This window comes from Herbaspirillum sp. CF444 (assembly GCF_000282135.1).
Taxonomy (GTDB): Bacteria; Pseudomonadota; Gammaproteobacteria; order Burkholderiales; family Burkholderiaceae_D; genus Herbaspirillum.
In genome coordinates this window covers 1-57,671 of record NZ_AKJW01000010.1, presented here as the reverse complement: position 1 = coordinate 57,671, position 57,671 = coordinate 1, and the positions used below count along the sequence as shown (strand labels likewise).

Genomic DNA, 57,671 nt, shown 5'->3' with positions numbered 1-57,671 from the left:
GGCGTCGGATGTTTCGGTTCGCCGATGCCCAAGCTGATATGGCGATAGTCGGGATTGGGCGTGACGTCGGAAAACAGGTTCTTCAGTTTTTCGAACGGGTAGGGTTGCAGCTTGTCGAGTAATGGATTCACGGAGGGATTTACGCAAGAAGAGCGCCAGTGGATAAAGACAGGTTCTAAAACCTCGCCATTATAGCCTCCGGCGTTGCTTTTCTTCGAGATGGGTCGGAGAGGGGTGGCTGGTCGACAAGTGTTTTGGTCAGTTATTTGTCGGTGTTGCACTGCAAAAGCCACAATCGGATGACGGATACCGCCTTGTTCTCCCGATGTGCTTTCCACGAAGTAAGTTATCGTGATCACTCAAACAAGAAATCTCCCATTTAATTTGTCCGGAACGGAGTTGCAATAATGAAAACACTAAAGGCGAAGCTGTTGCTGGCCTTGGGCGTCATGTGGATAGGTCTGCTGGTGCTGGCGGCATGGTCGGCGCTCAATACGCGCCAAAACATGATCCATGAGCGCGAAGCCGGATTGAAGCGCGTAGTCGAAACCGCCGAAGGCATCCTGAAGAGCTATGCCGCGGAAGTCGCCGCCGGCAAGACCACATTGGAAGATGCCAAGAAAAACGCGCTGGCGCGGATTTCCTCCATGCGCTACGACAACGATAATTACATTTTCGTATTCGATTCCCAACCGGTCGTGCTGATGCACCCGACCAACAAGAGCGTGGTCGGCAAGAATGTCTCCGACCGCAAGGACAGCGACGGCAAACTCTATTACGTGGAGATGGTCAAGGTCGGCAAATCGCAGCAACGCGGTTTCGTCAATTACATGGGGCGCCTGCCGGGCGCCGACGACACCAACCGGACCCAGAAAGTCAGCTATCTGATCTATTACGAACCATGGGACTGGTTGCTGGTGTCGGGCGTGTTTCTCAACGACGTGGAAAGCGATTTTTATCAAAACCTGATGAAGCTGGCCGGCATCCTGATCGTGGTGGGCGTGGTGGTGTCGGCAATGATGCTGGCGATCATCCGCAACATCACGCGCAGCCTCGGCGGCGAACCTGCCTATGCGGTTGAAGTCGCCTCGGGGATCGCTTCCGGCAACCTGACCATGGCCATCAAAACGCGTCCCGGCGACAAGCGCAGCTTGCTGTACGAAATGAGCGCCATGCGCGAGCGCCTGTCGACGGTGATCGGCGGCATTCGCACGGGCACCGAATCCATCGACACCGGCGCCAAGGAAATCGCCGCCGGCAATCTCGACCTGTCTTCGCGTACCGAACAGCAAGCGGCATCGCTGGAAGAAACCGCTTCCAGCATGGAAGAATTGACTTCCACCGTGAAGCAGAACGCCGACAATGCACGCCAGGCCGGCCAATTGGCGAATACGGCCTCCGACATCGCCCGTCGTGGCGGCGATGTGGTCGGGCAGGTGGTCGAGACCATGCAAGGCATCACCGAAAGTTCACGCAAGATTTCCGACATCATCGGCGTGATCGACGGCATCGCTTTCCAGACCAATATTCTGGCGCTCAATGCAGCAGTGGAGGCGGCGCGCGCAGGCGAACAGGGCCGAGGTTTTGCCGTGGTCGCCAGCGAAGTGCGCAGCCTGGCGCAACGCAGCGCGCAAGCGGCGAAAGAGATCAAGGACCTGATCGAAGACTCCGTCACGCGCGTGGACAGCGGTTCGGATCTGGTGCAGCGCGCCGGGCAGACCATGGGCGAGGTGGTGGATGCGGTGCAGCGCGTGACCGACATCATGAGCGAGATTTCGGCTGCGACCGAAGAGCAGAGCAGCGGCATCGGCCAGGTCAACATGGCGATCACGCAAATGGATCAGACCACCCAGCAGAACGCGGCGCTGGTCGAGCAGGCCGCTGCAGCGGCAGGTTCTTTGGAGGAGCAAGCGCGTCGACTCAAGGAAGCGGTTGCCTTTTTCCAGACGGGTGACGTGGTGGCGTCCACGGCGGCGCCGGCGTTCGCCAGCCGTCCGGCGGCAAGTGCGACCAAGCCCGTTGCCAAAGCTGCAGGTGCCGTCCGCAAACCTGCACCGGCACGTAAGGCAGCCCCGGTTCGTGCATTGCCTGCCTCGCATGCAAAACCGGCTGCGTCGAAGTCAGCCGCCGGGGATGATGGCGATTGGGAAACCTTCTGAGTGCCGAGGCAGGGCTTTCCGGCCCGAGCACGGACTTCACCGGCTGACCCAAGCGGCTTGCCTGGGCGATCAGGCAAGCCGTTTCCATTCATTATTGCCATCCATTGCCAGCGTCCGGGAGAGCCGGGCCTGCGTTTGCAAGCCCTGATTTCAGCGGTTTTCCCTCCCGAAATGTTATGATACCGGGCTATTGCGGGCGAATTTGCCTGCTTTCGTCAAACTCTGTGAAATTGTAGATAACGTGCGCTTAAATTCCATTAAATTGTCCGGATTCAAGTCCTTCGTCGATCCGATGAATTTCCAGGTGCCGGGGCAGCTGGTAGGCGTGGTCGGCCCTAACGGCTGCGGCAAGTCCAACATCATCGATGCCGTGCGCTGGGTTCTGGGCGAGTCGAAAGCCTCCGAATTGCGCGGCGAATCGATGCAAGACGTCATCTTCAACGGCTCCACCAACCGCAAGCCGGCCGGGCGCGCTTCCGTCGAGCTGATCTTCGACAACGCCATGGGCAAGGCCGCAGGTCAATGGGGCCAGTACGCCGAAATCGCCGTCAAGCGCACGCTCACGCGCGACGGCACGTCCTCGTATTACATCAACAACCAGGCGGTGCGCCGTCGCGACATCCAGGACATCTTCCTCGGCACCGGTCTGGGTCCGCGCGCATACGCGATCATCGGGCAGGGCATGATTTCGCGCATCATCGAAGCGCGCCCTGAAGAGTTGCGCATCTTCCTGGAAGAAGCCGCCGGCGTATCGAAATACAAGGAACGCCGCCGCGAAACCGAAAATCGTCTGCACGACACGCGCGAAAACCTGACCCGCCTCGAAGATATCCTGCGCGAACTCAACAGCAACCTGGAAAAACTGGAAGCCCAGGCCGCCGTCGCCAAGAAGTTCAACGAACTCACCGCCGATCAGGAAGAGAAGCAAAAACTGCTGTGGTTGCTGCGCAAGAACGAAGCCAAGGCCGAGCAGGAAAAATACTTCCGCGAAATCGAACGCGCGCAGATCGACCTCGAAGAGCAAACCGCCAAGCTGCGCCATGTCGAGACCGAGCTGGAGCACATGCGCCAGGCGCACTACGGCGCCGGCGACCGCCTGCATACCGCGCAAGGCCATTTGTACCAGACCAATTCCGAAATCGGCAGCCTGGAAGCGCAGATCAAGTTCGTCATCGAATCGCGCAGCCGCCTGCAATCGCAACTGAATTCGCTGACCGCGCAACGCGATCAATGGCAGCGCCAGGGCACGCAGCATCAGGACGATCTGGCCGAAGCCGAGATCCAGCTGGAAGAGCAGGGCATGCGCGTCGAACAGGCGCAGCAGGCCGTGCAGGACGCCACCGACAAGGTGCCGACGCTGGAGCAGGCCTGGCGCGAAGCGCAGCTTAAAACAACCGAATCGCGCGGCAAGATCATGCAGATCCAGCAGCAGATCGAACTGGAGTCGGCGCATCAGCGCAACGCCTCCAACATCCTGTCCGGCCTGACCGTGCGTCGCGAGCGTCTGGTGCAGGAAAAGAGCGGCCTCAACATGCCCGACGACGCGCACCTGTCCAATCTCAAGCTGCAACTGGAAGAGAAGCAGGCCTCGCTCGAAGAAGCCTCGATGTACCTCGAAGAGGCGCAAGAGCAACTGCCCAAGCAGGAAGAAGAACGCCGCACCGCACAGGAACTGGTCAGCAAGGAAACCACCGAACTGGCGCAACTGGAAGCGCGCCTTTCCGCCCTGAAGCAATTGCAGGAAAGCGTGCAGACCCAAGGCAAGGTTCAGCCATGGCTGGAAAAGCACGAGCTGGCCAATCTGCCGCGCCTGTGGCAGAAGCTGCACATCGACGCCGGTTGGGAAACCGCGCTGGAATCCGTGCTGCGCGAACGCATGTCGGCGCTGGAAGTGTCGAACCTGGATTGGGCCAAGGCCTTCTTCAACGACGCGCCGCCGGCCAAGCTGGCGTTGTTCGCACCGAATCCGGCAGGCGTGCCTTCCGAACCGGCGCCAAATGGCCTGAAGCCTTTCATCAACCTGCTGCAACTCAATGACCCTGGCCTGCGTACGCTGATGCAGGACTGGCTGCACAACATCTTCATCGCCGACGACACCGCCAGCGCTTTCGTCGATCGCAGCAAGCTGCCGAACGGCGCCTTGTTCGTGACCCGGCAAGGCCACGTCGTGAGCCAGTCGAGCGTGCGTTTCTACGCCTCCGATTCGGAGCAGGACGGCATGCTGGCGCGCCAGCAGGAAATCGAAAACATCACCAAGCAGCAGCGTGCGCAATACATGCTGGCGGAAGAAGCCAAGTCGCGCGCGGTACGCGCCGATGCCGCCATGACCACCGCCACGCAACGCCTGCAGGAACTGCGTCAGCGCGTCGCCGGTTTGACGCAAGCCGCGCACAGCCTGCAGATCGAAGTGATGAAGCTGTCCGAAGTGCAGGAGCGCTTCAACCAGCGCAGCACGCAGATCGTCGCCGACCTGGCCGAAATCGAAGCGCAGGAAACCGAACAGCAGCAAATCAAGGCCGAGTCCGAAGCCAAGTTCGAGCAACTCGACGTCGAGCTGGCCGAGCTGCAGGAATCGCACGAAAACGGCCAGACCGACTATCTCGGCAAGGAGCAGCAACTCAACGACGCCCGCCAGCGCTTGCGCGAGCTGGAACGCGCCGCGCAGGAAACCGAGTTTGCGGAAAAATCGCAGCGCAACAAGATCGACGAACTCAAGCGCAACATCGCCACCGCGCTGGAACAGGCGGCGCAATTGTTTGCCAGCATGCAACAGGGCAGCCTGGAACTGGAAAGCCTCGACGACCAGGCGGCGCAAGCCGGTCTGCAATCGTTGCTGGACAAGCGTACCGACCAGGAACGCGCGCTCGCGGATGCCCGTCACGAACTCGATCAGTTGTCGCAAAAACTGCGTCAGCATGAAGAGGCGCGCCTGCAAAACGAGCGCAGCCTGCAACCGCAGCGCGACCGCATTACCGAACTGCAATTGAAGGAACAGGCCGCGCGCCTGAATCAGGAACAATTCACGGAAGCGCTGGCCAGTACCCAGGCCGACGAAGCGGCGTTGTCGGAGAAGCTGACCGACGACATGCGTCCATCCTATCTGCAAGGCGAAGTGACGCGCCTGACCAATGCGATCGCCGCATTGGGCGCGGTCAACCTGGCCGCGCTGGATGAGCTGGCGACCGCATCCGAGCGCAAGAACTTCCTCGACGCCCAGCACGCCGACCTCAACGAAGCGATCACCACGCTGCAGGATGCGATCCACAAGATCGACATCGAAACCCGCGGTTTGCTGCAAGACACCTTCGACAAGGTCAACGGTCATTTCGCCGAACTGTTCCCGATCCTGTTCGGCGGCGGCCAGGCCAAGCTGATCATGACCGGCGACGAAATCCTCGACTCCGGCGTGCAGGTCATGGCGCAGCCGCCCGGCAAGAAGAACGCCACGATTCACCTGCTGTCCGGCGGTGAAAAGGCGCTGACCGCGACGGCCCTGGTGTTTTCGATGTTCCAGCTCAATCCGGCGCCGTTCTGTTTGCTGGACGAAGTGGATGCGCCGCTGGACGACGCCAATACCGAGCGCTTCTGCAACATGGTCAAGCGCATGTCGTCGAACACGCAATTCCTGTTCATCTCGCATAACAAGATCGCGATGGAAATGGCCAATCAGCTGATCGGCGTGACCATGCAGGAACAGGGTGTATCGCGTATCGTTGCGGTGGACATGGAAGCGGCGGCCAATTTCACGTCCGAGGTGCAGGCGGCCTGACGGGAAAGAAAAGGAGTGGCGCGAGTTCGGTGATTCGTCGATTTGCGCCGCTTTAGTGCAAGGCTTGCGCAGCTTGACAAGCCTATAACGGAACACTACCCTAAACAGCTTGTCATACAAGGGCTTCAGCAGGGCTTCAACAGGCTTGTAACCAAGCTTTTAACGCGACGCTTGCAAAGCGATTCAGGCAAAAAATAACAAGATGGTAACGACAGGGTTGTATCGGAGTTGCATGGTTTTGCAGCAGCATTTCATTCCAGTTTCTGTCGACTCTCAGGAATCCATAAAGACAAGCTATGACCAGTTTTATCGAACCGAACATGTTTGACCGTGTTGATCTGGCGCGTTGCGCCGGTCCAGTGACGAGCCGCGCCGCCGCGCGCGTCACTTTCAAGAAAAATTCCAAGGTGCATTCGGCATGACAGATCTCCAGACCAGTCTGATCGTCATCGGTGGCGTGATCGTCGTCGGTGTGATCTCCTATAACAAATGGCAAGAACACAAGACGCGCAAGACCGTCGAGCGTGCTTTTTCGTCGGATCATGACGATGTGCTGATGAACGCCGATGCGCAGTCTCAGCCCCTGCAGCCTCAGTCGCCTGCGCAGAAAACGTATCAGCCCGTGTCGGCAGCGTCGGCCTCCGCCTCCGCCCCTGCGGTAGCGGCCATGCCTGCTGCAGCGCCCGTGCAAACCGCGCCGATGGCGAAATCACCTGCGTCCATGTATGAGGACGACAGGCTCGAACCGGAATTGTACGAACGACCAAAGCCGGTGCCGGGGGCACAGATCAATCAGCCGCTCAATCAACAGACTGAGCCGCAGTTTTCAGCATCCGAAGAACCGATCGAGCCTTATCTGTCGCTCGATACGCCGATTGACAGCCATTCCGACTATCCGGCCGACCCGCTGGGCACGGACGAGCTGGAAGCCGATCTGAGCCACGTCGAAGCTTCGCTCAGCGATTCGGCCATGTACGCCGGTGAACCGGGTGCGGAACCTGCCGCTGCTCAACCGCAGCGGGAGTTGCCGGTGGACGAACTGGTCGACTGTATCATCCCCATCGCGCTGGAACTGTCCGTGCGTGGCGAAAAGATTCTGCCGGGCGTGCAAAACCTGCGCCATGTCGGCAACAAGACCGTGAATTTCGTCGGCCGCACCGTGGACGGCGAATGGGAAGCGATCAGCCACGGCAGCGTGTACAACGCCTTGCTGGCGGGCGCGCAGCTGGCCAACCGCAACAACGCCCTGAACGAGCTGGAGTATTCCGAGCTGATCATGCGCTTGCGCGAGTTCACCGACTCCATCGGCGCCGAGCCGGAAGTCCCGGACATGATCGACGTCATGAAAACGGCGCAAGCGCTGCATCAGTTCATCATGGACCACGACGTGCAACTGGGCGTCAACGTCCGCTCCAACGGCGCACCATGGAACGTCAGCACCTTGCTGGCCGCGCTCACCCGCCAGGGTTTCGACCGTCGCACGGACGGCCATCTTGTGATGCAGGATGGCGAGGGTGAAGTCTTGTTCTCCATGTCGACCAACGCCACCGGCGCCGCGGAAACCACCGATCGCCTGACCTTGTTGCTGGATGTGCCGCGTGTCGGTTCGGCCCGCGACGGTTACGGCGCCATGATCGCTTGCGCGCGTTCCCTGGCGATGCGCCTGGGCGGCACGGTGGTCGACGACAGCGACCAGTTGCTGTCGGATGCGGCATTGAGCGATATCGCCGAGCAGGTCGCCGCGTTCTACAGCGCCATGGAATCGGCCGAGATTCCCGCCGGCTCCAAGCGCGCCATGCGTCTGTTCAGTTAAGCCTGAGCGCTTCCTTACAAAGCGCACCTCACCATGTACCCAGATTCATTTTCAGCACCCGCGCCGGCAGACGACTGGCGCGCGCGGGCGGCGTGGCTCAAGGCGGCATTGGATCGCCACAATCACGCCTACTACGTTCTCGACGATCCCAGTATTCCCGATGCGGAATACGACAAGCTGTTTCATGAGCTGCAAGCGCTTGAGCAGCAGCATCCCGAGCTGGCGACGGCGGATTCGCCGACGCAGCGCGTGGGTGGAACGCCGTTGCCGCAGTTCGAGCAGGTGCGTCATGCGATTCCCATGTTGTCGCTGGGAAACGGCTTTGACGACGAAGACATCATCGCCTTCGATAAACGCGTCAAGGACGGTTTGTCGTCCCTGACCGACGTTGCTTATGCCGCCGAGTTGAAGTTCGACGGCCTGGCGATCAGCCTGCGCTATGAAAACGGCGTGCTGGTCGGCGCGGCAACGCGCGGCGACGGCACCACCGGCGAAAACGTCACGGCAAATATCCGCACCGTGCGCGCCATCCCGTTGCGCCTGCATGGCGACAATCCGCCGCAGGTGCTGGAAGTGCGCGGCGAAGTGCTGATGTACAAGAATGATTTCGCCAAACTCAATCAGCGTCAGCGCGACGCGGGACTGAAGGAGTTTGCCAATCCGCGCAATGCGGCCGCAGGCAGTCTGCGTCAGCTCGATTCAAAGATTACGGCGCAGCGCACCCTGCGCTTTTTCGCCTATGGTATCGGCGTGCTGGAAGGCATGGACATGCCGCCTTCGCATTCGGCGCTGCTGGACTGGTATGCGTCGCTGGGCCTGCCGGTATGCAAGGAAAGGGCCGTCGTGCATGGCGCCGAGGGATTGCTGAAGTTCTACAGCGGCATCGGCGCCAAGCGCGGCGAACTTCCCTATGAGATCGACGGCGTAGTCTACAAGGTGGATCGCCTCGATCAGCAGCAACAGCTTGGCTTCGTCTCGCGCGCGCCGCGCTTTGCACTGGCGCACAAGTATCCCGCGCAGGAAGCCTTGACGGTGGTGCAGGGCATTGAAGTCCAGGTCGGCCGTACCGGCGCCATCACGCCGGTGGCGCGCCTGGCGCCGGTGTTTGTCGGCGGCGTGACGGTGACCAATGCGACCCTGCACAACGAAGACGAAGTGCGCCGCAAGGATATTCAGATCGGCGATACCGTGATCGTGCGCCGCGCCGGCGACGTGATCCCCGAGGTGGTTGCCTACGTTCCCGAATCGCGTCCCGCCGACGCGCAGCCTTTCGAGATGCCGAAGGAATGCCCGGTGTGCGGCTCGCCCATCATCCGGCTGGAAGAAGAGGCGATCGCGCGCTGTTCCGGCGGCTGGGTCAAATGTTCGGCGCAGCGCAAGGGCGGATTGCAGCATTTTGCATCACGCCGCGCGATGGACATCGAAGGTCTCGGTGATCAGTTGATCGAGCAGTTGGTCGACAAGAACGTCATCACGACCGCTGCCGATTTGTATCGCCTGGGTCTGACTTCGCTGGCGGAGCTCGACCGGATGGCCGACAAGTCGGCGCAAAACGTGCTCGACGCGCTGGAGAAATCCAAGTCGACGACGCTGGCGCGCTTCATCTATGCGCTGGGCATACGCCACGTCGGCGAGGCCACCGCCAAGGAACTGGCGCGGCACTTCGGCAACATGGACGCCGTCCTTGCGGCGACGGAAGAGCAATTGCTGGAAGTGGCGGACATCGGCCCCGTGGTTGCGCGTTCCCTTATCAGTTTCTTTGCCGACGGCCTGAACGTCGAGCTGGTCAATCAATTGCGCGCGGCCGGCATCCACTGGACCGAAGGCGCCGGCATCGACATCCCGGCCAAGACGCTGGCCGGCAAGATTTTTGTGCTGACCGGCACGTTGCCGACCATGTCGCGCGACGATGCGGCGCAAATGATCGAAGCCGCCGGCGGCAAGGTGAGCGGTTCGGTATCGAAGAAGACCAGTTATGTGGTTGCCGGCGCCGAAGCCGGCAGCAAGCTGGCCAAGGCGGAAGAGCTTGGCATCGCTATCCTCGATGAAGAGGCACTGGTCGCGTTGGTGCAAAACGGTCCGCAAGAAGATACGGATGTCGTCGGTGCCGCTGCAGACACGGTGGGTGCGACCGGCGGGAGTAGACTGTGATCGCAGCGAGAGTGGGCCATAATGCCCGCAGATGCCAATCGGATACATTCATTTTTATTTGGAGCAGCAATGACTAAGAGAATCAAGAAGGCCGTATTTCCCGTTGCGGGCCTGGGTAGCCGCTTCTTGCCGGCCACCAAGGCGCAGCCCAAGGAAATGTTGCCCATCGTTGATAAGCCGCTGATTCACTACGCAGTGGAAGAAGCGGTCGCTGCAGGCATTACCGAGATGGTGTTCATCACCGGCCGCAACAAGCGCGCCATCGAAGACCATTTCGACAAGGCCTATGAGCTGGAAGCCGAACTGGAAGCGGCCGGCAAACAGCAATTGCTGGATATCGTGCAAAACGTCATCCCCAAGAACGTGACCTGCATCTTCATCCGCCAATCCGCGCCGCTGGGTCTGGGCCACGCGGTATTGTGCGCGCGCCCGGTGGTCGGCGACGAGCCTTTCGCGGTCCTGCTCGCGGACGACTTCATGGATGTGGGTCCCGGTCAGAAGCCGGTGATGGCGCAGATGACCGAGGTCTACGAACGCGAAGGCCTGAGCCTGCTGGCGGTACAGGACGTGCCGCGCAGCGAGACCAAGCAATACGGCATCGTCAGCGCCACGGCGTATCAGCCGAATCTCGAACGCGTCAACGGCATCGTCGAAAAGCCGGCGCCCGACGTCGCGCCGTCGACGCTGGCGGTGGTCGGTCGCTATGTGCTGAACAACCGCATTTTCGAATACCTGGAAACCATCGGCAAGGGCGCCGGCGGCGAGATTCAGTTGACTGACGGCATTGCCGCGCTGATGCATGCGCAGACCGTGCTGGCGTATCGCTACGAAGGCCAGCGCTACGACTGCGGCTCGAAGCTCGGTTACCTCAAGGCGACGGTGGCGATGGGAATGAAGCATGCCGAAACTGGCGAGGCCTTCACCGAATATCTCAAGCAGATCGGCCTCAAGCCCTGACTTAAGACTCGATTTCAACACAAAAAGCCGCAAGGAGAGCAGGAATGGCAATACGCGAAATTCTGAAGATGGGCGATCCGCGCCTGCTGCGCCAGGCCGAGCCGGTGCAGCAGTTCGGCACGCCGGAGATGGATACGCTGATTGCCGACATGTTCGAAACCATGCGCGCGGTGAATGGCGCAGGACTGGCGGCGCCGCAGATCGGCGTCAATCTGCAACTGGTGATTTTCGGCTTCAAGAAAAACCAGCGCTATCCGGATGCGCCGGAAGTCCCGGAAACCGTGCTGATCAATCCGACGCTGACGCAACTCGGCGACGACATGGAAGACGGCTGGGAAGGTTGCCTGTCGGTGCCCGGTCTGCGCGGCGTGGTGCCGCGCTGGAGCCGTTTGCGCTATGAAGGATTCGACGAGGCCGGCAACCGCATCGACCGCACCGTCGACGGTTTTCATGCGCGCGTGGTGCAGCATGAGTGCGATCACTTGTGGGGCATTCTCTATCCGATGCGCATCAAGGATTTTTCGCGCTTCGGATTCACTGAAATTCTGTTTCCCGAGCTGGACCCCAATGACGACGACTGAGTCGGGCTGCTTGTCCTGACGGTGTGCTGCAAATAAAAATCGCGTGTGAAGTTCGACTTCAACACGCGATTTTCATTTCTGCGACGACTACTGGTGCGCGTGTCTCAGCCTTCCGCGACACGCTTGGCAATATGCGCCAGCGCCTCTTCGATCTGATCGATCAGGATCAGGCACAGATCGCCGGCCTTCAATGATGCCAAAGCGGTATCGATCGCCAGGAATTCACCGAAGACTTCCTTGGTTTCCGTGGTGCGTCGGGCGTTGGCCAGACCCTGGCGGAGCAGGGCGAGCACTTCGCCGTCGGCGCGGCCGCGCTGGCATTGATCCTGATACAGGACGACTTCATCGAAGGCGTCGCCGAGAATTTCGGTCTGCTGACGGATATCGATGTCGCGACGATCGCCGGCGCCGCTGATGACCACCGAGCGGCGTTTGGCGGGAATGCTTTCCACCGCCTTGACCAGCGCGTTGATGGCGTCCGGATTGTGGCCGTAGTCGGCGATCAGCGTCGCGCCGCGATAGTCGAACATATTGAAGCGACCGGGTGCGGTGCCGACATCGCTGATGAAGGTGCGCAAGCCGGCGCGGACGATTTCCCAGTCCAGATTCAATGCCCAGACAGCCGCCACCGACGCCATGGTGTTTTCCACCTGAAAGCCGATGGTGCCGCCGCGCGTCAGCGGAATGTCGCCGAGCGCCAGACGGCATTCCTGGTCGCCTTGGGCTGCGACGACGTCGTTGCCGTCGCGGTAGACGACGCGGCGGCCTTGCGCGCGATGCGTGGCCATGATCGGATGTTGCGGATCAAGGGCGAAGAAAATCACGGCGCCGGGGCAGGACTGGGCCATGCTGGAGACCATCGGATCGGCTGCATTCAACACGGCGTAACCCGTCGGCGCGACGTTTTCGACGATCACGCGCTTGACCACGGCGAGGTCTTCCACCGTGCTGATGTAGCTCAGACCCAGGTGGTCGCCCATGCCGATGTTGGTGACGACCGCAACGTTGCAGCGGTCGAAGCCGAGGCCTTCGCGCAGGACGCCGCCACGGGCGGTTTCCAGCACGGCGGCATCGACGTCGGGATGGAACAGCACGTTGCGCGCGCTGCGCGGACCGCTGCAGTCGCCGGTGTCGATGCGCTGCTTGTCGATGTAGACGCCGTCGGTATTGGTCATGCCGACGCGCAGGCCTTTTTGTGCGAGCAGGTGGGTGATCAGGCGTACGGTAGTCGTCTTGCCGTTGGTGCCGGCAACCGCAACCACCGGGATTCGGGCATCGTCGCCATCGGCGAACATGGTCGAGATGATGGCGTCGCCGACCGCGCGGCCTTTGCCATATGACGGCGTCAGGTGCATGCGCAGGCCTGGCGCGGCGTTGACTTCGACCACGCCGCCTTCCTGTTCTTCCAGCGGCTTGTGCACGCTGTTGCAGACGATGTCGACGCCGCAGATGTCGAGACCGACCATTTGCGCAGCGGCGATGGCGCGCGCGGCCAGTTCCGGATGGACGTCATCCGTTACGTCGGTGGCGGTACCGCCGGTGGAGAGGTTGGCGTTGTTGCGCAGGACGATGCGCGCGCCTTGCGGCGGGATAGCCTCGGCGTCGTAATTTTGCTTGGCCAGAGTGGCCAGGGCGATATCGTCGAAGCGGATCTTGGTCAGCGAAGTCGCATGGCCATCGCCGCGCAAAGGATCGCTGTTGACCTTGTCCACCAGTTGGCGAATGGTATGCACGCCGTCGCCGATGACTTGCGGCGGATCGCGGCGGGCGGCGGCGACCAGATGCTTGCCGATGACCAGCAGGCGATAGTCGTGGCCGGGCATGTAACGTTCGACGATGATCTCATCGCTGATCTTGATGGCGGCATTGAATGCCGCGGTGATTTGCGCCTGCGTGCTGATATTGACGGCGACGCCTTTGCCCTGGTTGCCGTCGCGCGGTTTGACGACGACCGGCGCGGCGATTTCCTGCGCTGCCGCCCAGGCGTCTTCGACGGTTTCGACCACGCGGCCGTTAGGGACCGGTACGCCTGCTGCGTGCAGCAGCATCTTGGTCAGTTCCTTGTCCTGGGCGATCGATTCGGCGATGGCGCTGGTGTCGCTGGTTTCGGCGGCCTGGATGCGCTTCTGGCGGCTGCCCCAGCCGAACTGCACCATGCTGCCGTCGGTCAGGCGACGGAAAGGGATGCCGCGCTTGAGTGCTGCCGTGACGATGGAACCGGTGCTTGGGCCGAGACGGACGTCTTCGTCGAGTTCGCGCAAACGGGCCAATGCATCGGCCAGATCGAAGGGTTTGTCTTCCACGGCGGCCAGGCAGAGTTCGCGCGCCAGCTCAAAGGCGAGGCGGCCGACGGCTTCTTCGCTGTATTCGACGATGACCTGATAGACGCCGGTTTCGACGGTCGGTACGGTGCGGCTGAAGGTAACCGGGCAACCGGCTTGCGATTGCAGGGCCAGCGTGGCGGCTTCCAGTGCATGGGCCATGGAGACTGCCTTGGCTTCGCCGGCCGGTTGCAGGAAGCCGATGTGGGGGAAGCGCGCGCGCAGGCGTACTTCAAAACCCGTGATGCCTTCAATGGCGCGTTCAGCCTCGCTGCAGGATACGATGGCTTCAATCGCAGTGTGCCTGCTCCAGAGGTTCGGGCCGCGCAGTACGCGAATACGTGATACGTCCATCAACAAGTCTTCCTGAATGTGTCTTGGGCCATGCCGGCCGGTGGTAACGGTGTTTGATCGTCGATACGGAAGATCAGGCGGTTTGCGCCTTGCGCTTCTTGTCCTGCTCTTCAGCCTGCTCGGTGCCGAACAACTCGATGCCGGCGCGAATCAGGTCGGCGGAAATGTTCAGCGCCCAGCTTGCGGCAACTGCCGCCAGAACGTTCTCGATCTGGAAAGTGACGGCGCCGCCGCCGGTAATCGGGATCGCCGCCACGGCGCTGACGAGGATTTCCTTGTCGCCGCGGGCGAGGATGACGTCGCCGTTGCGCACGAACACGCCGCGCTTGCCTTGTTGCAGATGTTCGGCCATGACAGGGCCGGCGGCGTCGGAACCGAAGAAGATGACTTCGCCGTCGCACAGGCCGGCCATGTCGGCGACCAGCGGGTCTTCCGCATTGAGGACGGCGACGCCGTCCGGCAAGACGACGTCGACCTGGGTGCGCTTGACCTTGGTGGCCATTTGCTCGGCGTTGTCGATGTAGTACTCGGGCAGGCTGTCGGCCGGGTCGATATTGGCGACCACGCCGACCTGGCAACGGTCGTAGGCAAGGCCTTCGGACAGGATCGAGACGCTGCCGTTTTCGAACACGGCGGCTTCGACGGCGCGATTGAGCAGGACGCGGTGCGCTGCGCCCCAGGTCGCGCGATTGCCTTTTTCGACCAGACGCTGGTCGAAGTAGAGGCCGTCGCCGCAGGCCAGGCCCACGTGTTTGCCGCTCAGGTGAATGATGCGTGCGACCAGGCGCGCGATGGTGGTCTTGCCGTGCGTGCCGGTGATGCCGACGATAGGGATGCGGCCGGTGTCTTCGGGTTTGAACAGATGTTCGACGATGGCCTGGCCGACCGGACGCGGCGTGCCTTCGGACGGTTTCAGGTGCATCAGCAGGCCGGGGCCGGCGTTGACTTCGACGATGGCGCCACGCTGTTCATCGAGCGGCTTGGAGATGTCTTCGGCCACCAGGTCGACGCCGGCGATGTCGAGGCCGACCACGCGCGCGGCCAGCGATGCAGTCGCAGCGACGCTCGGATGGACCTGATCGGTGACGTCGATGGCAACGTTGCCATTGCGCAGCAACAAGACCTTCTTGCCGGCCGGCGGCACGGAGTCTGCGTTCAGGCCCTGGCGTTCCAGTTCGAGGCGGGCCGCGGGTTCGCGGTCGAGAATGACCGGATTGAGCGGATGTTCTTCCAGATCGCCGCGGCGCGGATCGGTATTGAGCACGTCGATCAGTTGCGACACAGTCGACTTGCCGTCGCCGATGACGAAGATCGGTTCGCCGCGGGCGGCGGCGGCCAGCTTGCCGCCGACGATCAGCAGGCGATGTTCGTTGCCGCGGATGAAACGTTCCACAAGCACGCTGCTGCCTTCTTCCAGTGCGGCCTTGTAGGCGGTTTCGACTTCGGCCCGGGTATTGAGGTCGATGAAGACGCCGCGGCCATGGTTGGCGTCGGACGGCTTGACGACCACCGGCAGGCCGATGTCTTCTGCGGCTTCCCAGGCGTCGGCCGGGCTGTCGACGATGCGGCCTTCGGGAATGGCGACGCCGCAGGATTGCAGCAGGGTCTTGGTCAGGTCCTTGTCGCGCGAGATGCTTTCGGCGATGGCGCTGGTCTGGTCGGTTTCGGCAGTCCAGATGCGGCGTTGCTTGATGCCGTGGCCGAGCTGGACCAGATTGCCTTCGGACAGGCGGATCGACGGGATGCGGCGTTCGTCGGCGGCGTCCACGATGCAGGCCGTGCTCGGGCCCAGGCACAGCGAGTCGACCATGTCGCGCAGTTTTTCAATGGCGGCGTTGACGTCGAAAGGTTTGTCTTCGATCGCGGCCATGACCAGGTCGCGGCCGGCATACAGGGCGGCGCGGGTGACTTGTTCGTGGCGGGCGCGGACCACGACTTTATAGACGCCGCGCGTGGAAGTTTCGCGCGCCTTGCCGAAACCGCCGGGCAGGCCGGCCAGGTTTTGCAGCTCCAGCGTGACGTGCTCCATGATGTGGCCGGGCCAGGTGCCTTCCTTGAGGCGCTGCAGGAAGCCGCCGCGTTCGCCATAGCTGCAGCGGTGCTCGACCAGGGACGGGAGCCAGCTTGTCAGGCGTTCATTGAAACCGGGAATGATGTTCGACGGAAAGTCTTCCAGTTCTCCGATGTCGATCCAGACTTCCAGCGCAGGACGGTAGGTCCATATGTTGGGGCCATGCAAGGGGAGGATACGGAGAAATTCTATATTTTTCATGGGTAAGCAGGTTTGCCGCTAAGCGTTGTCTGTTCTGTCGATCCAAGCATGAATAACGCATAAAGCCGCGATTGGTTTACTTGGCCGCAATAAAATGCGGGCCAGTCATGCACCGGCAACCGGGAGCCCGACGGCCAAAGCATGCAAATATCTATCGGATTTTTGTTGTTTATGCGTTGTTCTATGTTCGATTGGTCATCGGCCCCTTCCCTAAGTTGCCGATCTACACAAAATGTAACGATATTGTCGCAGAGTGTTTCCCGTCTTGCATGCAAAATAATCAGGATTTCGTCAGCTTGAGGTACGGAATGGGGCGCTTGCTGTCATCGCCGAGCCGGGCTTGTGCGTTGTCGGGGTGGCAAAGCCATACGAGATATAATATGCGCGGCATAGATTGCCGGCAAAAAGTTGCCAGCAAAACCATTCTTCACTGTCCGCACAGGACATACATGCCGTCTAGATGAACAAAGAATCCCTCATCCCAAGTTCCACCAATTTGCCCGCGCCATGGCGCGCGGAAGTGCAGGCCCAACTGGCGTCCGATGAAAAAGTCATCGCCTGGCTGGAGCTTGATCTCGATATTTCATTGAAATTCACGCGCGGACTGGTGCTGGTCACCGATCGCCGCCTGCTGGCGAACAGCGATGGCGGCAATGCCGACGGCAGCGGCTGGACCAGCTGGGATTATCGTCAGGGCTCCGTTCTGAAGCATTACGACCACGCCGGCGTCGGCAGCCTTGAATTGCAGGACGGCTCGTCGCGTCTGGCGTACTGGCGCTATACCCTGGCGCAAAATCCTCAGGCCTTGCGTCTCATCAATCAATTCGAGCTGCAGCGCGAGTTGCAGCGTGATAAGCATGTGTCCGGCCAGCAAGCGGTCCGGCAAGAGCTGGACGTGTGTCCGCAATGCAAGGCGCCGATCCCGGAAGGCCAGGAAACCTGCGCCATCTGTCCGGAAGCCAAGGAGGCGCCGCCGTCGACCTGGGCGCTGTTTCGCCTGACGCGCTTCGCCAAACCATACAAGGGTTCCTTGCTGCTGGGTTTCCTGCTGACGCTGGCGTCGACCGCTGCCACATTGGTGCCGCCGTACATGACCATGCCGCTGATGGACAACGTGCTGATTCCGTTCCAGAACGGCGCGCCGCTGGATTCCCATCTGGCGGGACTGTACCTGAGCGGCTTGCTCGGTTCGGCGATGGTGGCCTGGATTCTGGGCTGGGGGCGCACCTACATCCTGGCGTTGGTGAGCGAACGCATCGGCGCCGATTTGCGCACGACCACTTATGAACATTTGCTGCGACTGTCGCAGGAGTACTTCGGCGGCAAGCGCACCGGCGACCTGATGGCGCGCATCGGCTCGGAGACCGATCGTATCTGCGTCTTCCTGTCGTTGCATTTGCTGGATTTCATCATTGACGTCTTGATGATCATCATGACCGCGGTGATCCTGATTTCGATCAATCCGTGGCTGGCGCTGGTGACCTTGTTGCCGTTGCCGTTCATCGCCTGGATGATCCACGTGGTGCGCGACCGCCTGCGCCATGGTTTTGAGAAGATCGATCGCATCTGGTCAGAAGTGACCAACGTGCTGGCCGACACGATTCCCGGCATCCGCGTGGTCAAGGCGTTTGCGCAGGAAAAGCGCGAAGCGGCTCGCTTCAAGGAAGCCAATCGTCACAACCTGGTGGTCAACGACCGCGTCAACAAGATCTGGTCGCTGTTCACGCCGACCGTGACCATGCTGACGGAAATCGGTTTGCTCGTGGTGTGGGTGTTCGGTATCTGGCAGGTGTCGCATAACCAGATCACGGTTGGTGTGCTGACGGCGTTCCTGGCGTACATCAGCCGCTTCTACACGCGCCTGGATTCCATGAGCCGCATCGTGTCGGTGACGCAAAAGGCGGCCGCCGGGGCCAAGCGGATTTTCGATATCCTCGACCACGTTTCCAGCGTGCCGGAGCCGGCCAATCCGGTGCATATCGAGCACGTGAAAGGCTCGATCGAGTTGCGCAATGTCGGATTCCGCTACGGCAATCGTTCGGTGATGCGCGGCGTCGATCTGGCGATCGCTCCGGGCGAGATGATCGGCCTGGTCGGTCACAGCGGTTCCGGCAAGAGCACGATGGTCAATCTGATCTGTCGTTTTTATGATGTGTCGGAAGGCTCTATCCGTATCGACGGCGTCGACATCCGTTCGCTGCCGATTTCCGAATATCGCCGCAATATCGGTCTGGTGCTGCAGGAGCCTTTTCTGTTTTTCGGCACGATTGCCGAGAACATCGCCTACGGCAAGCCCGATGCCACCCGTGCCGAAATTATCGCCGCTGCGCGCGCGGCGCATGCGCATGAATTCATCCTGCGTTTGCCGCAAGGCTACGACTCGCTGGTCGGCGAGCGCGGGCAGGCGTTGTCGGGCGGCGAGCGCCAGCGTATTTCGATTGCGCGCGCCTTGCTGATCGATCCGCGCTTCCTGATTCTGGACGAGGCGACATCGTCCGTGGATACCACCACCGAGAAAGAGATCCAGAAGGCGCTCGACAACCTGGTCAAGGGACGCACCACGATCGCGATTGCTCACCGCCTGTCCACCTTGCGCAAGGCCGATCGTCTGGTCGTGCTGGATCGCGGGCAAGTGGTGGAAGTCGGTCCGCATGAAGAGCTGATGGCAAAACAAGGCGCCTACTATCGCCTGTATCAGGCACAGGCGCGCAATCCGGAGGGGGAAGTTCCGGGCAGCGACGAGGACGGTGATGACGGCGATGAAGAGAAGGGCGGCTAATGATGACTATGCAAATGAGTGAGACCGTAAACGCGCCGGCGCACAATTTCCGCCTGCGCCATAACGGCCTGGGCCGCCTGGTGTTTGTCGATGCGGATGGCGGCGAGCATGAGGGGGCGATTCCTGTGCGGGCGTTTCCGATTGGCGCGCCGGACGAGGGCATTGCGCTGGTGAGCGCCGACGGTCACGAACTGGCCTGGATCGAGCGATGGTCGGATGTTGCTCCAGAGATTCGCAAGACGATCGAGGCGGAGCTGGCGACGCGCGAATTCATGCCGGAAATCGGCCGCATTGTCGGCGTCTCCAGTTTTGCGACGCCGACGATCTGGGAGGTGGAAACCAATCGCGGCAATACGTCGTTTACGCTCAAGGGAGAAGAAGATATTCGTCGCTTGCCGCAATCGGCCTTGCTGATTTCCGATAGCCACGGCATCCAGTTCCTGATTCGCGACACCAAGGTGCTGGACAAGCACAGCAGGAAGATCCTGGATCGCTTCCTTTAAGTTCGCCGAAAAAGCGTTGTTTGCAATGAAAAACCGGTTGTCGCCCAAGGCTGCAACCGGTTTTTTATTATCTTCCGGACCTCAGAATTGCTCGTCCGGGCGAAGGTAGCGCCATTGGCCGGGCGGCAAGTCTCCCAGTTTGACGCCGCCGATGCGCACGCGTTTGAGGCCGACGACTTTCAGTCCGACCAGTTCGCACATGCGGCGAATCTGGCGCTTCTTGCCTTCATTCAGCGTGAAGCTCAACTGATCATCGTTTTGCCAGCGCACCTTCGCGGGTTTGAGCGCTTTGCCGTCGAGCGACAGGCCGTGGTTGAGCCGTTTGAGATCGCTGTCGGGCAACTTGCCCGGTTTGGTGTACTGCACGCGTACCAGGTATTCCTTGTCGACGCTGGAGTCTTCGCCGATCAGTTGCTTGGCGATGCGACCGTCCTGCGTCAGCACCAGCAGTCCGACGGAATCGATGTCCAGGCGTCCCGCCGGGACCAGGCTGCGCAACTGGGTCGGATGGAATTGCGTGTCAACCTGGTCTTCCTTCCAGCGCGTTGCCGCTTCCACCAAGGCAACGGCAGGCTTGTAGCCGTCTTCCGCCTGGCCGCTGACGTAGCCGACCGGCTTGTTGATCAGTATCGTTACGCGCTTCGATTGCTCTGCCGCGGCCTGGCGCTCGACGGTCACGCGTTGATGCGGCAGCACCTTGCTGCCCAGTACCGATACGACTTTGCCGTCGACGCGCACCCAGCCTTTTTCGATCCACTCGTCCGCTTCGCGGCGCGAGCAAAGGCCGAGTTCGGACATGCGTTTGGAAAGGCGTACTGGTTCAGTCATGGCGGCAATCGGATAAATTCAGCAGGGTCAGTGCAGGGGGTAAAAACAAAATAAGTAAAAGCCGGTGGGCGCTAAATGCGCAAGGCCTTGAGCAGATCGGTTTCCAGCATGATCTGGTTGCGCGGGTGGTTGAGCGCCGCGCCGTCGACCAGGAACACGTCTTCCACGCGTTCACCCAGGGTCATGATCTTGGCGGTGTGCAGGTTGATCTTGTACTTGGCCAGGATGTTGGAGATGGTGTAGAGCAGGCCGTTGCGGTCGTTGGCGGATACCGACAGCAGGTAATACTGGCCGCGTTCGTCGGGGCGCAGATCGACCGATGGATTGATCGGGAAGGTGCGCGACAAGCGCGACAAGCGCCCTCTGGCCGGCGCCGGCAACGGGCCGTCGGATTGCAGCAATTGCGCCAGTTCGTGTTCGATCAGGTTGATGATGTCGCGATAGTTCTTGGCGAATATCGGTGCACTGATGAGAAACGCGTCCAGTGCGTAGTTGAGCTTGGTCGTATGAATTTTGGCGTCAAGAATGCTGAAATTCTTTTCGTCGAAATAGCTGCAAATGCGCGCGAACAGATCGGGCCGGTCGGGCGTGTAGACCGCGACCTGCACGCCTTCGCCGATCGGCGCCAGACGGCATTTGACCACCGGTACGGTGCTGTCGATCTTGTCATAGAAAGAGCGCGTCTGCCACGCGATGTCGGAGGCGTCCAGCCGCAGGAAGTAGGCAACGTCCAGTTGCCGCCAGAATTGCTCGTGCGCATCGGCAGGCAGGCCGTACAGGCGCAAGGTCTTGATCGCTTCCTGTTGCGTATTTTTCAGTTCGCGGTCGGCCGACGGCGCTTCGCCCCCGAGCACGCGCAAGCTCATGCGATACAGGTCTTCCAGCAGCTTGCCTTTCCAGGCGTTCCAGACTTTCGGGCTGGTGCCGCGGATGTCGGCGACCGTCAGCAGATAAAGCGCGGTCAGGTGGCGTTCGTCCTTGACCGTATTGACGAATTGCTGGATCACGTCCGGGTCGGAGAGATCTTGTTTTTGTGCGACCTGGGACATGGTCAGGTGATGCTCGACGAGGAACACCACCAGCCCGGTGTTTTCTTCCGAGACGCCATGTTGTTCGCAGAACTGGCGCGCGTCGGCCATGCCCAGTTTGGAGTGATCGCCGCCGCGGCCTTTGGCGATGTCGTGGAACAGCGCCGCGACATACAAGATCCACGGTTGCGCGAAGTTGGCCATCAACTGGCTGCAGAATGGATATTCGTGCGCGTGCTCGCTCATCGTGAAGCGGCGCACATTGCGCACCACCATCAGGATGTGCTGGTCGACGGTATAGACGTGGAACAGGTCGTGCTGCATCTGGCCGACGATGCGGCGGAAGTTCGGCAAATAGCGGCCAAGCACGCTGGTCTGGTTCATGCGGCGCAGCGCATGCGTGATGCCGCGCCTGCTTTGCAGGATCTGCATGAACAGCGCATGGTTGGCGGGATTGGCGCGGAAGGCGTTGTCGATCTTGAAGCGCGCATGCCATAGCGCGCGCATGGTGCGTGCCGACATGTCCTTGAGTTCCGGATGCTGAGCCATGATCAGGAAGACTTCCAGCATGGCCGACGGCGTGTCTTCAAAGACGTCGTCGTGGGCGATGTCGAGGAAGCCGTTGAGCTCGTTGAAGCGTTCGTTGATTTTCTGCGGCACCACTTCCTGCGGGAACAGCTGTGCTTCGATGTTCTGCAGCAGGATGGTATTGAGCTGGGTGACAGCCTTGGCCGCCCAGTAGTAGCGCTGCATCAGGTATTCGCTGGCCCGGCGCGTATCGGTGCTTTTGAAGCCGAAGCTTTCTGCAATCGGCGTCTGGATGTCGAAGACGAGGCGGTCTTCGCGGCGGTTGCTGTAGATGTGCAGGCGGATGCGGATATCCTTGAAGGCGCGTTCCTTCTGCGTCAGCTGGCGCGCTTCGGTCGCGGTCAGCAGGCCGCGCTGCGCCAGTTTGCTCCAGGAGTCGCCCAGTCCGGCCGCTTTCGCCACCCACAGGATGACTTGCAGGTCGCGCAATCCGCCGGGGCTTTCCTTGCAGTTCGGCTCCAGGCTGTAAGGCGTGTCTTCGTATTTGACGTGGCGTTGCTGCATTTCCAGGGTCTTGGCCTGGAAGAACGCGCGCGGGTCCATCGCGTTGTTGCAGCGGATCTGCAGCAACTGGAACAGCGTTTTGTTGCCGGTGACAAGGCGCGCTTCCAGCAGGCTGGTCTGCACGGTGATGTCGGCGGCCGATTCGGCCAGGCATTCTTCCACGGTGCGGATGCTGTGGCCGATCTCCAGGCCAATGTCCCAGAACAATTGAACCAGCGATTCCAGCTTTGCCTGCATGGCCTTGTCGGGTGCCTGGTCGAGCAGGATCAGCACGTCGACGTCCGAGTGCGGGAACAGCTCGCCGCGTCCGTAGCCGCCGACCGCCACCAGCGCGATGTCGTGCGGCAAGGCGCATTTTTCCCAGGCTTCCGTCAGGGCGGCGTCGACGTTGCGACGCAGTTGCGTCAATAAATGCTCGGTCTTGCCGTCGGCCTGGAAGGTCTCAATGGCCTGTTGGCGTGCTGCTTTTAATTGTTTTTTGAGAGTGACGGCAAGAGAGGGCATAGGCAATCGGGGAATGATATCGAGCGAGATCAGGCGACTGCGGCGGCCGCTTGCCGGATGAATGCCGGCGGCGCAGGCATGCCCGGCGAAACGGTCAGCACTTCAAATCCGGTTTCGGTCACCAGCACGGTGTGTTCCCACTGCGCGGACAGGCTGCGATCCTTGGTTTTGATGGTCCAGCCGTCGCCCATTTCGCGAATGTCGCGGCGACCGGCGTTGATCATCGGCTCTACCGTGAAGATCATGCCGGCCTCCAGCTTTTCCAGGGTGCCGGGACGGCCGTAATGCAGCACTTGCGGCTCTTCGTGGAATACCTTGCCGATGCCGTGGCCGCAAAACTCGCGGACCACGCTGTAGCCGGCCTTTTCCGCATGCTGCTGGATCACGTGGCCGATGTCGCCCAGATGGGCGCCGGGTTTGATTTTGGAGATGCCCAGCCACATGCATTCATAGGTGATTTCGGTCAGGCGGCGCGCCAGGATCGACGGTTCGCCGATGTAAAACATGCGGCTGGTGTCGCCGTGGTAGCCGTTTTTGATGACGGTCACGTCGATATTCAGCACGTCGCCGTTCTTGATCACCTTGTCGCCGGGAATGCCGTGGCAGATGATGTCGTTGAGCGAGGTGCAAATGGCCTTGGGATAGGGCGTATAGCCCGGCGGGCAGTAGTTGAGCGGCGCCGGAATGGTGTCTTGCACGTTCATCATGTATTCATGGCACAGGCGGTCCAGTTCGCCGGTGGTGGTGCCGGCTTTGACGAACGGTGCAATGTAGTCGAGTACTTCCGCTGCAAGTTTGCCGGCAACGCGCATGCCTTCGATGTCTTCGGCGGTTTTGATGGAAATGGAGCCCATAAAATTGTCGCAATTCGCTTAAAAATCATTAAGTAGAGATTATAGACGAGGGCGGGCGGTTCTGTCGGCGGCGATTGGCCAGGGACGCTCGCCAAAAGCTAATGAAAACAATGATTTCGGAGCTTGAATGGATTCTTCGGATGAGGTAGAATGCTCGGCTAACTTGAGTTGCTCAGGTTGGAAGGCGAGTATCGCTGCTGTTGCGATGTTGTCTTTGAAGTAAAAAGTTGTTTATTTGAAACTAAGTTGAATCGCGAATCCGTTCGCCAAAGGGTGTTTGGGCCGGCAGCTTCATGTGAAGCGTTGTGTTGGCCTGAATGACCGAATGGATTCCAGACCCTAACCCTGGAGAAATTTATGTCCGTAACTATGCGCGAAATGCTGGAAGCAGGTGTCCACTTTGGTCACCAAACACGCTTCTGGAACCCAAAGATGGCCCCGTTTATCTTCGGTCATCGCAACAAAATTCACATCGTCAACCTGGAAAAGACCCTGGGCATGTATCAGGAAGCGCTGAAGTACGTGCGCCAACTGTCGTCCAATCGCGGCACTATCCTGTTTGTCGGCACCAAGCGTCAGGCACGCGAAACCGTTGCTGCAGAAGCGCAACGCGCAGGCGTTCCTTACGTCGATCAACGCTGGTTGGGCGGCATGCTGACCAACTTCAAGACCATCAAGACATCGATCAAGCGTCTGAAGGACATGGAAGCGGCAATCGCTGACGGTTCCAACGAAAAGCTGAGCAAGAAAGAAGCACTGCTGTTCAGCCGCGAACAAGAAAAGCTGCAAAAGGCCATCGGCGGCATCAAGGACATGGGCGGCATTCCTGACGCCATTTTCGTGATCGACGTCGGCTACCACAAGGGCGCCATCACCGAAGCAGCCAAGCTGGGCATTCCGGTTATCGGCGTGGTTGATACCAACCACTCGCCGGAAGGCGTGACTTACGTCATTCCTGGCAACGACGACTCCGCCAAGGCGATTGCTCTGTACGCCCGCGGTGTTGCCGATGCCATCCTGGAAGGCCGCGCCAATGCAGTGAACGAAGTCGTTGAAGCCGTCAAGAACGGTGGCGACGAATTCGTTGAAGTCAACAACGAGCAGGCTTAATCCGCTTGCAATACGTCATCCGCAGCGGTTCTTTGCTGCGGGCGATGATGAAAAAGGGGTAACAGCGAGAGTAAGCGCAGTTCGCCCCTTTTTTTTGAACAAATTGATCGAATTTTCGATGCTTCATTGATGTCTGTAGTGTTCGATGAAGCATCTACTCAGTTAGGAGAAACATATGGCGGCAATTACCGCAGCACTGGTAGGCGAACTGCGCGCGAAGACCGACGCGCCGATGATGGAATGCAAGAAGGCGCTGACTGAAGCCGAAGGCGACATGGTTCGTGCTGAAGAAATCCTGCGCGTGAAGCTGGGCAGCAAGGCATCCAAGGCTTCTTCCCGCATCACTTCGGAAGGCGTTGTTGCAACCTATATCGCCGGCGGCGTTGGCGCGCTGGTCGAAATCAATTGCGAAACCGACTTCGTCACCAAGAACGATGAGTTCATCGGCCTGGCCAATGCAGTCGCCAAGCTGGTGGCAGAAAAGAATCCTGCCGATCTGGCCGCGCTGGCAGCATTGCCGCTGGGCGACAAGACGGTTGAAGAAACACGCACCGAACTGGTCGGCCGCATCGGCGAAAACATGTCGATCCGCCGCTTCACGCGTTTCGAAACAGCCGGCAAGCTGGTTTCCTACCTGCATGGGACACGCATCGGTGTCGTCGTTGAATTCGATGGCGCTGACGAACAAGTCGGCAAGGATGTTGCAATGCACATCGCAGCGATGAAGCCGGTTGCCCTGTCGTCGGATCAGGTTCCTGCCGATCTGATCGAAAAAGAGCGTTCGGTTGCTTCGTTGAAGGCTGCCGAGTCCGGCAAGCCTGCCGAGATCGTTGCCAAGATGGTCGACGGCTCGGTGCAGAAGTACCTGAAGGAAGTGTCGCTGTTCAACCAGTCTTTCGTGAAAAACGACAAGCAAACCGTTGAACAAATGTTGAAAGCAGCCAACACTAGCGTCAAGGCATTCAGCATGTTTGTGGTTGGTGAAGGCATCGAGAAGAAGCAAGATGACTTCGCGGCCGAGGTGGCAGCCCAGGTTGCTGCCGCCAAGCAAGCGCAGTAATGTAAGAAAGCGGGCCGAGAGGCCCGTTTTTTTAAGCCTCTCAGTTTCCGGAGGTTGCGGGGCTGGCAAGAAATGGTTGGAAGTGTCTGCATGAGCAGGCATTTCAAAATGTAAGCAAGCCCCCGGCAGTAGCGTATCGCAGCATACAATAACGTCCGCGCCTGCCTGGTGCGTCCCTGTAAAGGTACGCACCAGGCAATCGGCAGCAGGACGGAACAGAATCAGTTAATCGGATAGCAAACGGAGCCCAGCACATGACGACACCAGCTTATAAGCGCGTACTCCTCAAACTTTCCGGCGAAGCCCTGATGGGCGACGATGCCTACGGCATCAACCGCGCCACCATTGAGCGCATGGTCGCCGACGTGGCCGAAGTCAGCCAGTTGGGAGTCGAGTTGGCCATCGTCATCGGCGGCGGCAACATTTTCCGCGGCGTGGCGCCCGGCGCACAAGGCATGGATCGCGCCACGGCGGATTACATGGGCATGCTGGCAACGGTCATGAACTCCCTCGCACTGGCGGACGCCATGCGTCAGGCCGGTCTGACGGCCCGAGTCATGTCGGCGATCGGCATCGAGCAGGTCGTTGAGCCGTATGTTCGTCCCAAGGCCTTGCAATATCTGGAAGAAGGCAAGATCGTCGTGTTTGCCGCCGGTACCGGCAACCCGTTCTTTACGACCGACACCGCAGCGGCATTGCGCGGCTCGGAAATCGGTGCGCAGATCGTCCTGAAGGCGACCAAGGTGGACGGCGTTTATACTGCCGATCCAAAGAAAGATCCTTCGGCGACGCGTTACAGCACCATCACGTTCGACGAAGCGATTGCCAAGCATCTGCAAGTCATGGACGCAACCGCATTCGCGCTGTGCCGGGATCAGAAGCTGCCGATCAAGGTGTTTTCCATCGTCAAGCCTGGCGCGCTCAAGCGCGTGGTGTTGGGCGAAGACGAAGGCACCCTGGTGCACGTATAAAGTATGTATTTCGAATACAGTAAGATAGTTTTAGATGACAGGAGAGCAGCATGACCATCGCTGACGTTAAGAAGAGCACCGAACAAAAAATGACCAAGTCGATCGAGTCGCTGCGCGCCGATCTGGCCAAAGTGCGTACTGGTCGCGCCCACACCGGTATCCTGGATCATGTCCAGGTGGATTATTACGGCTCGCCGACGCAGTTGTCGCAAGTCGCCAACCTGACGCTGATCGACGCCCGTACTATTGGCGTGCAACCGTACGAAAAGAAAATGCTGGCAGCCGTCGAAAAGGCGATTCGCGAAGCCGATCTGGGCCTGAATCCGGCAACCCAGGGCGAGCTGATCCGCGTGCCGACCCCACCGTTGACGGAAGAGCGTCGCAAGGAAATGGTCAAGCTGGTCAAGGGCGAAGCGGAAGACACCAAGATTTCGATCCGCAACATCCGCCGCGATGCCAACGAAGGTCTGAAGAAGCTGGTCAAGGACAAGGTCTGTTCCGAAGACGACGAGCGTCGCGGCCAGGACGACATCCAGAAGCTGACCGACAAGTTTGTCGCCGAAGTCGACAAGCTGGTGGCGGAAAAAGAAAAAGAAGTGCTGACGGTGTAGGCGCATTGTCGCGGCTGCTTATGCGATGATTCATGCGATGTGGCGCCGCCAGGCTGGTTATGCGGCGCCGGCAACATCGCTCACCTGGATTTTTACACTGTATGACTTATAAAAGCTCAACCCAGGCTGTGCCGCAAGTTTCCGCGGTGCCGCGTCATGTTGCCATCATCATGGATGGCAACGGACGTTGGGCGACCAAACGCTTTTTGCCGCGCGTGGCAGGGCACGTCAAAGGCGTCGAGGCGGTACGCACGATCGTCGAGGCATGCTCGCAGCGCGGCGTGGAATATCTCACGCTGTTTGCGTTCAGCTCGGAAAACTGGCGGCGTCCCGCGGACGAAGTCTCTTTGCTGATGCGTTTGTTCATGACGGCGCTGGAGCGCGAAGTCGGCAAGATGCACGCAAACGATATTCGCTTGCGCGTGGTGGGCGATCTCAGTCGCTTTGATGCAAAACTGCAGGACATGGTGGCCAAGGCCGAAGCGCAGACCGCCGGCAACACGCGGCTGACGCTGACGATTTGCGCCAACTACGGCGGTCGCTGGGACATCATGCAGGCGGTCGGCAAGATGCTCAGGGAGCAGCCGGGCGTCACCGATTTTTCTGAAGAGCAATTAACTCCTCATCTGGCGATGGCTTATGCTCCGGAACCGGATTTGTTCATCCGTACCGGCGGCGAAGAGCGTATTTCCAATTTCCTGCTATGGCAGCTTGCCTATAGCGAACTGTATTTCACCGAGACCTATTGGCCCGATTTCGATGGGACGGAGCTGGACAAGGCGATCGACTCCTATCGCCAGCGCGAACGGCGTTTCGGTCGCACCAGCGAGCAATTGGTCGAGCAGAAAAAGGTTTCCTGATGCTAAAAACGCGTGTCATCACGGCGTTGGTTCTCCTGGCAATTTTGTTGCCGATCCTCTTTTTGAATAATTTCTTTGCATTTGCCGTAGTGACGCTGGCGTTTTTTGCCGCCGGCGCCTGGGAAGGGCTGCGTCTGTTTCGCCTGTCGCGGCCGCAAGTCTGGGCGGGTTTCTGGGCCGTCGGCTATGCGATCATCGTTTTTGTTTACGGTTTGCCGAGCGTGCGTATCGTGTTCGCTTTGTGCGTGGCTTTGTGGGTGATTCGCTTCGTGCCGGCGCTGAAGCTTGGACTGCCTGCGCTGGGCACCACCGGCAATCGCCTGCTCAGCGTGACTTACACGCTGGCGTTGATGGGCTGCTTCATTGCGATTGTTTCCCTGTTTCAACATTCTCCGTTGTACTTGCTGTCGGTCATGGCGATCGTCTGGGTGGCGGATATCGGCGCTTATTTCGCCGGCAAGGGATTCGGCCGACACAAGCTGGCGCCGTCGATTTCACCGGGGAAATCCTGGGAAGGCGCGGTCGGCGGCTGGCTTGCGGTTCTGGTGATTGCGGCTGCCGTGGTGATATACGTCGACGGCGATACGTTTTCGGGGCGCTTGTATGGACGCTTCGGCTGGACCGGTTTCATCATTGTGATGACCTTGCTGGTTGCCGCCAGCGTCGTCGGCGATTTGTTCGAATCGCAATTGAAGCGCCGCGCGGGTTTCAAGGACAGCAGCAATCTGCTGCCGGGACATGGCGGCGTATTGGATCGGATCGATGCCCTGATCCCGGTTTTGCCGCTGGCGGCACTGATCGATCTCTGGTTGTAGGAATTTCATGCAGGCAATTACCGTTCTCGGCTCCACCGGTTCCATCGGCGTTTCGACGCTGGATGTCGTAGCGCGTCATCCCGATCGTTATCGGGTGTACGCCTTGACCGCACATTCGCGCGTGGATGAGCTCGCGGCGCAGTGCGTCCGCTTTCAGCCGAAGCTGGCGGTGGTCGGTACGGCACAGGCCGCGCAGGAACTGCAACAAAAGCTCAAGGCAAGTCAATTGCGTACCGAAGTGCTGTACGGAGCGCAGGCGCTATGCGACGTGGCGAGCGCGGCCGAATGCGATATCGTCATGGCGGCAATCGTCGGCGCGGCGGGGCTGGCGTCGACGTTGGCTGCGGCACGCAGCGGCAAGAAAATTCTGCTGGCCAACAAGGAAGCGCTGGTCATGTCCGGTCAATTGCTGATCGACGCCGTGGCCCAGCACAAGGCAACTTTGCTGCCGATCGACAGTGAACACAATGCAATTTTTCAATGCCTGCCGCATGACTATCGCCGGTCCTTGCCGGATGCCGGCATTGCCAGGATTCTGCTGACCGCATCGGGCGGTCCGTTCCTCAAGCGCGACGTCGCTACACTCGACAGCGTGACGCCGGAAGAGGCCGTGGCACACCCGAAATGGGTCATGGGGCGCAAGATATCGGTGGATTCCGCCACCATGATGAACAAGGGGCTGGAAGTCATCGAAGCGCACTGGCTGTTTGGCGCGCCGGCCGACAAGATCGAGGTCATGATTCATCCGCAAAGCGTGATTCATTCGATGGTGTCCTACATCGACGGCTCCGTCCTGGCCCAACTGGGCAACCCGGACATGCGCACGCCGATCGCCAACGCGCTGGCCTATCCGGAGCGCATCGCGTCCGGAGTGGCCCAGCTGGACCTGGCCGGGATCGGTCAACTATTTTTCGAGCGTCCCGACTTTGGGCGCTTTCCGTGTCTCAAACTGGCGTATGATGCACTGCAAGCCGGAGGCAGCTCGGCGGCCATTCTTAATGCCGCCAATGAAGTTGCCGTCCAGGCATTCCTGAATCAAGAAATCGGATTCCGCATGATTGATCAAGTGATCGCCCGCGTCATGGATAAGCTTCCCCATGGCCCTGTCGCCGATATCGACGCCCTGATCGAGCAAGATCAGCAGGCCCGCTCGATTGCACAATCCTGCTTGTCCTTATGATCTTCCTGTCATGAATCTGTTGCACACTTTGTTGGCCTTCATGGTCGCTCTCGGCACGCTGGTTGTCGTGCACGAACTGGGGCATTATTGGGTGGCGCGCTTGTGCGGCGTCAAGGTGTTGCGTTTTTCGGTCGGGATGGGGCGCGTGATCTGGTCGCGCCGTTTCGGCCGCGATCAGACCGAGTGGGCATTGTCGATTTTGCCGCTGGGCGGTTACGTCAAGATGCTCGATGCCCGCGAGCAGGATGTCGGCGACATGTCGCCGCAGGACCTCAAGCGCGAATTCACACGCCAATCGGTCTGGCGTCGCATCGCGATCGTCGCCGCCGGTCCGCTGGCCAACTTCATCCTCGCCATTCTCTTGTTTGCCGGTCTGTTCATGCACGGCATTCCCGAACCTGTTCCCAAGCTGCGTCCGATGGCCGAGCAAACCGCGGCCTATCAGGCAGGCCTGCGCGGGGGCGAAACCATCACCGCGATCAACGGCGTGCCTGTTCAGACCTGGTCCGAAGTGCGTTGGGAACTGATGCAGCATGTGCTTGAAAAGACACCTGCGCGGATGGATGTCGAACGCGTCAACAACGGTCCCAGCGGCGGCAAGTTGCTGAATACGGTCAATGTGTCGCTCGACGGCCTCTCGGGCAAGGACCTCGAGAGCGATTTCCTGGCGAAGCTCGGTTTGACCCTGGCGCGTCCTCCGGCCATCTTGGGGAAAATCATGGATGGTCCGGCCATGCTGGCCGGTTTGCAAAAGGGCGATTTGATCCTTGACGTGAACGGCGTCCAGATCAAGGACGGCCTGGCATTGGTCGAACTGGTCCGGTCTTCTCCAGGAAAGCAGTTGTTGTTGCATGGCTTGCGCGGTCAGCGCGAATTCCGCGTTCAGGTTACCCCCGATACGCTGAGCGACAACGGCCAGACGATAGGGCGCATCAAAGTGGAAGTACCGTTGGCGCCGGAAATGATCGTCATCAGCGATGCGCCGTGGACCGCGATTGCCAAGGGCGCCGAGAAGACCTGGGACACCAGCGCGATGACGCTGAAGATGATCGGAAAAATGATCGTCGGCCAGGTTTCATGGAAAAATATTACCGGCCCGATTACCATCGCGGACTATGCCGGACAGACTGCCAAAGTCGGCCTGGTCAGCTACCTGAGCTTCATCGCGTTTATCAGCATCAGTCTCGGGGTGATGAACCTGCTCCCCATCCCGGTTTTAGATGGCGGCCATTTGCTGTATTATTCGCTGGAGATTTTGACCGGCCGTCCTGTTTCTGAGCGCTTTGGGGAAATTGCTCAACGTGCCGGTCTCGGTATTTTGATGACATTGATGATCGTTGCCGCATTCAACGACATTGTCCGTCTGATGTTTTAAGGATTCGTCCCAAGCCGTCCTGATGGCAAGGATGGTTTTTGACTTTACATATGTTCGGCCGTTGTAACAAACGGTCAGCAAAAAACATAGTTAATAAACGATAGCTAATGAACTTACATTCCGCGCATTTCCCTGCACCGACTTTTTCCCGTAGCCTGATCGCCGCTGCTGCGCTCGCCGTCTGCAACCAGGCGTTCGCTGTTGAACCGTTCGTGGTCAAGGACATTCGCGTCGAAGGCATCCAGCGTACCGAAGCGGGCACCGTGTTCAGCTACTTGCCGGTCCGCGTGGGCGACACCTTCACCGACGAAAAAGGCACCGCCGCGATCAAGGCGCTGTATGCCACCGGTTTCTTCAAGGACGTTCGCGTTGAAGCCGAAGGCGACGTGCTCGTGGTGCAAGTGGAAGAACGCCCGGCGATCGCCAGCGTCGACTTCACCGGAATCAAGGAATTCGACAAGGAACAGCTCACCAAAGCGCTCAAGGAAATCGGCGTCGGCGAATCGCGCATTTTTGACAAGTCGCAAGTCGATCGCGCGGAGCAGGAGCTGAAGCGCCAATACCTGTCACGCGGCTTGTACGGCGCCAAGGTCACCACGACAGTGACGCCGGTTGAGCGCAATCGCGTCGCGGTGAGTTTTGCGGTGGATGAAGGCGACGTTTCGCGCATCAAGCAAATCAACATTGTCGGCAACAAGGCATTCTCCGACGGCAACCTGCGCGATCAGCTGAAATTGACGACGCCGGGCTGGTTTACCTGGTACACCAAGGCCGACCAATATTCCAAGCAGAAGCTGGCCGGCGACATCGAGTCCTTGCGCTCCTACTATCTGGATCGCGGTTACCTCGAGATGCAGGTCGAGTCCACGCAAGTCTCGATTACCCCGGACAAGAAAGACATCTACATCACCATCAACATCAATGAAGGTGAAAAGTACACTGTTTCCAGCATCAAGCTCGATGGCGAAATGTTCGGCATGCAGGACGATCTGACAGCATTGGTTCAACTGAAAAAGGGCGACGTGTATTCCGGCGCCAAGCTCACCGACAGCACAAAGAAGATCAGCGAACGTCTCGGCAATTTCGGTTACGCTTTTGCCAACGTCAATGCCAATCCGAACGTCGATCGCGAGAAGAAGGAAGTGGCCTTCACCATCATGGTCGACCCGGGCAAGCGCGTGTATGTGCGCCACATCAACATCGCCGGCAACACCAAGACCCGCGACGAGGTCATTCGCCGCGAGTTCCGCCAGTTTGAAGACTCGTGGTACGACGGTGAAAAGATCAAATTGTCGCGCGATCGCGTCGACCGCCTGGGTTACTTCAAGGAAGTCAACATCGAGACGCCGGAAGTGCCGAACAGCACCGACCAGATCGACGTCAACATGAAGGTCGAAGAAAAACCGACCGGCAACATCATGATCGGCGCCGGTTTCTCGCAAACGGACAAGCTGAGCCTGACGGGTTCCATTTCCCAGGAAAATGCGTTCGGCAGCGGTAACACGGTCGGCATCGACATCAACACGAGCTCGCGCTATCGTACGATTGCCGTTTCGCAGACCAATCCCTACTTCACGGACGACGGCATCAGCCGCACCTATGAAGTGTTTCTGCGCACCATTCGCCCATCGGCATATACCACGGGTGACTACCGCGTGAAAACCATCGGCGGCAATGTCAAATTCGGCGTTCCGTTCTCCGAGCTGGATCGCGTCTTCTTCGGCGTCGGCGTTGAAAATACCAAGGTCGATACCGATAGCACCAGCCCGAGCTTGTATCGTCAATACGTCCGCGATTTCGGCAGCGGCACCGGTTCGGCAGGCTGTGACGTCATCAACGATTCGACTTGCGGTATCGGCACCGCTACCACAACCAGCTTCCCGCTCACGGTCGCATGGCAGCGCGACAGCCGGGACAGCGCACTGGTGCCGACCAAGGGCACCTATCAACGCGCCAATCTGGAAGTGTCGGGTATCGGTACTTTGCAATACTATCGCGCGAGTTACCAACATCAATACTTCCAGCCGTTCTGGAGCAACGCGGCGACGCTGGCCTGGAATGGAGAAGTCGACTATGGCAAGGGCTTCGGCGGCAAACCTTACCCGATTTTCAAGAATTACTACGCGGGTGGCATCGGCACCGTGCGCGGCTATGAAGCCTCGTCGCTGGGTAATCTGAAAGACCAATACGGCGACTCCATGGGTGGTGCATCGCGTCTGATCGCCAACGTGGAATTGCAATTCCCATTCCCTGGTTCGGGCCAGGACCGCAGTTTGCGCTGGTTTACCTTCGTCGACGGCGGTAACGTGTTTGCCGATGGCGAACGTATTAAAATCAACGACTTGCGTTATTCCACTGGTATTGGTATCAGCTGGATTTCGCCAATCGGCCCGTTGAAACTGAGTTACGGCAAGCCGTTGAACGCGAAGACCGGCGACAAGGCGCAAAACTTCCAGTTCCAGCTGGGAACCGGGTTCTGATCGCGAGATCAGCACATGGCATAATAGAAATCTGTATTACGGAGAATGATCTTGAAGTTTATTACTAAATCATTGATGTCGATCCAAGCTGCAACGCTGGCTGTCGGCATGTTGTCGTTTGCAAACGTACACGCCCAGGAGTCCAAAATCGCCTTTGTCAGCACTGAGCGCATTTTCCGCGAAGCCGTGCCTGCCAAAGCTGCGCAAACCAAGTTGGAAGCCGAGTTTGCCAAGCGCGAAAAAGACATTCAGGATATGGCCGCGCGCCTGAAGGCGCAGTCGGACAAGCTGGACAAGGATGCTGCGATTCTGTCCGAGTCGGAACGCGTCAAGCGCCAGCGCGACCTGGCCGATATCGACAAGGAGTTTCAACGCAAGCAACGCGAATTCCGCGAAGACCTGAATCAACGCCGCAACGAAGAGTTGTCGGTCGTTCTGGAACGCACCAACAAGGTGATTCGCCAGATCGCTGAAGCGGAGAAATACGACATCGTCTTCCAGGAAGCCGTCTACGCCAGCAAGCGCATCGATATCACCGACAAGGTCCTGAAAGAACTGGCGAAGTAAGTCCGCGTCACATTATCACCATGCTTACCCCAGGCACGCAGATTGACCCGAAGGGAAATCGCCAATCTGCGTTGCTTGAGCAGGTAGCGCAATAATCCAAGAAGGCCAAGATGAGTATTCGGCTAGAACAGTTGGTCGAACGCTTGGGTGGCCAGCTAAAAGGCGATGCGCTGATTGATGTCAGCGGTATCGCGCCTCTGGATGCTGCGACGTCGTTGCACATCACGTTCCTTTCCAACCCCAAGTTTCGAACCCAGGCAGAGCAAACGCAGGCTGCCGCGTTGATTTTGTCCGAAGCGGATGATGCGGCCATCGTCGGCTATCAGGGTGCGCGCATCGTCGCCAAGAATCCCTATGCTTATTTTGCGCGCGCAGCGCAGTTGTTTGCGGCGCAGGCTGCGGTGCCGGTTGCGGCAGGCATTCACCCCAGCGCCTGCGTTGATGCAACGGCGCAAGTGGCGGCAAGCGCGACCATCGGACCGCAAGTCGTCATTGAGGCCGGTGCCGTGATCGGCGAACGCGTAGTGATCGATGCGGGCAGCTATGTCGGACGCAATGCACGAATTGGCGCCGACACGCATTTTTATGCGCGTGCGACGTTTCATGCCGGCTGCGAAATCGGCGAGCGCGGCATCGTGCATTCGGGCGTGGTGATTGGCGCCGACGGCTTCGGCTTCGCCAATGAAGGCGGCGCCTGGATCAAGATTCCGCAGGTGGGCAGGGTGGTCATCGGCAACGACGTTGAAATCGGCGCCAATACGACGATTGACCGCGGCGCCTTGTCCGACACGGTGCTGGAAGACGGCGTCAAACTCGACAACCAGATTCAGATTGCGCACAACTGCCATATCGGCGCGCATACCGCGATTGCGGCTTGCGCCGGGATCGCCGGCAGCGCCAAAATCGGCAAATACTGCTCGATCGGCGGCGCCGCAATGATTCACGGCCATATTACGATTGCCGACAAGGTGCACGTCTCGGCGGGCACGCTGGCGCTGCGTTCGATCCTGGAGCCAGGGCAATATACCGGCTTTTATCCTATCGCCAAGCATGGAGAATGGGAAAAATCAGCAGCATTGGTGCGCAATCTGGGCGCAATGCGTGAGAAAATCCGTGCGTTGGAAAAATCGATCAAATCGCTTACAGAGCAGCTTACTGCGCAAAATACTGAGCAAAAAAAATGACTAGTCTCGACATCAATCAAATCAAAGAATACCTCCCGCACCGCTATCCGCTGTTGCTGGTCGACCGCGTCCTCGCATGGGAAAGCGGCAAGGACATCACCGCCATCAAGAACGTGACCGTCAATGAAGAGTTCTTCAACGGCCATTTTCCGCACAAACCGGTGATGCCGGGCGTATTGATGATCGAAGCGCTGGCGCAGACTGCCGCCTTGCTGTCTTTCCTGACCGAAGGCCGCAAGCCCGACGCCAATACCGTCGTGTATTTCGTCGGCATCGACAACGCGCGCTTCAAGCGTCCGGTAGAACCGGGCGACCAGTTGAAGATGCATGTGGAAATTACCCGTCGCGCCCGCGGCATCTGGAAGTACAAGGCGGTGGCGACAGTTGACGGCCAGGTTGCGGTCGAAGGCGACCTGATGTGCACCATGCGCAACGCCAGCGACGCCAGCCAGGCAGGCTAAATCATGTCGCGCATCCATCCTACCGCCGTCATCGAGTCGGGCGCCCAGCTTGATTCAACGGTCGAGGTCGGCGCTTACTCGGTCATTGGCGCCAATGTCCGCATCGGCGCCGGTACGAAAGTCGGTCCGCACGTCGTGATCGAAGGCCATACGACCATCGGCCGCGACAACCAGATTTTCCAGTTCGGTTCCCTGGGCGCTGCGCCGCAGGACAAGAAATACGCCGGCGAGCCGACCCGTCTGGAGATCGGCGATCGCAACACCATCCGCGAATTCGTCACCTTCAATCTGGGGACGACGCAGGATGCAGGCGTGACCCGCCTCGGCAACGACAACTGGATCATGGCATACGTGCACATCGCGCACGATTGCCAGCTTGGCAGCGATATCATTCTGGCCAACAACGCCACGCTCGCCGGTCACGTGCATCTGGGCGACTGGGTGTTCCTGGGCGGCTTTACGTCGGTGCACCAGTTCTGCCATATCGGCGCGCATGCAATGACCGCTTTCACCGCGGCGGTCAGCCAGGATATTCCGCCTTTCGTCACCGCAGCCGGCAATCGCGCCGTGCCTGCAGGCATCAACAGCGAAGGCTTGAAGCGTCGCGGTTTCACGCCGGAGCAGATTGCGGCGATCAAGCGTGCATACAAGGCCGTCTATCGTTCCGGTTTGCCGCTTGAAGAAGCCCGGCAGGCATTGCTGGAGCAAGAAGAAAAATCTCCCGAGTCCGCCGCACATATCCGTCTGATGCGCGAATTCATCGCATCCTCCTCTCGTGGCATCATCCGATAAGATGTCCATCGCCATGGTCGCCGGCGAAAGCTCGGGCGACCTGCTGGCGAGCCGTCTGCTGTCAGGCTTGCGTCCGCGTTTGCCGGATGCGCGCCTGCATGGCATCGGCGGGCCGCATATGGCGGAGCATGGTTTCATCAGCGATTGGCCGATGGACAAGCTGACTGTCCGAGGTTTGTTCGAAGTCATCCCGCGCTACCGCGAAATCAAGGGAATCCAGAACGCCTTGCGCGACCAACTGCTGGCGGAGCGTCCGGCGGTATTCATCGGCGTCGATTATGGCGGCTTCAATCTGGGGCTGGAACAGCAATTGCGCGAGGCCGGCATTCCGACCATGCATTTCATCGGCCCGCAAATCTGGGCCTGGCGCGGCGGGCGCATCAAGAAGATTGCGCGTGCGGTGTCCCACATGCTGGTGATTTTTCCGTTCGAGGAAGAAATCTATCGCAAGGCCGGCGTGCCGGTGACCTATGTCGGCCATCCCCTGGCGGAAATCATTCCCATGGAGCCCGATCAGCGTGCCGCGCGGGCCGCTTTGGGCTTGCAGCAAGATCGGCGCGTGATCGCCATTCTCCCCGGCAGCCGCATGTCGGAACTCAAGTACAACACGGCAAGTTTTCTGGGCGCCGCCAGGTTGCTCAGGCAGCGCGAGCCGCAATTGCAATTCGTCGCGCCGATGGCCGGCGAAAAGCAGCGCGCGTATTTCGAGCAGTTGATCGCGCAGACCGGCAGCGCCGATCTGGACATCAGGATCGTCAGCGGTCAATCGCATGCGACCATGGCGGCTGCGGATGCGGTATTGGTCGCTTCCGGTACGGCTTCGCTGGAAGTCGCGCTCTACAAGAAGCCGATGGTGATCGCCTACAAGATGATGCGTGCTTCGTATGAAATCATGCGGCACATGAACTATCAGCCGTGGGTCGGCTTGCCGAATATCCTGGCGCGCGAATTCCTCGTTCCCGAGCTGCTGCAGGACGCCGCCACGCCGCAGGCCTTGGCCGACGCACTGTGGAAGCAGCTCGACGATCCCGTGCACCTGCAAAGCCTGCGTCAACGTTTCACCGATATGCATCATTCGTTGTTGCGCGATACTGCCAACGTCAGCGCGCAAGCGGTATGCACCTTGCTGGATCGCCGGCAGGCGCGTTTTGCGCAAGGAGCTTAGAGCAATATGGCCAGGAAAAACGATACGAATTTGTCGCTGTTCGCGCTCGACGATTACGCCGGCGAAATCATTTGCGGCGTCGATGAAGCGGGGCGCGGCCCCTTGGCGGGACCGGTCTTTGCCGCCGCCGTCATCCTCGATCCGGCGCGCCCCATTGTCGGCTTGCGCGACTCCAAAAAACTGAGCGAAGCCAGCCGCGAAGCATTGGCGCTCGAGATCAAGGATCGTGCAATCGCGTGGGCGATTGCAGAGTGTTCGGAAGATGAAATCGACCAGCTCAACATCCTCCACGCCAGCATGCTCGCCATGCGTCGCGCGGTCGAAAGCCTGCAGAGCGTTCCGACGCTCGCGTTGATCGACGGCAATCGTTGCCCGGTGATGACGATCCGCTCCGAAGCCATCGTCAAGGGCGACGACAAGGTGCCGGCTATCTCGGCAGCCTCGATTCTGGCCAAAACCGCGCGCGACGCAGCCTTGCTGGTGTTGCACGAGCAGTATCCGCATTACGCGTTTGATCAGCACAAGGGATACCCGACGGCATTGCATCTGGAACGTCTGCGCTTGCACGGCGTGTCGCCGGTGCATCGCAAGTCTTACGCGCCCGTGCGCGCCTTGCTGGCCGGCGGCTGAGGATTGCCCATGAAGGCTATCTCTTCTCGCGACAATGCGCTCTACAAGGAGCTCAAACAGTTCGCCACCAGCGCACAGGCGCGCCGCAAAGCGGGACGCAGCCTGCTCGACGGCGTGCATCTGGCGCAAGCGTATCTGCAGCAAGCCGGCATTCCCGAGTTGTGCGTCGTCGCCGAGAGCGCCGTTCATCATGCCGAAGTTGCACCGATTCTGGCGCAATGCGAGGCGGCCGGCAGTCAGTGCATCTGTTTGCCGGATGCGCTGTATCAGGCCTTGAGTCAGGTTGAAAATGGTGTCGGTCTATTGCTCGTGATTGCGACGCCGCAGCCGCAGGCACCGGCAGTGTTGACGACATCGGCTGTCTTGCTCGACGGCCTGCAGGATCCCGGCAATCTCGGATCGATCTTGCGCAGCGCCGCTGCCGCCGGCATTCGTCAGGTATTCTGTTCAACCGGTACGGTTGCAGCTTGGTCGCCGAAGGTGTTGCGTGCCGGCATGGGGGCGCATTTTTTGCTGCAGATTTTCGAAGGAACTGATTTACTGAGCCTTTGCAAGGCGAGCAAGATTCCCGTACTCGCAACCAGCTCGTACGTACAGGAAACCATCTACCAGATTGATCTCACGCAAGAGGTCGCCTGGCTGTTCGGCCATGAAGGACAGGGCGTTGCGGACGACCTGATGGAAGCGGCCGGCATCAAAGTGGTGATTCCGCATCTGGGACAGATGGAGTCGCTCAACGTCGCTGCAGCTGCCGCAGTGTGTTTCTTTGAGCAAGCCCGGCAAAGGCAGGGCGGCCGCTGAGCGCGGTTCGCCAAACCGGTATTGACGGCGAAGACGGACGCTCGCATGCATCCCGATCTCTACGCATATTTCAGCGGACGCTGGCGCTTCACGCGCCGCATGCTTGGCGTTGACGAAATCGTCATCGGCGAAGCCGAAGGCCACGCCGAGTTTCATCCCGACGAAGCGCACCGTTTGCAGTACAAGGAATCCGGTCAGTTGCGTCTGGCCGCCGATCAACGCGTGGTGTCGTTTACCCGGCGTTTCGACTATCGGGTGGAAGGCGACGTCGTCCATGTCGCTTTCGCCGATGGCGTCCAGGCGGGGCAGGCCTATCAAAGCTATCGATACGACGGGACGCAAAAAGCGTTACTGCCGCTGGAGACCCACCTCTGCATCCTCGATCGTTATGACGGCCGTTATGTCCTCATTGATGCGGATCGCTTCGATCTGCATACGCGTATCGAAGGGCCGCACAAGGACTATCTGCTGCATACGCAGTTCACGAGAGCAAGCGCCTGATGCACGGGCACCAGGCGTATCTGATCAGCGCGTATCCGGCTTGATTTCCTGCAGTATCGTCGCCGCAATTTCTTCGATCGACTTGGCGGTGGACGACATCCAGCGTATGCCTTCGCGGCGCATCATTTTTTCCGCTTCATTGACTTCGTAACGGCAGTTCTCGATCGCGGCATATTTGCTGCCGGGGCGGCGTTCGTTACGCACTTCCGACAGGCGTTCCGGCGCAATCGTCAGGCCGAAGATTTTTTTCTTGAAATTCACCAGGCCGCTGGGCAATTTTTCGCGTTCGAAATCTTCCGGGATCAGCGGATAGTTTGCCGCCTTGATGCCGTACTGCATGGCCAGGTAGAGGCTGGTCGGCGTCTTGCCTGAGCGGGACACGCCGACCAGGATGACGTCGGCGCTGGCCAGATTCTTGTTCGATTGTCCGTCGTCATGCGCCAGTGAAAAATTGATCGCTTCAATGCGGTTTTTGTATTCTTCCGAATCGGCGGTGTTGTGGCTGCGACCGATGGTGTGCGTCGACTTGACGCCGAGTTCCTGTTCCAGCGGTTCGACGAAGGTCTGGAACAAATCCATGTGCATCGCCTTCGACTGGCGGATGACCGCCGACAGGTCGGCTTTCACCAGCGTAGAGAAGACGATGGGCGCCTTGCCGTCGGTTTCGGCCACTTCATTGATCCGGCGGGTGGCGTCGTAGGCCTTGTCCAGCGTGTCGACGAAGGGCAGGCGCACCTGCTTGAAGCGCAGCTCGAACTGGCTGAGGACGGAGTGTCCCAGCGTTTCCGCCGTGATGCCGGTACCATCGGAAACGAAGAAGACGGTGCGGTTGGCCGGAGGCAAAGGGACGGGACAGGCAGACGGTGCGAGATCGAGCATAGTGTTGTTAAAAGGAAAACAATAAAAAATAACAGGCCGGATGAAAAAATTGCCGGCTACCCTGTAAAATGCCATGCAACAGATTGAGAAGCTAGCTCAAAATGATCCTGACAGTGCTGCGCAAGTTGACCGAATGCCTCTGGATGTTTGCCCTTGCAAACACCGTCGGAACTGCCGCGCGCCGATTATCTCAGCTCATGTATCGGAACCTGCAACAGGTGTCGAGCCAAGCCTCTGTATCGATTATGTCGCCTTCGTCAAAAAATAACAAAGAACAAATGACGACTGCCGGCCGTGTGAAGATTTCTTATCATCAAACTAGAGGTTGTTATGTCCAACGCAGTAAACATGGGTTCTGCCCAGGGGGCCGCATACGTAGTCTCCTTTGAAAATCTTCGCATGACGGACGTCGAGTCCGTCGGCGGCAAGAACGCGTCGCTGGGTGAAATGATCAGCCAGCTGGCCGGTGCCGGAGTCCGCGTCCCAGGTGGCTTTGCCACGACGGCGCAGGCGTTCCGCGACTTTCTGGAACACAGTGCAAATGGCGGCGCAACGCTGGCCCAACGCATTGCAGATCGTCTCGTCACGCTGGACATCGAAGATGTGCGTGCATTGGCGCAAGCCGGTGCGGAGATTCGTCAATGGATTATCGACACGCCTTTCCAGCCCGCGCTGGAACAGCAGATCAAATCCTTCTACGACAAACTGGTTGCCGATTCCACCAGTGAAATGTCTTTCGCCGTGCGCTCGTCCGCGACCGCCGAAGACTTGCCCGACGCATCCTTTGCCGGCCAGCAGGAAACCTTCCTGAACGTGGTCGGCATCGACAACGTGCTCGAAGCGATGAAACACGTGTTCGCATCGCTGTACAACGACCGCGCCATCTCGTATCGCGTCCACAAGGGCTTCACCCACGCTGAAGTCGCCTTGTCGGCCGGCGTGCAGCGCATGGTGCGCTCCGACGTCGGCGCCGCCGGCGTGATGTTCACCATCGACACCGAATCGGGCTTCAAGGACGTGGTCTTCATCACTTCCAGCTATGGTCTGGGCGAAACAGTGGTGCAGGGCGCGGTCAATCCGGACGAGTTCTACGTCCACAAGCCGATGCTGGAACAAGGCAAATTGCCGATCATCCGCCGCAACATCGGCTCCAAGCTGATCAAGATGGAATTCACCGGCGAAGCCAAGGCAGGCCGCTCGGTCAAGACCGTCGACGTGCCGGTCGAGCTGCGCAACCGCTATTCGCTCAACGACGCCGAAATCGTCGAACTGGCCAAGTACGCCACCATCATCGAAAAGCACTACGAGCGTCCGATGGACATCGAATGGGGCAAGGACGGCCGCGACGGCAAGCTGTACATCCTGCAGGCGCGTCCGGAAACCGTGAAGTCGCAGCAAAAGGCGACCGATGCGCAGCAACGCTTCAAACTCAAGGGCTCTAGCGCCGTGCTGGCAACCGGTCGCGCCATCGGCCAGAAGATCGGCGCCGGTCCGGTGCGCGTGATTCGCGATGCTTCCGAAATGGAACGCGTGCAGCCTGGCGACGTACTGGTCGCCGACATGACCGATCCGAACTGGGAGCCGGTCATGAAGCGCGCCGCCGCCATCGTCACCAACCGCGGCGGCCGCACCTGCCACGCGGCGATTATTGCGCGTGAGCTGGGCGTACCGGCCGTGGTCGGCTGCGGCGACGCCACCGATATTCTGAAAGACGGCAATCTGGTGACCGTGTCCTGCGCCGAAGGCGACGAAGGCAAAATTTACGACGGCCTGCTGGAAACCGAAATCACCGAAGTCGCACGCGGTGAACTGCCGCCGATTCCGTTGAAGATCATGATGAACGTCGGCAACCCGCAGCTGGCGTTCGACTTCCAGTCGATTCCAAACGGCGGCGTCGGTCTGGCGCGTCTGGAATTCATCATCAACAACAACATCGGCGTGCATCCGAAGGCGATTCTCGAATACCCGAACATCGATGCCGACCTGAAGAAGGCCGTCGAATCGGTCGCGCGCGGCCATGCATCGCCGAAGGCCTTCTACGTCGACAAGCTGGCCGAAGGCATCGCCACCATCGCCGCCGCATTCTGGCCGAAGCCGGTCATCGTGCGCCTGTCCGATTTCAAGTCCAACGAGTACAAGAAGCTGATCGGTGGTTCGCGCTATGAGCCGGATGAAGAAAATCCGATGCTGGGTTTCCGCGGCGCGGCGCGTTACCTCGCTGCCGATTTTGCCGAAGCATTCGAAATGGAATGCCAGGCCATGAAGCGCGTGCGCAACGACATGGGCCTGACCAACGTCGAGATCATGGTGCCGTTCGTGCGTACCCTGGGCCAAGCGGAAAAGGTCATCAACCTGCTCGGCAAGAACGGCCTGACACGCGGCGAAAACGGTCTGCGCGTCATCATGATGTGCGAAGTGCCGTCCAACGCGATCCTGGCCGAACAGTTCCTGGAGTTTTTCGACGGCTTCTCGATCGGTTCCAACGATCTGACGCAGCTGACGCTGGGTCTGGACCGCGATTCCGGCATGGAATTGCTGGCCGCCGACTTTGACGAGCGCGATCCGGCTTTGCAGGCTTTGCTGACCAAGGTCATCTCGACTTGCCTGGCCAAGGGTAAATACGTCGGCATCTGCGGCCAGGGCCCTTCGGACCATCCGGATTTTGCCGAATGGCTGATGAAGCAGGGCATCGAATCGATCTCCTTGAATCCCGATTCGGTCATCGACACCTGGCAGAAACTTGCCGGCACTAAGTAAGCACTCATATGGTCTAATCTGGACAAGTTCGCTTGTCTGGTTTCGGAACGCACAAAAACGCGGGCTTCATGCCCGCGTTTTTGTTTTTGAGCAATATCGGACAATAGGCTGTTAAAGTCTTGCCTGCGAGCAGCGGCTTGCATCACGTCAAAAGGAAAACCAACATGATGGACTGGGCGATATGGTTAGTATTGGCCGGACTGGCAGTCGGGGTGGAACTCTTTACCGGCACATTCTATTTGCTGATGATTGCCATCGGCCTTGCTGCGGGCGGCGGCGTCGCCTTGCTTGGCGGCTCTCCGGAATGGCAGCTCCTGGCGGCGGCGGCGATCGGCTTCGCCGCGACAGGTTTGCTGCGCCGCAGCCGGTTCGGAAAAATGAACAAGGAAAAGGCCGCACGCGATCCGAACGTGATCCTGGACATCGGTCAAAGCGTGCGGGTCGACCAGTGGACCGAGCTCGACGGCACGCCGACTTCGCGCGTGCGCTATCGTGGCGCAGAATGGGATGTCGAACTGGCTCCCGGCAATGCCGCCCAGTCGGGTCAATTCATCATCCGGGAAGTGCGAGGCAGCCGTCTGATCGTCGCGCACGCAGTTTCGCATTGAGCGTCAGTCCGGCTTCAACCAGGTTGTAATCAAGCTTTATCCAGGCTTCATTCATAAGGAGAATTTCCATGTTCGGTAGCGTAACGCTGGTCATCTTTTTCATCGCGATCATCTTCGTCGTCAAGACCATCAAGGTCGTGCCCCAACAGCACGCCTGGGTGGTCGAGCGGCTCGGCAAATATCACGCGACGCTCGGACCGGGGCTCAATATCGTGGTGCCTTTCATCGACCGCATCGCCTACAAACACGTCCTCAAGGAAATCCCGCTGGATGTGCCGCCGCAGGTCTGCATCACGCGCGACAATACGCAATTGCAGGTCGACGGCATCCTGTATTTCCAGATTACCGATCCGATGCGCGCCTCCTACGGATCTTCCAACTACATTGCGGCGATCACGCAGCTGGCGCAAACCACGTTGCGCTCGGTGATCGGCAAGATGGAACTGGACAAGACCTTCGAGGAGCGCGATCACATCAACACCGCCATCGTCAGCGCCATCGACGAATCGGCGGAAAACTGGGGCGTCAAGGTGCTGCGTTACGAGATCAAGGATTTGACGCCGCCAAAAGAAATCCTGCACGCGATGCAGGCGCAGATCACGGCAGAACGCGAAAAGCGCGCATTGATCGCCGCATCGGAAGGTCGCAAGCAGGAACAGATCAACATCGCCACCGGCGAACGCGAGGCTTCCATCGCGAAGTCCGAAGGCGAGAAGCAGGCATCGATCAATCGCGCCCAAGGCCAGGCTGCCGCCATTCTGGCGATTGCGGAAGCCAGCGCCGAAGCGTTGCGCAAGACCGCCGCCGCGATCCAGTCGCCGGGCGGCGCGGATGCGGTCAGTCTGAAAGTGGCGGAGCAGTATGTCGCGGCTTTCTCGCAATTGGCCAAGACCAATAATTCGATCATCGTGCCGGCCAATCTGGGCGACATCAGCACCTTGATCGCCAGCGCCATGCAGGTGGTGAAGACGCAGCAAAAATAGTCTTATGCGTTCCAAATGGAAAGAGCCCGAAGATTCTTCTTCGGGCTCTTTTTTTTGCAAGTCGGTTTTACTATTTTCTACGCGTTGCGGTCGTTGTCGCAGGCGGACGCCGCCGCGGTTTCGATGCAGTCGTAAGGCAGCATGATGTTCACGCACAAGCCGCCGTCTATGCGATTGGAAGCTCGGATGCTGCCGCCATGCGCCTCGATGATGCGGCGCGCGATGGTCAGGCCGAGGCCGTAACCGTGCGTATTTTTTTGCGTGCGGGTACTGCGGAAAAACGGTTCGAAGATCAGTTGCAGTTCATCTTCCGGTACACCCGGTCCGCGGTCGACGACGGAGATCCGTACGTGTTGTTTCTCGCTGTCGACTTGCGTGTTGATGCCGACGGTGGTGTCGATGGCGGTTTGCTTGATGGCGTTGCGCACGACATTTTCAATGGCGCGATACAGGAGCTCGGTGCCGCCTTTGATGACGACGTCGCTGTTGGCCTTGCCGTCGACGTGACGGTTGACGGATTCGGCTTCGAAACGCGCATCGTCGATGATTTCCCCGAGCAAGTCTTCGATACGGATCTGGTCTTCCATGGCGCCGGTGACGCCGGCTTCGAGCCGCGATAGCGTCAGCAATTCGCCGACCAGTTTGTCCATGCGCACGCCTTCGCGCTCGATACGTTCCAGCGTGGCGGCGGTCTTTTCCGGTTGCAGGCGGGCCAGTCCGATGGAGGCTTGCAATCTGGCGATGGGCGAGCGCAATTCGTGCGATACGTCGTGCAGCAAACGGCGCTGGCTTTCCATCAGGGCGCGCAGTTTATCGGTCATGCTGTCGAAATCGCGGCCGAGATCGGCCAGTTCATCGCTGCGCTTGCTCATCAACGGCGCCAGGCGGTCATCCAGATTACCCGAAGCCGCATTGGCAAACGCGGATTTGAGCTGGCGGATCGGCTGCGAAAAATACCAGGCCAGCAGCATCGCGAAAAACAGGCTGGCCACGGTCGATACCAGCATCGGCATCATCGGAAAGAAAAATGGAGGCTGCTGTTGCATTGGCGGCGGTGGCGGCGGATTCTCATGGCGGTCCCCAGGCATATTATCCAGACGCAAGGGGGACGGCAGAAACAGCAGGTAGGTGTGCCCGTCGGCAGCTTTGACTTCTTCCACCACGCGGCGATGGTCTTCAGTGCTCAGCAAGGCGCGCGCTTCCTCCACCAGCCGTGGATTGACGTGACGTCCCAGCAGTTCGTGCTGGCTTTCGTCGACCGCATACACCTGATGACGCCCGGCGTTGAGGATCAGTTTGCGCAAGGCTTCCGTGCCGCCGTATTGCAGTGTCGCCGCAGCGGAACGGATGGTGAAGACGGCCGGTGGACTCAGATCGATTTCGGTGGCGCGCTGATTGCGTTCGCGGTTCTCGAACGAAAACATGATGCCCACGCCAATAATGGCGGTCAGTTGCGCCACCATGATGAAGAAAAAGAACTTCCAGAACAGCCGGCCCACCGGTTACTCCTTGATGAACTGGTAACCCAATCGATATACGGTCTGGATGCAGGATTTGTCGCTGCCTAGCGTGGAGATCTTCTGGCGGATGCTGCTCAGGTGCACGTCGATGTTGCGGTCGAAACGTGCGAGCGGACGGCCGAGGCCTTGTTCGGAAAGATGCTGCTTGCTCACCGGCTTGCCGGCGTTGCGCGCCAGCACTTCAAGCAGGTTGAATTCGCTGCTGGTCAGTTCCAGGGGCTGGCCGGACCAGGTGGCGCGGCGTTGTTCGGGCCACATGGACAGCGCGCCGACGGCCAGCGGCGAGTAGGGGCTGTGATCCGGATTGTCGATGACGGTGCGGCGCAGGATGGCGCGCACCCGGGCGGTCAGTTCGCGCGGGGTGCAAGGCTTGGGGACGTAGTCGTCGGCGCCGAGCTCAAGGCCGATGATGCGATCGGTGTCATCCCCCTTGGCGGTCAGCATCAGGATAGGAAGATTGCTCTTGGCACGGATGCGGCGCAGCGTTTCAAGTCCGTTGAGGCGAGGCATCATGACGTCAAGCACCACGATGGCATATTGGTTGCTCAAGGCTTCGGCAACCCCCGATTCGCCGTCGTAGGCGACGCGGACTTCGAATTTCTCTTGCTCAAGATATTCCTTGAGCATGTCAACGAGTTCAACGTCGTCGTCTATCAGTAATACTTTTGACATCGTTGTTTGTATCTCTTTCTCTAATTACTGCGGCATGTTGGATTATTCATGATATGAGTTCCAATCATATGTCCAAAATGCGCGAGGACGGTACAACGGTAACGATTGGTCTCCGCATCTTTACACATTTTTACTCGCATTCCGAAGACGGTTGATCTTGGGAAAATGGAATCGCTACCCAGGTTCCGGACAGTGTTTTCCAGGCAATACAGAGGCATGTCGGCCCGGTATGTTTGCGACCTGGCGGAAAAGTGCCTTGCATTAATTTAAATTTACTCTAATTTACACTTCCGAGCCGGGCTTTACATATGGGTATCGCCGATACTTGTCAGGCGGGCAGATAACACCTTCCGGGTTTTTGCCGCAAGGTGCAAATGACGGTAAAGAATGGCATCCGTCTATGCAAGGGGCAACTTGTCAGAGGGAGAACAACATGAGTATCAGCGGCGTATCCAGCAACAGTCTTTTTTCCTTGGCCGACCTGGGCGGTGTCAGCGGTGTCGACCAGACCAGCGCGACGGTCAGTTTTTCCGATTTTCCACCTCCGCCGCCACGGCATCATGGAGGCGGCGGCGATTTCATCGATGCCATCAAACAAGCACTGGAGTCACTTGAGGCCGATACAGCGACTTCCAGTACTGTCACGACTTCGTCCAGCGACAATACGACTTCGACACAAAATGTCGACGCGGCGCTGAACAGCTTTCTGCAAAATCTGCTGACCGCCTTGCATTCGGAAAGCGCGTCCAGCTCATCGACCGACAGCAGCACCGACACGGAGAGCACCACCTCGGCTTCGGCGGTAGCGGCAGCGACGGCTTCTTCCGCCGCAGCAGCAGCCAATCGTCCGCCGCCGCCACCGCCTGGAGGCGGGCGTCTTGAAGCCGATCTCACCAAACTGGTTCAATCGTTGTCGGCAGCGGAATCCGGGACGTCATCGACTGATACGACGGCTTCGTCCAGCGATTCCAGCAGTTCAAGTTCTGCGTCGACGGCTACCAGTCTGGAAAGCAGCTTCGCCAATCTGCTGAGCGCGCTTGGCGATTCGGGCGGTACGTCCTTGAGCAGTTTCCTGCAGAGCATCGCGACCAAATTGCATGCGACGCCGCCCAGTGGCAACATCATCAATACGACGGCATGAGCCGGATCACCGGCGGGAAATCCGATGGAGAATCGCTCGACGCCTGGCGCATCGGCATGGACGGGATGGATTTGATACATGCTGCATGACAAGCTTTTGCAAGATCCCGCACATCTGCAGGAGTTGATGCATTTGCTGACGCAGAGCATTACCGCAGATGTGCAGGGAAAATCCGACGAGGCGATGGCCTCGCTGGACCTGGCCATCAAGCTTGATCCCGCCTTTGTTCCGGTATTGATGCGTCGCGCCGATTTGCTGGTGTCGACCGAGCGCTACCTCGAGGCAATCGCCGCCTATGACGATTGCCTCAGGCGTTTTCCGACTCTGCTGGAGGCGCGCCAGTCTCGCCAGCGCGCCTTGTTCCTGGCCCTGGAACAGTCCATGATGGCGCTCGAAGAGCGTCCGCAGGATGCCGATCTGTGGTGCCGGCAGGCGGAGCTGCTGAGTCGTCTGGAGCGCTTCGACGAGGCACTGTCGGCGCTCGATCGCTTGCTGGTGTTTGCGCCGTCGCACCAGCAGGCGCTGAACCAGCGAGGCAACGTCTTGCTGCATCTGAATCGCCACGAAGAGGCGGTGCTGTGTTACGACCGCATTCTTGCGCACTCGGCCGCCAATGCCGCCGCCATCTTCAATCGCGGCAATGTCCTGCAAAAAATGAATTGCCTGAACCAGGCGCTCTGGTGCTACGAGCAGGCGTTGACGCTGCAACCGAATTTTCCCGAAGCCGAGATGGCGCAAAGCCATTGCCTGTTGCTGCAAGGCGACTTTGTCGGCGGCTGGCAGCGGCATGAGGCGCGTTGGCGAACTCCACAGCTGCGAGGACAGGAAATGTTTCCGGAAATACCGGCATGGCTGGGCGAACCTTCGCTGGAAGGGCGCAGCATCTTGCTCTGGGCCGAACAGGGCCTGGGAGATACGATACAGTTCGCGCGCTATATTCCGCTCATCGCGGAGAGCGCGGCGAAGGTGACGGTGTGCGTGCCGGAAGCCTTGCGCCGGCTGCTGTCTTCTTTTGAGGCGCTACCCCATGTCTCCATCGTCGTCAACGATCTGGAACTGGCGCCGCATGATTTTCATTGTCCGCTGATGAGTTTGCCGCTGGCCTTGAGTTGGAAGCTGGCGACGATTCCGGCCGGCGCGCCTTATCTGTGCGCCGACAGCGACTCGGTCCGACAATGGGCTGCGATTCTCGGCGGGGCGGCGGAGAAAAAAAACGATCGTCTGAAAGTCGGCCTGGCCTGGGCCGGCAGGCAGGTCGGCGTACTGAATCACACGCGCGATATCCCATTGCGCTATCTGCGGCCGCTGGTGGAGATTCCGGTGGATCTGATCAGCCTGCAACGCGACATACCGGAGTGCGACGCTGCAGAAATCGACGTCTGGCAGACCATGCGCCGCTTCGAGACATCCATGAGCGACATGGCCGAAACTGCCGCCCTGATCAGTCATCTCGACCTGGTCATCAGCGCCGACACCGCCGTCATCCATCTTGCCGGCGCGCTGGGCAAGCCCGCCTGGCTGCTGCTGCGGTACGAGAGCGAATGGCGTTGGGGATGGCAAACCGGCAACTCGCGCTGGTATCCGACGGTCAAGGTGTTCCGTCAAAAAGTCCGCGGCGATTGGTCCTGCGTGGTGGAGGAGGTTGCCGAATGCCTGCGATTGGCGGCCGGCGAATGCAATTGAGCGTGGAGGGGACCGTCGCCGATCAGCGGCGGTGCGTCTTCATGGCAGCCTGGATTTCGCGCTGGCTGTCGCGCTGTTTTTCGGTTTCACGCTTGTCGTGCTGCTTCTTGCCCTTGGCCAGCCCGATTTCGCATTTGATGCGGCCCTTGCTGAAATGCAGGTTCAGCGGCATCAGCGTATAGCCCGAACGTTCCACTTTCCCGATCAGTTTGGCGATTTCCGCGGCGTTGAGCAGCAGCTTGCGCGTGCGCGTGGTTTCCGGATGGACGTGCGTGGAGGTGCTGGTCAGGGCGCTGATATGCGCGCCGAACAGGAAGATCTCGCCATTGCGGATCGTCACATAGGCTTCCTTGATCTGCGCCTTGCCGGCGCGGATGGCTTTGACTTCCCAGCCTTCAAGGACGATGCCGGCTTCGAAACGCTCCTCGACGAAGTAATCGAAAAAGGCCTTTTTATTATCAACAATACTCATCTAATCGGAAAATCCGTGGTGTCGGTTAAAATTTCAACTTTGCGATTTTATCAAACGGACCACCTTTCATGGCAGTCGTACATAAAACAGTCCTGATCAATTACAGCGCGGAGCAGATGTTCAGGCTCGTCGACCGCGTCGAAGATTACCCGGAATTCCTGCCCTGGTGCGGTGGCGTCGACGTTGAGGAGCGCCAGGGCGACAAGCTCAAGGCCAGGCTCAAGATCAACTATCACGGCCTCAAGCAATCCTTCACCACCGAGAACACCAACGTGCCCCCGGGTAACATGACCATGCATCTGGTGGAAGGTCCCTTCAAGCATTTCGAAGCGCGCTGGAATTTCAAGGCGCTGCGCGAGGATGCCTGCAAGATCGAATTCGACATGCAGTACGAGTTTTCGAGCCGCATCCTGGAGTCGGTGATCGGGCCGGTATTCAGCATGATCGCCAACAGTTTCGTCGATTCCTTTTGCAAGCGTGCAGAACAGATATATGGCTGAAACGACGCAATTGCAAGTCGAGATCTGCTATGCCACGCCGGACCTGCAGATCCGCAAGCCGGTCCGGGTCGACGCCGGCGCAACCGTGCAGCAGGCCATCATGCAAAGCGGTCTGCTGCGGGAGTGTACAGCAATCGACCTGACCGTTTGCCGCGTCGGCATCTACGGCAAGCTGAAAACGCTCGATACGGTGCTGCGCGAGCATGATCGGATCGAGATCTACCGGCCGTTGATCGCCGACCCCATGGATTCGCGCCGGCGCCGGGTGCGGAAGAAGGGCGGCTGAGCCGGCGCATCGGTGTACTGCGCTGCGCGCGTGGCTGCCGTTTTTGACAACAAGTGCCGCCTAGCCACACCTCGGGTGCATATTTGACGGAAAAATCAAGGTCGGCGCGACGAGTGCAAAAGTTTTCTGTATAATTCGCTTTTGCGCCTATAGGAAATGCTATGCGTCTTCTCCAAAAAGCACTCACATTCGATGACGTGCTCCTCGTCCCGGCTTACTCGGACATCCTCCCTAAAGATACTTCCCTTGCCACGCGTCTGACACGCAACATTCGCCTGAACATTCCGCTTATTTCCGCGGCAATGGACACCGTGACTGAAGCGCGCCTGGCAATTGCCATCGCACAAGAAGGCGGTATCGGTATCGTTCACAAGAACCTGACGCCGAAGGAGCAAGCGCGCGAGGTTTCCAAGGTCAAGCGTTTTGAATCCGGCGTGGTGCGCGATCCGATCACGATCCCGCCGACCATGAAGATCCGCGAAGTCATCGCCTTGTCGGAATTGCACGGCATCAGCGGTTTCCCGGTTGTCGAGGGCAGCGCTCTGGTTGGCGTCATCACCAACCGCGACCTGCGCTTTGAAGAAGATCTGGACGCCGAAGTACGCGCCAAGATGACGCCGCGCGACAAGCTGGTCTACGTCAAGGACGGCGCCGATCCGGAAGAAGCCAAGCGCCTGATGAACAAGCACCGCCTCGAGCGCGTCATGGTCATCAACGACAACTTCGAGCTGCGCGGCCTGATCACCGTCAAGGATATCCAGAAATCTACCGCCCACCCGTTCGCCAGCAAAGACAGCCAGGGCAAACTGCGGGTCGGCGCCGCCGTTGGCGTCGGTCCTGACAACGATGAGCGCATCGAGCTGCTGGTCGCCGCCGGCGTGGACGTGCTGGTGGTCGACACCGCCCACGGTCACTCTGCAGGCGTATTGAACCGCGTCAAATGGGTCAAGACCCGTTTCCCGCACGTTGACGTGATCGGCGGCAACATCGCCACCGGCGCAGCTGCCAAGGCGCTGGTCGAACACGGCGCGGACGCGGTCAAGGTCGGTATCGGTCCGGGCTCGATCTGCACCACCCGTATCGTGGCAGGCGTCGGCGTGCCGCAAATTTCCGCCATCGCCAACGTCGCCAAAGCGCTCGAAGGCACCGGCGTACCGGTTATCGCCGACGGCGGCATCCGCTTCTCGGGCGACGTTTCCAAGGCATTGGCCGCAGGCGCCTCCAGCGTCATGATGGGCAGCATGTTCGCCGGCACCGAAGAAGCGCCGGGCGAAGTGATCTTGTTCCAGGGCCGCAGCTACAAGTCGTATCGCGGCATGGGTAGCGTCGGCGCCATGACCGACGGTTCGGCTGACCGCTACTTCCAGGACGGCGAAAACAACGCCGAAAAACTGGTGCCGGAAGGCATCGAAGGCCGCGTCGCCTACAAGGGCAGCGTGCTGGCGATCCTGTATCAACTGGTTGGCGGCGTGCGTTCTTCCATGGGCTATTGCGGTTGCGCCACCATCGATGAATTCCGTGAAAAAGCCGAGTTCGTCGAAATCACCTCGGCGGGGATGCGCGAGTCGCATGTCCACGACGTGCAGATCACGAAAGAAGCTCCTAACTACCGCGCCGACTAAGCAAGGCAAGGATAGAGACAAAAGGCCGCGCTCCTTTTCGAGTTGCGGCCTTTTGACTTATTTTTGCCGCTGAAATAATTTCAAACTTGCCTACCATCACTGCCATGCACTCAAAAATTCTGATCATCGATTTCGGTTCCCAGGTCACCCAGCTGATCGCGCGTCGCGTGCGCGAAGCCGGGGTGTTTTCCGAAGTCTTTCCTTATGACGTGAGCGACGAATTCGTCCGCAACTACGGTGCGTCCGGCGTGATTCTGTCGGGCGGCCCGAACAGCGTGACCGAAGGCGACACGCCGCGCGCACCGTTCGCGGTGTTCGAACTGGGCGTGCCGGTGCTGGGCATCTGCTACGGCATGCAGACCATGGCTGAGCAGCTGGGCGGCAAGGTTGAAAACGGCAAGCTGCGCGAGTTCGGTTACGCCGAAGTGCGCGCCCACGGCCACACGGCGTTGCTCAAGGATATCGCCGACTTCACCACGGCCGAAGGCCATGGCATGTTGAAGGTCTGGATGAGCCACGGCGACAAGGTCAATGAAATGCCGCACGGCTTCAAGCTGATGGCCTCGACCGGCAACTGCCCGGTTGCCGGCATGGCCGACGAAGACCGTCGTTTCTACGCCGTGCAGTTCCACCCTGAAGTCACGCATACGGTACAAGGCAAGGCGTTGCTGGGCCGCTTCGTGCACGACATCTGCGGCTGCAAATCGGACTGGAACATGCCTGATTACATCGCCGAAGCGGTCGAATCGATCCGCCAGCAAGTCGGCACGGATGAAGTCATTCTCGGTTTGTCCGGCGGCGTCGACAGCAGCGTCGCCGCAGCGCTGATCCATCGCGCCATCGGCGATCAGCTGACCTGTGTGTTCGTCGACCACGGCCTGTTGCGCCTCGACGAAGGCAAGATGGTCATGGACATGTTCGGCAAGAACCTCGGCGTCAAGGTCATCCACGTGGATGCAACCGATCAGTTCATGGGCCACCTGGCCGGCGTGACCGATCCGGAAGCCAAGCGCAAGATCATCGGCCGAGAATTCGTGGAAGTGTTCCAGGTCGAATCCGGCAAGCTGAAGAACGCCAAGTGGCTGGCGCAAGGCACGATCTACCCTGACGTCATCGAAAGCGCCGGCAAGGGCAAGAAGGGCGCGCACACCATCAAGAGCCACCACAACGTCGGCGGCCTGCCGGAGACGCTGAACCTGAAGCTGCTGGAACCGCTGCGCGAACTGTTCAAGGACGAAGTGCGCGAACTGGGCGTGGCGCTCGGCCTGCCGCATGAGATGGTCTATCGTCATCCGTTCCCGGGGCCGGGCCTGGGCGTACGCATCCTCGGCGAAGTGAAGCAGGAATTCGCCGACCTGCTGCGCCGCGCCGATGCGATCTTCATCGAAGAACTGCGCAACACCAAGGAAGCCGACGGTCAAAGCTGGTACGAAAAGACCAGCCAGGCGTTTGCGGTTTTCCTGCCGGTGAAATCGGTGGGCGTGATGGGCGACGGCCGCACCTACGAATACGTGGTGGCGCTGCGCGCCGTGCAGACGCAGGACTTCATGACGGCGCATTGGGCGCATCTGCCGCACGAGCTGCTGGGCCGCGTGTCGAACCGCATCATCAACGAAGTGCGCGGCATCAATCGCGTGGTCTACGACATCTCGGGCAAGCCGCCTGCGACGATCGAGTGGGAGTGATATCTCCTTTCAGGAAATATCATTCGCTGGTTGATTAAATACAAAGCCCTGTTTTTACAGGGCTTTGTATTCTGAGCGCCAGTGCGGTGGCGGATAATGGCTGCAACATCATTTAGAGCATCATTTTTGGAATTCCCCCATGGAAATTAAAGTCAACTTCCTCGATAAGCTGCGTCTTGAAGCCAAGTTCGACGACTTCACCGTCATCGCTGACCAGCCCATCCGCTACAAGGGCGACGGCTCGGCACCCGGGCCTTTCGACTATTTTCTGGCTTCATCGGCGCTGTGCGCGGCTTATTTCGTCAAGTTGTACTGCAACACCCGCAACATCTCTACCGAAAATATTCGTCTGTCGCAGAACAACATTGTCGATCCGGAAAACCGTTACAAGCAGATATTCAAGATCCAGGTGGAGTTGCCGGCGGATATCGAAGAGAGCGACCGTCGCGGCATCCTGCGCTCCATTGAACGCTGTACCGTAAAGAAGGTGGTGCAGGAAGGTCCGGACTTCATCATTGAAGAAGTGGAGAACCTGGATGCCGATGCGCAGTCCTTGCTGACGCTGAAGCCGGCTGCCGACGCCAGCACCTTTATCCTTGGCAAGGATCTGCCGCTGGAGCAGACCATCGCCAATATGTCGGGCATTCTGGCGGACTTGGGCATCAAGATCGAAATCGCGTCGTGGCGCAATATCATTCCCAATGTATGGTCGCTGCACATCCGCGATGCGCACTCGCCGATGTGTTTTACCAACGGCAAGGGCGCGACCAAGGAAAGCGCATTGGCGTCGGCCCTGGGCGAGTATATCGAGCGCCTCAACAACAACCATTTCTACGCAGGTGCGTTCTGGGGTGAAGACATCGCCGACGCGGAGTTCGTGCATTATCCCAATGAACGCTGGTTCAAGCCGGGTCGCAAGGATGCGCTGCCGAAAGAAATCCTGGATGATTACTGCCTGGAAATCTATAACCCCGACGGCGAGCTGCGCGGCACGCATCTGGTCGACACCAACTCCGGCAATGCAAAGCGCGGCATTTGTTCGTTGCCGTACGTGCGGCAATCGGACGGCGAGGTGGTGTATTTTCCGTCCAACCTGATCGAAAACCTGTTCGTCAGCAATGGCATGAGCGCCGGCAATACGCTGGCCGAAGCGCAGGTGCAATGTCTGTCCGAAATTTTCGAGCGCGCGGTCAAGCGCGAAATCCTGGAAGGCGAGATTACCCTGCCCGACGTGCAGCAGGAAGTACTGGCGAAATATCCCGGCATCCTTGCCGGCATCAAGGGCCTGGAAGAACAGGGTTTTCCGGTGCTGGTGAAGGATGCGTCGCTGGGCGGGATCTACCCGGTGATGTGCGTCACCCTGATGAATCCGCGCACCGGCGGCGTCTTCGCCTCGTTCGGTGCGCACCCGAGCTTCGAGGTGGCGCTGGAACGCAGCCTGACGGAGTTGCTGCAGGGACGCAGTTTCGAAGGCCTGAACGATTTGCCTCAGCCGACCTTTGAGAGCAACGCGGTGACCGAGCCGAACAACTTCGTCGAACATTTCATCGATTCCAGCGGCATCGTGTCGTGGCGCTTTTTCAGTTCCAAGGCGCATTACGAATTTGTGGAATGGGACTTTACCGGCCAGGGAGAGAACTCCAACGCCGAAGAGGCCGCGACCTTGTTCGGCATCCTCAAAGAGATGGGCAAGGAAGCGTACGTGGCGGTGTATGACCAATTGGGCGCCATCGCCTGCCGGATCCTGGTGCCCGGTTATTCGGAGGTCTACCCGGTGGAGGATCTGATCTGGGACAACACCAACAAGGCCTTGTTGTTCCGCGCCGATATCCTGAACCTGCATCGCCTGGACGATGCCGCTCTGGAAGCGCTGCTTGAACGCCTGGAGAACAGCGAGCTCGATGAGTACTCCGATATCGCTACCCTGATCGGCATCGAATTCGACGAGAACACGGTCTGGGGGCAATTGACGGTGCTCGAATTGAAGCTGCTGATTCAGCTCGCCTTGCAGCAGTTCGAAGAAGCGCAGGATATGGTGGGCGCCTTCCTGCAATACAACGACAACACGGTCGAGCGCGGATTGTTTTACCAGGCCTTGAACGTGGTGCTGGAAGTCATGCTCGATGACGATCTGGAACTGGACGACTACGCGGTCAACTTCCGCCGCATGTTCGGCGACGCGCGGATGGACGCGGTAATGGGATCGGTGGACGGCAGCGTGCGCTTCTTCGGGTTGACGCCAACCAGCATGAAACTGGAAGGCCTCGACAGACATCACCGCCTGATCGACAGCTACAAAAAATTGCACAAGGCGCGGGCCGATGCGGCGGCTGCC

Annotated in this window: 45 protein-coding genes (1 of these 45 running past the window's edge); 35 read left to right on the top strand and 10 right to left on the bottom strand. The window is 59.4% G+C overall.

Annotation, left to right across the window (positions count from 1 at the left end):
* Nucleotides 1-131 carry the 5' portion of a succinyldiaminopimelate transaminase gene (dapC, locus tag PMI16_RS01820; RefSeq protein WP_007875791.1) on the bottom strand. Its footprint begins 1,078 nt before the window's first position, so 131 of the gene's 1,209 nt are visible here — the first part of the coding sequence; the start codon lies at nucleotides 129-131; its stop codon lies off the left edge, out of view.
* A 276-nt stretch (nucleotides 132-407) separates the two neighbouring features.
* Between dapC and PMI16_RS01815 the strand changes: the two genes are divergently transcribed.
* The 6 genes from PMI16_RS01815 (at nucleotide 408) to def (ending at nucleotide 11,430) form a co-directional block, all read left to right on the top strand.
* Nucleotides 408-2,159 carry a methyl-accepting chemotaxis protein gene (locus tag PMI16_RS01815; RefSeq protein WP_007875789.1) on the top strand — a complete coding sequence of 584 codons (1,752 nt, stop codon included), beginning with the start codon at nucleotides 408-410 and terminating at the stop codon, nucleotides 2,157-2,159.
* Between the two features lie 241 nt (nucleotides 2,160-2,400).
* Entirely contained in the window at nucleotides 2,401-5,928 is a 3,528-nt protein-coding gene (gene smc / locus PMI16_RS01810; RefSeq protein ID WP_081493347.1) for a chromosome segregation protein SMC, read from the top strand.
* Nucleotides 5,929-6,346: 418 nt separating this feature from the next.
* Complete coding sequence (locus PMI16_RS01805; RefSeq protein WP_007875785.1) at nucleotides 6,347-7,741, top strand: cell division protein ZipA C-terminal FtsZ-binding domain-containing protein; 1,395 nt, start codon at nucleotides 6,347-6,349, stop codon at nucleotides 7,739-7,741.
* A 33-nt stretch (nucleotides 7,742-7,774) separates the two neighbouring features.
* Entirely contained in the window at nucleotides 7,775-9,892 is a 2,118-nt protein-coding gene (gene ligA, locus PMI16_RS01800; RefSeq protein ID WP_007875783.1) for an NAD-dependent DNA ligase LigA, read from the top strand.
* Between the two features lie 69 nt (nucleotides 9,893-9,961).
* Nucleotides 9,962-10,849: a UTP--glucose-1-phosphate uridylyltransferase GalU gene (gene galU / locus PMI16_RS01795; protein WP_007875782.1), complete on the top strand. Its 888-nt coding sequence runs from the start codon at nucleotides 9,962-9,964 to the stop codon at nucleotides 10,847-10,849.
* Nucleotides 10,850-10,893: 44 nt separating this feature from the next.
* A complete protein-coding gene (gene def / locus PMI16_RS01790; protein ID WP_007875781.1) occupies nucleotides 10,894-11,430 on the top strand; it encodes a peptide deformylase in 537 nt (178 codons plus the stop codon).
* A gap of 104 nt (nucleotides 11,431-11,534) precedes the next feature.
* On the opposite strand, the gene cphA is transcribed toward def, so the two are convergent.
* Together cphA and PMI16_RS01780 are read right to left on the bottom strand one after the other, a co-directional pair.
* A complete protein-coding gene (gene cphA, locus PMI16_RS01785; protein ID WP_007875780.1) occupies nucleotides 11,535-14,105 on the bottom strand; it encodes a cyanophycin synthetase in 2,571 nt (856 codons plus the stop codon).
* 73 nt (nucleotides 14,106-14,178) lie between these two features.
* A complete protein-coding gene (locus PMI16_RS01780) occupies nucleotides 14,179-16,377 on the bottom strand; it encodes a cyanophycin synthetase (RefSeq protein ID WP_007875779.1) in 2,199 nt (732 codons plus the stop codon).
* Nucleotides 16,378-16,837: 460 nt separating this feature from the next.
* Here PMI16_RS01780 and PMI16_RS01775 point away from each other — a divergent pair, with 460 nt between their 5' ends.
* Nucleotides 16,838-19,156, top strand: coding sequence for a cyanophycin metabolism-associated ABC transporter (locus PMI16_RS01775; protein ID WP_007875778.1), 2,319 nt, complete (start codon nucleotides 16,838-16,840; stop codon nucleotides 19,154-19,156).
* Between the two features lie 14 nt (nucleotides 19,157-19,170).
* Complete coding sequence (locus PMI16_RS01770; protein ID WP_034378835.1) at nucleotides 19,171-19,659, top strand: cyanophycin metabolism-associated DUF1854 family protein; 489 nt, start codon at nucleotides 19,171-19,173, stop codon at nucleotides 19,657-19,659.
* Nucleotides 19,660-19,740: 81 nt separating this feature from the next.
* Here PMI16_RS01770 and PMI16_RS01765 read toward each other — a convergent pair whose 3' ends face one another.
* The 3 genes from PMI16_RS01765 to map form a co-directional block, all read right to left on the bottom strand.
* Nucleotides 19,741-20,487, bottom strand: coding sequence for a pseudouridine synthase (locus PMI16_RS01765; protein WP_007875776.1), 747 nt, complete (start codon nucleotides 20,485-20,487; stop codon nucleotides 19,741-19,743).
* A gap of 71 nt (nucleotides 20,488-20,558) precedes the next feature.
* Nucleotides 20,559-23,111, bottom strand: coding sequence for a [protein-PII] uridylyltransferase (locus PMI16_RS01760; RefSeq protein ID WP_007875775.1), 2,553 nt, complete (start codon nucleotides 23,109-23,111; stop codon nucleotides 20,559-20,561).
* A gap of 29 nt (nucleotides 23,112-23,140) precedes the next feature.
* On the bottom strand, nucleotides 23,141-23,965 hold the full coding sequence (map, locus tag PMI16_RS01755; protein ID WP_007875774.1) for a type I methionyl aminopeptidase: 825 nt from the start codon (nucleotides 23,963-23,965) through the stop codon (nucleotides 23,141-23,143).
* Between the two features lie 357 nt (nucleotides 23,966-24,322).
* Here map and rpsB point away from each other — a divergent pair, with 357 nt between their 5' ends.
* The 17 genes from rpsB to PMI16_RS01670 all read left to right on the top strand — a co-directional run bounded on the left by rpsB (nucleotide 24,323) and on the right by PMI16_RS01670 (nucleotide 40,528).
* Entirely contained in the window at nucleotides 24,323-25,075 is a 753-nt protein-coding gene (gene rpsB, locus PMI16_RS01750) for a 30S ribosomal protein S2 (protein ID WP_007875772.1), read from the top strand.
* Nucleotides 25,076-25,250: 175 nt separating this feature from the next.
* Complete coding sequence (gene tsf, locus PMI16_RS01745; RefSeq protein ID WP_007875770.1) at nucleotides 25,251-26,135, top strand: translation elongation factor Ts; 885 nt, start codon at nucleotides 25,251-25,253, stop codon at nucleotides 26,133-26,135.
* 254 nt (nucleotides 26,136-26,389) lie between these two features.
* Nucleotides 26,390-27,106 (top strand): UMP kinase, encoded by a 717-nt coding sequence (gene pyrH, locus PMI16_RS01740; RefSeq protein ID WP_007875768.1) that lies wholly within the window; start codon nucleotides 26,390-26,392, stop codon nucleotides 27,104-27,106.
* A gap of 50 nt (nucleotides 27,107-27,156) precedes the next feature.
* Complete coding sequence (gene frr / locus PMI16_RS01735) at nucleotides 27,157-27,717, top strand: ribosome recycling factor (RefSeq protein ID WP_007875766.1); 561 nt, start codon at nucleotides 27,157-27,159, stop codon at nucleotides 27,715-27,717.
* A 101-nt stretch (nucleotides 27,718-27,818) separates the two neighbouring features.
* Nucleotides 27,819-28,577, top strand: a complete 759-nt coding sequence (uppS, locus tag PMI16_RS01730; protein ID WP_007875763.1) for a polyprenyl diphosphate synthase — start codon at nucleotides 27,819-27,821, stop codon at nucleotides 28,575-28,577.
* A complete protein-coding gene (locus tag PMI16_RS01725) occupies nucleotides 28,577-29,392 on the top strand; it encodes a phosphatidate cytidylyltransferase (RefSeq protein WP_007875762.1) in 816 nt (271 codons plus the stop codon). Before uppS ends, PMI16_RS01725 begins: the two co-directional genes overlap by 1 nt.
* A 7-nt stretch (nucleotides 29,393-29,399) precedes the next feature.
* Nucleotides 29,400-30,572, top strand: coding sequence for a 1-deoxy-D-xylulose-5-phosphate reductoisomerase (gene ispC / locus PMI16_RS01720; RefSeq protein WP_007875761.1), 1,173 nt, complete (start codon nucleotides 29,400-29,402; stop codon nucleotides 30,570-30,572).
* A gap of 10 nt (nucleotides 30,573-30,582) precedes the next feature.
* Nucleotides 30,583-31,947 (top strand): RIP metalloprotease RseP, encoded by a 1,365-nt coding sequence (gene rseP, locus PMI16_RS01715; RefSeq protein WP_007875760.1) that lies wholly within the window; start codon nucleotides 30,583-30,585, stop codon nucleotides 31,945-31,947.
* Nucleotides 31,948-32,054: 107 nt separating this feature from the next.
* A complete protein-coding gene (bamA, locus tag PMI16_RS01710; protein WP_007875759.1) occupies nucleotides 32,055-34,427 on the top strand; it encodes an outer membrane protein assembly factor BamA in 2,373 nt (790 codons plus the stop codon).
* A 45-nt stretch (nucleotides 34,428-34,472) separates the two neighbouring features.
* Nucleotides 34,473-34,994, top strand: coding sequence for an OmpH family outer membrane protein (locus tag PMI16_RS01705; RefSeq protein ID WP_007875758.1), 522 nt, complete (start codon nucleotides 34,473-34,475; stop codon nucleotides 34,992-34,994).
* A 110-nt stretch (nucleotides 34,995-35,104) separates the two neighbouring features.
* Nucleotides 35,105-36,178: a UDP-3-O-(3-hydroxymyristoyl)glucosamine N-acyltransferase gene (gene lpxD, locus PMI16_RS01700; protein WP_007875757.1), complete on the top strand. Its 1,074-nt coding sequence runs from the start codon at nucleotides 35,105-35,107 to the stop codon at nucleotides 36,176-36,178.
* On the top strand, nucleotides 36,175-36,639 hold the full coding sequence (fabZ, locus tag PMI16_RS25590; protein ID WP_007875756.1) for a 3-hydroxyacyl-ACP dehydratase FabZ: 465 nt from the start codon (nucleotides 36,175-36,177) through the stop codon (nucleotides 36,637-36,639). The genes lpxD and fabZ overlap by 4 nt, the downstream gene beginning before the upstream one ends.
* A 3-nt stretch (nucleotides 36,640-36,642) precedes the next feature.
* Nucleotides 36,643-37,431, top strand: a complete 789-nt coding sequence (lpxA, locus tag PMI16_RS25585; RefSeq protein WP_007875755.1) for an acyl-ACP--UDP-N-acetylglucosamine O-acyltransferase — start codon at nucleotides 36,643-36,645, stop codon at nucleotides 37,429-37,431.
* A gap of 13 nt (nucleotides 37,432-37,444) precedes the next feature.
* Nucleotides 37,445-38,596, top strand: coding sequence for a lipid-A-disaccharide synthase (lpxB, locus tag PMI16_RS01685; RefSeq protein ID WP_081493348.1), 1,152 nt, complete (start codon nucleotides 37,445-37,447; stop codon nucleotides 38,594-38,596).
* A gap of 6 nt (nucleotides 38,597-38,602) precedes the next feature.
* Nucleotides 38,603-39,226, top strand: coding sequence for a ribonuclease HII (gene rnhB / locus PMI16_RS01680; RefSeq protein WP_007875753.1), 624 nt, complete (start codon nucleotides 38,603-38,605; stop codon nucleotides 39,224-39,226).
* Between the two features lie 9 nt (nucleotides 39,227-39,235).
* Nucleotides 39,236-40,027: a TrmH family RNA methyltransferase gene (locus PMI16_RS01675; RefSeq protein WP_007875752.1), complete on the top strand. Its 792-nt coding sequence runs from the start codon at nucleotides 39,236-39,238 to the stop codon at nucleotides 40,025-40,027.
* 45 nt (nucleotides 40,028-40,072) lie between these two features.
* Complete coding sequence (locus PMI16_RS01670; RefSeq protein WP_007875751.1) at nucleotides 40,073-40,528, top strand: DUF6314 family protein; 456 nt, start codon at nucleotides 40,073-40,075, stop codon at nucleotides 40,526-40,528.
* Between the two features lie 24 nt (nucleotides 40,529-40,552).
* Here the strand turns inward: PMI16_RS01670 and ppsR are convergent, their stop codons facing one another.
* Nucleotides 40,553-41,407 (bottom strand): posphoenolpyruvate synthetase regulatory kinase/phosphorylase PpsR, encoded by an 855-nt coding sequence (ppsR, locus tag PMI16_RS01665; protein WP_007875750.1) that lies wholly within the window; start codon nucleotides 41,405-41,407, stop codon nucleotides 40,553-40,555.
* A gap of 399 nt (nucleotides 41,408-41,806) precedes the next feature.
* On the opposite strand from ppsR, the gene ppsA reads away from it, so the two are divergent.
* From ppsA to PMI16_RS01650, 3 genes are all read left to right on the top strand, one after another.
* Complete coding sequence (ppsA, locus tag PMI16_RS01660; RefSeq protein WP_034378824.1) at nucleotides 41,807-44,164, top strand: phosphoenolpyruvate synthase; 2,358 nt, start codon at nucleotides 41,807-41,809, stop codon at nucleotides 44,162-44,164.
* A 164-nt stretch (nucleotides 44,165-44,328) separates the two neighbouring features.
* The gene (locus tag PMI16_RS01655) at nucleotides 44,329-44,772 is read left to right on the top strand and encodes an NfeD family protein (protein WP_007875747.1); all 444 of its coding nucleotides are present in this window, start codon (nucleotides 44,329-44,331) and stop codon (nucleotides 44,770-44,772) included.
* Nucleotides 44,773-44,840: 68 nt separating this feature from the next.
* Nucleotides 44,841-45,755, top strand: coding sequence for an SPFH domain-containing protein (locus PMI16_RS01650; protein WP_007875743.1), 915 nt, complete (start codon nucleotides 44,841-44,843; stop codon nucleotides 45,753-45,755).
* Between the two features lie 77 nt (nucleotides 45,756-45,832).
* On the opposite strand, the gene PMI16_RS01645 is transcribed toward PMI16_RS01650, so the two are convergent.
* Nucleotides 45,833-47,254 (bottom strand): ATP-binding protein, encoded by a 1,422-nt coding sequence (locus tag PMI16_RS01645; RefSeq protein ID WP_007875741.1) that lies wholly within the window; start codon nucleotides 47,252-47,254, stop codon nucleotides 45,833-45,835.
* A 3-nt stretch (nucleotides 47,255-47,257) separates the two neighbouring features.
* Nucleotides 47,258-47,947 (bottom strand): response regulator transcription factor, encoded by a 690-nt coding sequence (locus tag PMI16_RS01640; RefSeq protein WP_007875739.1) that lies wholly within the window; start codon nucleotides 47,945-47,947, stop codon nucleotides 47,258-47,260.
* A 433-nt stretch (nucleotides 47,948-48,380) separates the two neighbouring features.
* Between PMI16_RS01640 and PMI16_RS01635 the strand changes: the two genes are divergently transcribed.
* Both PMI16_RS01635 and PMI16_RS01630 read left to right on the top strand, forming a co-directional pair.
* Nucleotides 48,381-49,088: a hypothetical protein gene (locus PMI16_RS01635; protein WP_007875737.1), complete on the top strand. Its 708-nt coding sequence runs from the start codon at nucleotides 48,381-48,383 to the stop codon at nucleotides 49,086-49,088.
* Between the two features lie 78 nt (nucleotides 49,089-49,166).
* A complete protein-coding gene (locus tag PMI16_RS01630) occupies nucleotides 49,167-50,771 on the top strand; it encodes a tetratricopeptide repeat protein (RefSeq protein ID WP_007875733.1) in 1,605 nt (534 codons plus the stop codon).
* Between the two features lie 22 nt (nucleotides 50,772-50,793).
* On the opposite strand, the gene smpB is transcribed toward PMI16_RS01630, so the two are convergent.
* Nucleotides 50,794-51,243 (bottom strand): SsrA-binding protein SmpB, encoded by a 450-nt coding sequence (gene smpB / locus PMI16_RS01625; RefSeq protein ID WP_007875730.1) that lies wholly within the window; start codon nucleotides 51,241-51,243, stop codon nucleotides 50,794-50,796.
* Nucleotides 51,244-51,311: 68 nt separating this feature from the next.
* On the opposite strand from smpB, the gene PMI16_RS01620 reads away from it, so the two are divergent.
* The 5 genes from PMI16_RS01620 to PMI16_RS01600 all read left to right on the top strand — a co-directional run.
* Nucleotides 51,312-51,743, top strand: a complete 432-nt coding sequence (locus tag PMI16_RS01620; protein ID WP_007875729.1) for a type II toxin-antitoxin system RatA family toxin — start codon at nucleotides 51,312-51,314, stop codon at nucleotides 51,741-51,743.
* Entirely contained in the window at nucleotides 51,736-52,029 is a 294-nt protein-coding gene (locus tag PMI16_RS01615) for an RnfH family protein (protein WP_007875728.1), read from the top strand. The genes PMI16_RS01620 and PMI16_RS01615 overlap by 8 nt, the downstream gene beginning before the upstream one ends.
* A gap of 161 nt (nucleotides 52,030-52,190) precedes the next feature.
* Nucleotides 52,191-53,651, top strand: a complete 1,461-nt coding sequence (gene guaB / locus PMI16_RS01610; protein WP_007875727.1) for an IMP dehydrogenase — start codon at nucleotides 52,191-52,193, stop codon at nucleotides 53,649-53,651.
* A 104-nt stretch (nucleotides 53,652-53,755) separates the two neighbouring features.
* Nucleotides 53,756-55,336, top strand: coding sequence for a glutamine-hydrolyzing GMP synthase (guaA, locus tag PMI16_RS01605; RefSeq protein WP_007875726.1), 1,581 nt, complete (start codon nucleotides 53,756-53,758; stop codon nucleotides 55,334-55,336).
* A gap of 139 nt (nucleotides 55,337-55,475) precedes the next feature.
* Nucleotides 55,476-57,671 (top strand): OsmC domain/YcaO domain-containing protein (locus tag PMI16_RS01600; protein ID WP_007875723.1); only part of this gene is annotated, 2,196 nt, incomplete at its 3' end.

What these genes read in the sequence shown, in the direction of transcription:
- PMI16_RS01815 (WP_007875789.1), top strand. Translation starts at nt 408, where the DNA reads ATGAAAACACTAAAGGCGAAGCTGTTGCTGGCCTTGGGCGTCATGTGG.
- PMI16_RS01805 (WP_007875785.1), top strand. Translation starts at nt 6,347, where the DNA reads ATGACAGATCTCCAGACCAGTCTGATCGTCATCGGTGGCGTGATCGTC.
- ligA (WP_007875783.1), top strand. Translation starts at nt 7,775, where the DNA reads ATGTACCCAGATTCATTTTCAGCACCCGCGCCGGCAGACGACTGGCGC.
- galU (WP_007875782.1), top strand. Translation starts at nt 9,962, where the DNA reads ATGACTAAGAGAATCAAGAAGGCCGTATTTCCCGTTGCGGGCCTGGGT.
- def (WP_007875781.1), top strand. Translation starts at nt 10,894, where the DNA reads ATGGCAATACGCGAAATTCTGAAGATGGGCGATCCGCGCCTGCTGCGC.
- cphA (WP_007875780.1), bottom strand. Translation starts at nt 14,105, where the DNA reads ATGGACGTATCACGTATTCGCGTACTGCGCGGCCCGAACCTCTGGAGC.
- PMI16_RS01780 (WP_007875779.1), bottom strand. Translation starts at nt 16,377, where the DNA reads ATGAAAAATATAGAATTTCTCCGTATCCTCCCCTTGCATGGCCCCAAC.
- PMI16_RS01775 (WP_007875778.1), top strand. Translation starts at nt 16,838, where the DNA reads ATGAACAAAGAATCCCTCATCCCAAGTTCCACCAATTTGCCCGCGCCA.
- PMI16_RS01770 (WP_034378835.1), top strand. Translation starts at nt 19,171, where the DNA reads ATGAGTGAGACCGTAAACGCGCCGGCGCACAATTTCCGCCTGCGCCAT.
- PMI16_RS01765 (WP_007875776.1), bottom strand. Translation starts at nt 20,487, where the DNA reads ATGACTGAACCAGTACGCCTTTCCAAACGCATGTCCGAACTCGGCCTT.
- PMI16_RS01760 (WP_007875775.1), bottom strand. Translation starts at nt 23,111, where the DNA reads ATGCCCTCTCTTGCCGTCACTCTCAAAAAACAATTAAAAGCAGCACGC.
- map (WP_007875774.1), bottom strand. Translation starts at nt 23,965, where the DNA reads ATGGGCTCCATTTCCATCAAAACCGCCGAAGACATCGAAGGCATGCGC.
- rpsB (WP_007875772.1), top strand. Translation starts at nt 24,323, where the DNA reads ATGTCCGTAACTATGCGCGAAATGCTGGAAGCAGGTGTCCACTTTGGT.
- tsf (WP_007875770.1), top strand. Translation starts at nt 25,251, where the DNA reads ATGGCGGCAATTACCGCAGCACTGGTAGGCGAACTGCGCGCGAAGACC.
- pyrH (WP_007875768.1), top strand. Translation starts at nt 26,390, where the DNA reads ATGACGACACCAGCTTATAAGCGCGTACTCCTCAAACTTTCCGGCGAA.
- frr (WP_007875766.1), top strand. Translation starts at nt 27,157, where the DNA reads ATGACCATCGCTGACGTTAAGAAGAGCACCGAACAAAAAATGACCAAG.
- uppS (WP_007875763.1), top strand. Translation starts at nt 27,819, where the DNA reads ATGACTTATAAAAGCTCAACCCAGGCTGTGCCGCAAGTTTCCGCGGTG.
- PMI16_RS01725 (WP_007875762.1), top strand. Translation starts at nt 28,577, where the DNA reads ATGCTAAAAACGCGTGTCATCACGGCGTTGGTTCTCCTGGCAATTTTG.
- ispC (WP_007875761.1), top strand. Translation starts at nt 29,400, where the DNA reads ATGCAGGCAATTACCGTTCTCGGCTCCACCGGTTCCATCGGCGTTTCG.
- rseP (WP_007875760.1), top strand. Translation starts at nt 30,583, where the DNA reads ATGAATCTGTTGCACACTTTGTTGGCCTTCATGGTCGCTCTCGGCACG.
- bamA (WP_007875759.1), top strand. Translation starts at nt 32,055, where the DNA reads ATGAACTTACATTCCGCGCATTTCCCTGCACCGACTTTTTCCCGTAGC.
- PMI16_RS01705 (WP_007875758.1), top strand. Translation starts at nt 34,473, where the DNA reads ATGATCTTGAAGTTTATTACTAAATCATTGATGTCGATCCAAGCTGCA.
- lpxD (WP_007875757.1), top strand. Translation starts at nt 35,105, where the DNA reads ATGAGTATTCGGCTAGAACAGTTGGTCGAACGCTTGGGTGGCCAGCTA.
- fabZ (WP_007875756.1), top strand. Translation starts at nt 36,175, where the DNA reads ATGACTAGTCTCGACATCAATCAAATCAAAGAATACCTCCCGCACCGC.
- lpxA (WP_007875755.1), top strand. Translation starts at nt 36,643, where the DNA reads ATGTCGCGCATCCATCCTACCGCCGTCATCGAGTCGGGCGCCCAGCTT.
- lpxB (WP_081493348.1), top strand. Translation starts at nt 37,445, where the DNA reads ATGGTCGCCGGCGAAAGCTCGGGCGACCTGCTGGCGAGCCGTCTGCTG.
- rnhB (WP_007875753.1), top strand. Translation starts at nt 38,603, where the DNA reads ATGGCCAGGAAAAACGATACGAATTTGTCGCTGTTCGCGCTCGACGAT.
- PMI16_RS01675 (WP_007875752.1), top strand. Translation starts at nt 39,236, where the DNA reads ATGAAGGCTATCTCTTCTCGCGACAATGCGCTCTACAAGGAGCTCAAA.
- PMI16_RS01670 (WP_007875751.1), top strand. Translation starts at nt 40,073, where the DNA reads ATGCATCCCGATCTCTACGCATATTTCAGCGGACGCTGGCGCTTCACG.
- ppsR (WP_007875750.1), bottom strand. Translation starts at nt 41,407, where the DNA reads ATGCTCGATCTCGCACCGTCTGCCTGTCCCGTCCCTTTGCCTCCGGCC.
- ppsA (WP_034378824.1), top strand. Translation starts at nt 41,807, where the DNA reads ATGACGGACGTCGAGTCCGTCGGCGGCAAGAACGCGTCGCTGGGTGAA.
- PMI16_RS01655 (WP_007875747.1), top strand. Translation starts at nt 44,329, where the DNA reads ATGATGGACTGGGCGATATGGTTAGTATTGGCCGGACTGGCAGTCGGG.
- PMI16_RS01650 (WP_007875743.1), top strand. Translation starts at nt 44,841, where the DNA reads ATGTTCGGTAGCGTAACGCTGGTCATCTTTTTCATCGCGATCATCTTC.
- PMI16_RS01640 (WP_007875739.1), bottom strand. Translation starts at nt 47,947, where the DNA reads ATGTCAAAAGTATTACTGATAGACGACGACGTTGAACTCGTTGACATG.
- PMI16_RS01635 (WP_007875737.1), top strand. Translation starts at nt 48,381, where the DNA reads ATGAGTATCAGCGGCGTATCCAGCAACAGTCTTTTTTCCTTGGCCGAC.
- PMI16_RS01630 (WP_007875733.1), top strand. Translation starts at nt 49,167, where the DNA reads ATGCTGCATGACAAGCTTTTGCAAGATCCCGCACATCTGCAGGAGTTG.
- smpB (WP_007875730.1), bottom strand. Translation starts at nt 51,243, where the DNA reads ATGAGTATTGTTGATAATAAAAAGGCCTTTTTCGATTACTTCGTCGAG.
- PMI16_RS01620 (WP_007875729.1), top strand. Translation starts at nt 51,312, where the DNA reads ATGGCAGTCGTACATAAAACAGTCCTGATCAATTACAGCGCGGAGCAG.
- PMI16_RS01615 (WP_007875728.1), top strand. Translation starts at nt 51,736, where the DNA reads ATGGCTGAAACGACGCAATTGCAAGTCGAGATCTGCTATGCCACGCCG.
- guaB (WP_007875727.1), top strand. Translation starts at nt 52,191, where the DNA reads ATGCGTCTTCTCCAAAAAGCACTCACATTCGATGACGTGCTCCTCGTC.
- guaA (WP_007875726.1), top strand. Translation starts at nt 53,756, where the DNA reads ATGCACTCAAAAATTCTGATCATCGATTTCGGTTCCCAGGTCACCCAG.